At 59.1% G+C, this 57671-nt stretch carries 49 protein-coding genes and 2 pseudogenes (2 of these 51 running past the window's edge); 38 read left to right on the forward strand and 13 right to left on the reverse strand.

Annotation, left to right across the window (positions count from 1 at the left end; translation table 11 throughout):
- Positions 1-335, reverse strand: the beginning of a protein-coding gene (locus tag HQR01_RS13370; RefSeq protein ID WP_234030173.1) for a DUF5655 domain-containing protein. It extends 751 nt beyond the left edge of the window; the window shows 335 of its 1086 coding nt (coding positions 1-335); its start codon is at positions 333-335; its stop codon lies off the left edge, out of view.
- Between the two features lie 294 nt (positions 336-629).
- Between HQR01_RS13370 and HQR01_RS13375 the strand changes: the two genes are divergently transcribed.
- The 7 genes from HQR01_RS13375 to HQR01_RS13405 are packed head-to-tail and all read left to right on the forward strand — an operon-like array spanning position 630 to position 9918.
- Positions 630-1340 carry a restriction endonuclease subunit S gene (locus tag HQR01_RS13375; protein ID WP_173215384.1) on the forward strand — a complete coding sequence of 237 codons (711 nt, stop codon included), beginning with the start codon at positions 630-632 and terminating at the stop codon, positions 1338-1340.
- Entirely contained in the window at positions 1341-1595 is a 255-nt protein-coding gene (locus tag HQR01_RS13380; protein ID WP_173215386.1) for a DUF2188 domain-containing protein, read from the forward strand. It abuts the gene before it with no gap.
- Between the two features lie 60 nt (positions 1596-1655).
- Positions 1656-3173 (forward strand): type I restriction-modification system subunit M, encoded by a 1518-nt coding sequence (locus HQR01_RS13385; RefSeq protein ID WP_173215388.1) that lies wholly within the window; start codon positions 1656-1658, stop codon positions 3171-3173.
- Positions 3166-4341 (forward strand): restriction endonuclease subunit S, encoded by a 1176-nt coding sequence (locus tag HQR01_RS13390; protein ID WP_173215390.1) that lies wholly within the window; start codon positions 3166-3168, stop codon positions 4339-4341. The genes HQR01_RS13385 and HQR01_RS13390 overlap by 8 nt, the downstream gene beginning before the upstream one ends.
- Positions 4338-5981, forward strand: a complete 1644-nt coding sequence (locus tag HQR01_RS13395; RefSeq protein WP_173215392.1) for a hypothetical protein — start codon at positions 4338-4340, stop codon at positions 5979-5981. Before HQR01_RS13390 ends, HQR01_RS13395 begins: the two co-directional genes overlap by 4 nt.
- Positions 5978-9211: a type I restriction endonuclease subunit R gene (locus HQR01_RS13400; protein ID WP_173215394.1), complete on the forward strand. Its 3234-nt coding sequence runs from the start codon at positions 5978-5980 to the stop codon at positions 9209-9211. Before HQR01_RS13395 ends, HQR01_RS13400 begins: the two co-directional genes overlap by 4 nt.
- The gene (locus HQR01_RS13405; RefSeq protein WP_173215396.1) at positions 9208-9918 is read left to right on the forward strand and encodes a M48 family metallopeptidase; all 711 of its coding nucleotides are present in this window, start codon (positions 9208-9210) and stop codon (positions 9916-9918) included. Before HQR01_RS13400 ends, HQR01_RS13405 begins: the two co-directional genes overlap by 4 nt.
- A 6-nt stretch (positions 9919-9924) precedes the next feature.
- On the opposite strand, the gene HQR01_RS13410 is transcribed toward HQR01_RS13405, so the two are convergent.
- The 6 genes from HQR01_RS13410 to HQR01_RS13435 form a co-directional block, all read right to left on the reverse strand.
- Positions 9925-10809 carry an ArdC family protein gene (locus HQR01_RS13410; protein WP_173215398.1) on the reverse strand — a complete coding sequence of 295 codons (885 nt, stop codon included), beginning with the start codon at positions 10807-10809 and terminating at the stop codon, positions 9925-9927.
- Between the two features lie 221 nt (positions 10810-11030).
- Positions 11031-13778, reverse strand: coding sequence for a MobF family relaxase (gene mobF, locus HQR01_RS13415; protein WP_173215400.1), 2748 nt, complete (start codon positions 13776-13778; stop codon positions 11031-11033).
- Complete coding sequence (locus HQR01_RS13420; RefSeq protein ID WP_173215402.1) at positions 13778-15598, reverse strand: type IV secretion system DNA-binding domain-containing protein; 1821 nt, start codon at positions 15596-15598, stop codon at positions 13778-13780. Before HQR01_RS13420 ends, mobF begins: the two co-directional genes overlap by 1 nt.
- Entirely contained in the window at positions 15595-15966 is a 372-nt protein-coding gene (locus HQR01_RS13425) for a hypothetical protein (RefSeq protein WP_173215405.1), read from the reverse strand. The genes HQR01_RS13420 and HQR01_RS13425 overlap by 4 nt, the downstream gene beginning before the upstream one ends.
- 204 nt (positions 15967-16170) lie before the next feature.
- Positions 16171-16686: a hypothetical protein gene (locus tag HQR01_RS13430; RefSeq protein WP_173215407.1), complete on the reverse strand. Its 516-nt coding sequence runs from the start codon at positions 16684-16686 to the stop codon at positions 16171-16173.
- Positions 16687-16728: 42 nt separating this feature from the next.
- Positions 16729-16920 (reverse strand): helix-turn-helix transcriptional regulator, encoded by a 192-nt coding sequence (locus HQR01_RS13435; RefSeq protein WP_173215409.1) that lies wholly within the window; start codon positions 16918-16920, stop codon positions 16729-16731.
- A gap of 472 nt (positions 16921-17392) precedes the next feature.
- Between HQR01_RS13435 and HQR01_RS13440 the strand changes: the two genes are divergently transcribed.
- Positions 17393-18496 (forward strand): Fic family protein, encoded by a 1104-nt coding sequence (locus HQR01_RS13440; protein WP_234030174.1) that lies wholly within the window; start codon positions 17393-17395, stop codon positions 18494-18496.
- A gap of 95 nt (positions 18497-18591) precedes the next feature.
- Positions 18592-19263: a DUF6946 family protein gene (locus HQR01_RS13445; protein WP_173215413.1), complete on the forward strand. Its 672-nt coding sequence runs from the start codon at positions 18592-18594 to the stop codon at positions 19261-19263.
- A gap of 12 nt (positions 19264-19275) precedes the next feature.
- Here the strand turns inward: HQR01_RS13445 and HQR01_RS13450 are convergent, their stop codons facing one another.
- Positions 19276-20016, reverse strand: a complete 741-nt coding sequence (locus tag HQR01_RS13450; protein ID WP_173215415.1) for a thermonuclease family protein — start codon at positions 20014-20016, stop codon at positions 19276-19278.
- Between the two features lie 682 nt (positions 20017-20698).
- On the opposite strand from HQR01_RS13450, the gene HQR01_RS13455 reads away from it, so the two are divergent.
- Positions 20699-21595 (forward strand): phytanoyl-CoA dioxygenase family protein, encoded by an 897-nt coding sequence (locus HQR01_RS13455; RefSeq protein ID WP_325064548.1) that lies wholly within the window; start codon positions 20699-20701, stop codon positions 21593-21595.
- A 43-nt stretch (positions 21596-21638) separates the two neighbouring features.
- On the opposite strand, the gene HQR01_RS13460 is transcribed toward HQR01_RS13455, so the two are convergent.
- Positions 21639-23015 (reverse strand): capsule biosynthesis protein, encoded by a 1377-nt coding sequence (locus HQR01_RS13460; protein ID WP_234030175.1) that lies wholly within the window; start codon positions 23013-23015, stop codon positions 21639-21641.
- 97 nt (positions 23016-23112) lie between these two features.
- On the opposite strand from HQR01_RS13460, the gene HQR01_RS13465 reads away from it, so the two are divergent.
- Positions 23113-24591, forward strand: a complete 1479-nt coding sequence (locus HQR01_RS13465) for an LTA synthase family protein (protein WP_173215419.1) — start codon at positions 23113-23115, stop codon at positions 24589-24591.
- On the opposite strand, the gene HQR01_RS13470 is transcribed toward HQR01_RS13465, so the two are convergent.
- Entirely contained in the window at positions 24571-25350 is a 780-nt protein-coding gene (locus HQR01_RS13470; RefSeq protein ID WP_173215421.1) for an SDR family NAD(P)-dependent oxidoreductase, read from the reverse strand. The genes HQR01_RS13465 and HQR01_RS13470 overlap by 21 nt on opposite strands.
- Positions 25351-25620: 270 nt before the next feature.
- On the opposite strand from HQR01_RS13470, the gene HQR01_RS13475 reads away from it, so the two are divergent.
- On the forward strand, positions 25621-26157 hold the full coding sequence (locus HQR01_RS13475) for a sterol desaturase family protein (protein WP_234030176.1): 537 nt from the start codon (positions 25621-25623) through the stop codon (positions 26155-26157).
- Here HQR01_RS13475 and HQR01_RS13480 read toward each other — a convergent pair.
- Positions 26140-26328, reverse strand: a complete 189-nt coding sequence (locus tag HQR01_RS13480) for a hypothetical protein (RefSeq protein ID WP_173215425.1) — start codon at positions 26326-26328, stop codon at positions 26140-26142. The two genes, HQR01_RS13475 and HQR01_RS13480, sit on opposite strands and share 18 nt — an antisense overlap.
- 75 nt (positions 26329-26403) lie before the next feature.
- Between HQR01_RS13480 and HQR01_RS13485 the strand changes: the two genes are divergently transcribed.
- The 11 genes from HQR01_RS13485 to HQR01_RS13535 all read left to right on the forward strand — a co-directional run bounded on the left by HQR01_RS13485 (position 26404) and on the right by HQR01_RS13535 (position 38718).
- Complete coding sequence (locus tag HQR01_RS13485) at positions 26404-27432, forward strand: KpsF/GutQ family sugar-phosphate isomerase (protein WP_173215427.1); 1029 nt, start codon at positions 26404-26406, stop codon at positions 27430-27432.
- A gap of 6 nt (positions 27433-27438) precedes the next feature.
- Positions 27439-28257 carry a 3-deoxy-manno-octulosonate cytidylyltransferase gene (locus HQR01_RS13490; RefSeq protein WP_173215428.1) on the forward strand — a complete coding sequence of 273 codons (819 nt, stop codon included), beginning with the start codon at positions 27439-27441 and terminating at the stop codon, positions 28255-28257.
- On the forward strand, positions 28257-29075 hold the full coding sequence (gene kdsA / locus HQR01_RS13495; RefSeq protein ID WP_173215429.1) for a 3-deoxy-8-phosphooctulonate synthase: 819 nt from the start codon (positions 28257-28259) through the stop codon (positions 29073-29075). The genes HQR01_RS13490 and kdsA overlap by 1 nt, the downstream gene beginning before the upstream one ends.
- Position 29076: 1 nt before the next feature.
- Positions 29077-30630, forward strand: a complete 1554-nt coding sequence (locus tag HQR01_RS13500; RefSeq protein WP_173215430.1) for a capsular polysaccharide export protein, LipB/KpsS family — start codon at positions 29077-29079, stop codon at positions 30628-30630.
- Positions 30631-30781: 151 nt separating this feature from the next.
- Positions 30782-31906, forward strand: coding sequence for a capsule biosynthesis protein (locus HQR01_RS13505; RefSeq protein ID WP_173215431.1), 1125 nt, complete (start codon positions 30782-30784; stop codon positions 31904-31906).
- Positions 31907-31909: 3 nt separating this feature from the next.
- Positions 31910-32692, forward strand: coding sequence for an ABC transporter permease (locus tag HQR01_RS13510; protein WP_234030177.1), 783 nt, complete (start codon positions 31910-31912; stop codon positions 32690-32692).
- The gene (locus HQR01_RS13515) at positions 32689-33351 is read left to right on the forward strand and encodes an ABC transporter ATP-binding protein (protein ID WP_173215432.1); all 663 of its coding nucleotides are present in this window, start codon (positions 32689-32691) and stop codon (positions 33349-33351) included. The genes HQR01_RS13510 and HQR01_RS13515 overlap by 4 nt, the downstream gene beginning before the upstream one ends.
- Positions 33352-34330: 979 nt before the next feature.
- The gene (locus tag HQR01_RS13520; RefSeq protein WP_325064517.1) at positions 34331-35719 is read left to right on the forward strand and encodes a glycosyltransferase family 2 protein; all 1389 of its coding nucleotides are present in this window, start codon (positions 34331-34333) and stop codon (positions 35717-35719) included.
- 1 nt (position 35720) lies between these two features.
- Positions 35721-36506, forward strand: a complete 786-nt coding sequence (locus HQR01_RS13525; RefSeq protein ID WP_173215434.1) for a DUF5672 family protein — start codon at positions 35721-35723, stop codon at positions 36504-36506.
- A gap of 464 nt (positions 36507-36970) precedes the next feature.
- Entirely contained in the window at positions 36971-37060 is a 90-nt protein-coding gene (locus tag HQR01_RS15275) for a phytanoyl-CoA dioxygenase family protein (protein WP_234030323.1), read from the forward strand.
- Positions 37061-37713: 653 nt separating this feature from the next.
- Positions 37714-38718 carry a polysaccharide biosynthesis/export family protein gene (locus HQR01_RS13535; RefSeq protein WP_234030179.1) on the forward strand — a complete coding sequence of 335 codons (1005 nt, stop codon included), beginning with the start codon at positions 37714-37716 and terminating at the stop codon, positions 38716-38718.
- Between the two features lie 409 nt (positions 38719-39127).
- Here the strand turns inward: HQR01_RS13535 and HQR01_RS15445 are convergent, their stop codons facing one another.
- Positions 39128-39232, reverse strand: coding sequence for an integrase core domain-containing protein (locus HQR01_RS15445; RefSeq protein ID WP_407644594.1), 105 nt, complete (start codon positions 39230-39232; stop codon positions 39128-39130).
- A gap of 293 nt (positions 39233-39525) precedes the next feature.
- Positions 39526-39759: pseudogene (locus HQR01_RS13545) on the reverse strand (transposase); the annotation flags it as partial.
- 150 nt (positions 39760-39909) lie between these two features.
- Between HQR01_RS13545 and HQR01_RS15285 the strand changes: the two are divergent.
- The 15 genes and pseudogenes from HQR01_RS15285 to HQR01_RS13615 form a co-directional block, all read left to right on the forward strand.
- Positions 39910-40158: pseudogene (locus HQR01_RS15285) on the forward strand (IS481 family transposase); the annotation flags it as partial.
- A gap of 402 nt (positions 40159-40560) precedes the next feature.
- Entirely contained in the window at positions 40561-42183 is a 1623-nt protein-coding gene (locus HQR01_RS13550) for a sulfotransferase family protein (protein ID WP_173215438.1), read from the forward strand.
- Between the two features lie 54 nt (positions 42184-42237).
- Entirely contained in the window at positions 42238-46278 is a 4041-nt protein-coding gene (locus tag HQR01_RS13555) for a glycoside hydrolase family 99-like domain-containing protein (protein WP_173215440.1), read from the forward strand.
- Positions 46275-47009 carry a class I SAM-dependent methyltransferase gene (locus tag HQR01_RS13560; RefSeq protein WP_173215442.1) on the forward strand — a complete coding sequence of 245 codons (735 nt, stop codon included), beginning with the start codon at positions 46275-46277 and terminating at the stop codon, positions 47007-47009. Before HQR01_RS13555 ends, HQR01_RS13560 begins: the two co-directional genes overlap by 4 nt.
- A 440-nt stretch (positions 47010-47449) precedes the next feature.
- Positions 47450-47674 (forward strand): integrase core domain-containing protein, encoded by a 225-nt coding sequence (locus HQR01_RS13565; protein ID WP_173215444.1) that lies wholly within the window; start codon positions 47450-47452, stop codon positions 47672-47674.
- Positions 47675-47961: 287 nt separating this feature from the next.
- On the forward strand, positions 47962-48867 hold the full coding sequence (gene rfbA / locus HQR01_RS13570) for a glucose-1-phosphate thymidylyltransferase RfbA (RefSeq protein WP_173215446.1): 906 nt from the start codon (positions 47962-47964) through the stop codon (positions 48865-48867).
- A complete protein-coding gene (rfbC, locus tag HQR01_RS13575) occupies positions 48864-49409 on the forward strand; it encodes a dTDP-4-dehydrorhamnose 3,5-epimerase (protein WP_173215448.1) in 546 nt (181 codons plus the stop codon). Before rfbA ends, rfbC begins: the two co-directional genes overlap by 4 nt.
- Entirely contained in the window at positions 49406-50263 is an 858-nt protein-coding gene (gene rfbD, locus HQR01_RS13580; RefSeq protein ID WP_173215450.1) for a dTDP-4-dehydrorhamnose reductase, read from the forward strand. The genes rfbC and rfbD overlap by 4 nt, the downstream gene beginning before the upstream one ends.
- Entirely contained in the window at positions 50256-51308 is a 1053-nt protein-coding gene (rfbB, locus tag HQR01_RS13585) for a dTDP-glucose 4,6-dehydratase (RefSeq protein ID WP_173215452.1), read from the forward strand. The genes rfbD and rfbB overlap by 8 nt, the downstream gene beginning before the upstream one ends.
- Positions 51309-51723: 415 nt before the next feature.
- Positions 51724-52155 carry a hypothetical protein gene (locus tag HQR01_RS13590; RefSeq protein ID WP_173215454.1) on the forward strand — a complete coding sequence of 144 codons (432 nt, stop codon included), beginning with the start codon at positions 51724-51726 and terminating at the stop codon, positions 52153-52155.
- 333 nt (positions 52156-52488) lie between these two features.
- Positions 52489-53532 carry a mannose-1-phosphate guanylyltransferase gene (locus HQR01_RS13595; RefSeq protein WP_173215457.1) on the forward strand — a complete coding sequence of 348 codons (1044 nt, stop codon included), beginning with the start codon at positions 52489-52491 and terminating at the stop codon, positions 53530-53532.
- Positions 53533-53555: 23 nt separating this feature from the next.
- Complete coding sequence (locus tag HQR01_RS13600) at positions 53556-54332, forward strand: class I mannose-6-phosphate isomerase (RefSeq protein ID WP_173216429.1); 777 nt, start codon at positions 53556-53558, stop codon at positions 54330-54332.
- 12 nt (positions 54333-54344) lie between these two features.
- Positions 54345-55523: a glycosyltransferase family 4 protein gene (locus tag HQR01_RS13605; RefSeq protein ID WP_173215459.1), complete on the forward strand. Its 1179-nt coding sequence runs from the start codon at positions 54345-54347 to the stop codon at positions 55521-55523.
- Between the two features lie 237 nt (positions 55524-55760).
- On the forward strand, positions 55761-57146 hold the full coding sequence (fumC, locus tag HQR01_RS13610) for a class II fumarate hydratase (RefSeq protein ID WP_173215461.1): 1386 nt from the start codon (positions 55761-55763) through the stop codon (positions 57144-57146).
- A gap of 194 nt (positions 57147-57340) precedes the next feature.
- Positions 57341-57671, forward strand: the 5' portion of a protein-coding gene (locus HQR01_RS13615) for a nuclear transport factor 2 family protein (protein ID WP_173215463.1). The gene runs 155 nt beyond the window's last position; the window shows 331 of its 486 coding nt (coding positions 1-331); the start codon lies at positions 57341-57343; its stop codon lies off the right edge, out of view.

A 57671-nucleotide genomic window follows, 5' to 3' on the forward strand; every position in this document is an offset into this window, starting at 1 on the left:
CCCTCGTTGGTGATGAACTCGCTCGCAAGAAAACGAACACCGAGAAGGCTCTCAAGATTGGCTTCGAACAAAGTCTGCAGCGACTTCTCCAGTGCAACCGCTCCGCCGGACAACTCGGCAACGCCGCCCTGAGCCATTCGGTAAAGTTTAATGTCGCTCATATCGGCTCTTACCTCGGCATCTTGTAGCGGGCGGTTATTAAGTGCTTGTAGTCGCCGGATCGACAGCGTCGCAATTGCAATATGTTCGATCGATCCTCTTGGTCGAACACAGTGCAAAGGAAGGTCTCTACGGCCATCCCAAAGGATCGCCTTGCGATCAAGAAGGAACGGCACCCTTGGAACGGCGCGAAGCCGACGGAGGTCCTGCGCGCGCGGTCAGTGCGCCAGCGGGCCTCCGGCAATGAGAGAGGCAAGAGTGCCTGCGGGTTAGCTCAAGGATGCCGCGCCCTCAGGAGCGCAGAATGCGCGGGACAGAGCGCGTCCACCAGATTTTCCCGCTCCGCTTCAAACCGCTCCTGATCGTCACCCGAACGGGCCGGGACTACAGGCCCGGTCCGCGTCAGCGGATAGAGCAGGTCGCCCGGCAGGGCAGCCACCCAAGACCTTCACCACTCTCAAAACCACAGTTTGAAGTTGTTCACACCAAAAAACTTGCACAGCTTCGCAGTCTGGCATAATGGCACGTTCATGAAGCGATTGAGCGACATCTCTGACATCAGCATGGGGGCGACGCCCGCACCCGAAGGCGATGAGGCTCGCTATCTGCGCCTGGCCAATGTCATCGAGGGCCAAATCGTCGGTGATGCTGTCGAAGGTGGGGGTCCGGTCAAGGGCTCCGATTCGCAGCTGCGCATCGACGACATCGTCGTGCGTGGCCGCGGGCCCGATCTCTCGGCAGCCATGGTGGGTGAGCAGCATGTCGATGCTTACCCCACAGTCGAACTGTTCGTCATCCGGGTGGACCGCGATGTCGCTGAACCGGCCTACGTCGTTGCCTACATCAACCAACCGCACATTCAGGCGAATCTGGCGCAAGGGGCACAGGGCACGGGCTTCGTGCGCCTCAATCGCCCCACCCTTGCCGACCTGGAAATCCCGCTGCCCCCTATGATTGAGCAGCGCATGATCGGCTCACTTGCGCTCGAAGCGCAGCAGGAGCTGACGATCCTTCAAGAAATCATGGAGCGCCGCAAGCGCCTCCATTCCGAACTTCTCCATCGTGCGATGGTGAAGGCCCGTGCCGAGGACGGCAATCCCCAGCACGGGCGCATAACCGGTCTGAACGACGCGCAAACGTCCTCAGACCTTCTTTCCGCTGATACAGAAAGTACCCCTTAAATGAACATTCTCTCTCAGAACCGCAACCGGCTTCGTACTGTGCACGTCACCTGGCACGCCCATCCGGGCGAATGGCAGGTCAAGGAAGGTGGCAGTAGCACCGTCCTGACGCGCTCTTCGACGAAGCCCCCGGCCATTGCCTATGGCCGGTCCTACGCCCGCTCGATCAAGGGCGAGCTGTTCATCCACAACATGGACGGGACCATCGCCGAACGCGAAAGCTACGGCAACGATCCGTTTCCGCCGCGCGGGTGAAGAAAGGCGGGGCGGCCGCAAGGTCGCCCCGCTCACCCTTGATAAGAATTGAGGCAAGACATGACGACCAAACTTGATCAGGACGATCTTAACAACGCGGTGTGGGCAGCATGCGACACGTTCCGTGGGGCGGTGGACGCGACGCGCTACAAGGATCTGATCCTTGCCGTGCTGTTCTGGAAGTACCTTTCGGACCATGCTGAATGGCAGCGCAAGGACCTCGCCCAGCGGTACGGTCCCAATGACCCGCGCGTCGAACGGCAGATGAAGCGCGCTCGCTTCGTCCTGCCGGAAGGTACCGATTTCAAGACCATCCACGCCAAGCGCCTGGCCGACAATCTCGGCGAGCTGATCAACAAGGCCTTGGAAAAAATTGAACTCGAGAACGAGGCGAAGCTCAAGGACGTGTTTCGCCCGATCGACTTCAACTCGGAGACCCTGCTCGGTGCGACCAGGGAGCGCAATCGCCTGCTCAAGCTCCTACTGGAGGATTTTGCCAAGCCTTCGCTGGTCCTGACGCCAGACAAGGTCAGCGAGGACGCGATCGGCGAAGCCTATATCTACCTGATCAGCCGCTTCGCAGCGGACGGTGGCAAGAAGGCGGGCGAATACTACACCCCGCGCAAGATTTCGGAGATCGTCGCCCGCCTGGCCGATCCGAAGTCCGGCATGACGATCTGCGATCCGGCCTGCGGCTCCGGCGCGCTGCTTATTCGTGCGGGCGAGGCGGCAAAGTCCGATGACCACCGGCTGTTCGGGCAGGAAGTGAACGGCTCCACCCACGCATTGGCGCGCATGAATATGTTCCTCCATGGCGAGGACAATGCGCTGATCGAATGGTGCAACACCCTCACGTCGCCCGCCCTGATTGAAGACGACCGGCTAATGCAGTTTGACCGTGTCGTCGCCAACCCTCCGTTCAGCCTGGACAAATGGGGCGCGGATGTCGCCGAAACCGATCCCTACAAGCGGTTCAAGCCGGTGATCCCGCCCAAGAGCCGTGGCGATTACGCCTTCATCCTGCACATGCTGGCAATCGCCAAGCGGGGCGAAGGGCGCGTGGTCTGCATTGCGCCGCATGGCGTTCTGTTTCGCGGCGCGGCGGAAGGGCGCATTCGCGAAGACCTTGTCCGCCGAAACCTGCTCGACGCCGTGGTTGGCCTGCCCGCGCAGCTTTTCCCTTCGACCGGCATTCCCGTGTGCCTGCTCGTGTTCGACCGGGCGCGCGAAGAGGGTGGCGCGCGCGCGAACGTCAAGGACGTGGTCTTCGTCGATGCCTCGCGCGAATTCGTGCCGGGCAAGCGCCAGAATGCGCTGGGCGACGACCAAGTCGAGCACATCGTCTCGACTGTGATGGAGCGCCGCACTGAAGACAAGTACTCCAGCATCGTCACCTTTGCCGAGATGGAAGCCAACGGCTTCAACCTCAACATCCCGCGCTACGTGGATACCTACGAGCCCGAGCCCGAAATCGACGTGGCGGCATTGCAGAAGGACATTGACCGTCTGGAGACAGAACTGGTCGAGACGCGCAAGCGGATCGAGCTGCACCTCGCGGAGCTCGGGATCGATGGCTGAGCCTGATGCCATGATGCGCGGCACCTTGGGCGACTTCTTCTCGATCAGTCGCGAGAAGGGGAGCGAAGGTCTACCGACGCTTTCGGTCACGATGCATGATGGCCTGGTCCGACGCGATTCCATCGACCGTAAGACAGAAAGCGAACTGGAGGATGGCGAGCATTTGCGCGTCCGTCCCGGCGACATCGCCTACAACATGATGCGTATGTGGCAGGGCGCATCGGGCCTTGCCACTGAAGACGGCATCGTTAGCCCGGCTTATGTGGTCGTTCGCCCGAAAAAGATGATCGATCCCCTGTTCGCGTCATATTGGTTCAAGTCCGAGCGGATGATCTATCTGTTCTGGGCATACTCCTATGGCCTCACCAACGATCGCCTTCGCCTCTATGCCAAAGACTTCACGCAAATTCCGGTAGAAGTTCCGCCGATAACCAAACAGCGGCGGATTGCGGAAATGCTCGCAGACTTCGAGCGCGCCATCGAAGCAACCGACGCCATGATCTTGGCCAAACAGCAGCGGAAACGGAATCTCACGTTTCAAATCCTTGGGGCACTTGGACCAGACGTTCCATTTGCCGCCCTCAAGACCGTTACGTCGATCAATGCCTCGTCACTTTCAGAAGCTACAGACCCCAATTTCGAGTTCGAGTATTTTCCTATCGCGACTGACCTTAATGACGAGCTCGATGCCGCTGGCTGGATGACTTTCGGCGAGAGCCCTTCTCGGGCACGTCGCTTGGCCAAACCCGGAGACGCAATCTATTCAACGGTACGTCCTTTGTTGCGACGATGCTTCCGTGCGCCAGATAATCCAAAGGCAGTCTATTCGACTGGATACGCTGTTTTGGGAGGTGGCGAGAAACTCAATCCGAGGTTTCTGTATCATTTGCTTACGAGCCCGGATTTCGAGCGCCAGATTAATGCGAGGCTGACGGGTTCCAACTATCCAGCGATAAGTGCCGGTGACTTGGGTGAGGTATCGGTGCCATTGCCTCCAATCTCCCAGCAGAATGAGACTGCCGAATTGCTCGACGCTTTTGATCGCGAGATCGATCTACTTGCGGAACGTGCGACGCTGCTTCGCGAGCAAAGGCGTGGCCTGATGCAGAAAATTCTCTCATTTGATCACAAACACCAAAGTGCGGTCATGGAGGTAGCATTAATATGAGCCAGCTTTCCGAAGCCTTGGGCGCACTGATCGAGCAGCCCGCTCCGTCCGCGACGCAGATTCGCCCAGTCAGCCGCATCAGCTTTTCGCTGACAGACAAGGATGCCTTCGAGAAGTCGGCGCAGTTCGCCGTCGATTGGCTGGCGGGGAAGATTGGCGGGGCGCTGCCGGGTGAAGCGCGCGCGCTCGCAAGCTTCGATACGCGCGGGGCGGATGGCTTTCACCCCTGCCATGCCGTGCGTGTGGACGACCACAGTGGCAGCATCTGGGCTGCGCGCATCGACGAGCCCGGCTCGAAGCCCAGTGCCGGTGAAACCTGGTCGACCGAGATGTTCGTGGAAAGGCCGATCGGCGGCCTGGTCCGGTTTGGCGCGCAACTAATGGTGCGGCGTCCCTCGAACAGCCCAGACATCAGGCCTAGCCGGCCGCGCCTGATCTACGATCTCCTTTCCACGCTCTCCGCCGAGGCAGATGGCGAAGCGATCACCGATGCACCTGCAAATCTGACCACGCATGACGACGCGGATACTCTGGCGAGGCTGATCTACCGACCTAAGCGTCGCCTGCCCATCGTGGTCGTTTCCACCGATTATGATGGGTGGTCGCAGGTCAATTTGCACCAGCTCGGCGTCCGGCTGTCGGGGGCTGCGCATCTCTATGCTGCTGGTCCTGAAACCAGTTGGGAGCTTACCCGCCTGATCGGCAAGCGCATGTCCACCTTCAATGGTGGCGTGCGCATCTACATGCCGGGGATCGAAGAAGAGGACGAGGATCCGTTTCAGCATCCTCTGTGGCTCATCCCGAAGGCCGGGCCAAATCACGCGCTGATCAACCAGCTTGCCGAACGCATCTTTCCGCTCGGCTTTCAGGACAACGAAGGCGAAACGCGCTTCTGGCACATCGGCCAGCTCCGCAAGGCTGCGTCGGCGACCGTTGCCATGGAGACGGTTGGCAGCGAAACCGAGAAGCTCGAAGCACAGATCGCCGCATTGCAGGACGAAGTTGCCGACCTGAAGGAGCAGCTGGAAGTTGCGGCGGGCCTTGAGCGTATTGCCTCCTCTGCCGAAAAGGCCGCGCAGCAAGACGTCCAGCGTATGCAGGACGAGATCGGTCGACTCAAAGCGGAAAACTATCGCCTCCGCTCTTCGGCCCAGCATGCGACGGTCGTCGAGGAGAAATCCGCAGAGCGGGAGCTCGCCAGCTACGACGATCTGGAGGACTGGGCCGACGAAGTGCTTGGCCCCCACATCTTCATTCACAACAAGGCAATCCGCGAGTGCCGAAAGAACGGGCACCCCGACATGCTGGAGCGGATTGCCAACACTCTGCTGGCCATTCGTGACCACTGGATTCCGTTCAAGCTTGAAGGTGGGCTCGACCGGAAAGAGGCCGCAACAAGCGCCTTGGCTGCACTTGGGGTCGAAGACGAAGGCTGCTTCACTCGCCGCGAGAAGGCCAGCGAGAAGCCGGAATATTCGGTCAGGGAAGGCACGATCACCTGGGTCCTGTACGACCACTTCAAATACGGAAATTCGCGCCAGAATTCCGAGCAGTTCCGCATGTACTACGCTTGGGATGAAGAGGGTCGCCGCCTGATTATCGGCAAGATGCCGTCCCACCTGCCCAACGACATGTCATGACCGTTTCCCCCGAATTCGCGCTGTCTGAAAGCGGCGGCGTTCAGCTGCAAGTGCTGACGACGCTGGCCAATATGGGTTGGCGCTACCGCACCCGCGCGGAAATTGACGCGATGCGAAAGGGACACCGTAGTTCGGTCATACTAACCCCTCTCGCTCAGGAAGCTTTGGCGTCGATCAACAGCATCGATCAGGATGGAGTGGATCATCCCTTCACAAGCCAAGCCATCGACGAAGGGCTTTCTCGCCTGCGCGATCTGCGGTTCGACGGACTTCTCCGGACCAATGAACTGGCGACCGACTATCTTCAGCTCGGGACTGCCGTTCCCCAGACGATTAATGGACTGACCCGCGAGCGGCAGTTGCGCTTCGTCGCCTGGGGCGAAAGCGAGTGGCAACGGAACAGTTTCGATATGACCGCCGAGTACGCGGTCGATGGGCGAAACGATGCAATCCGCTGTGACATCGTTCTGTTTGTGAACGGCATACCGTGGACGGTTATCGAGCTCAAGCGGTCGGGCGAAAAGACATCGCAGGGCATTAGCCAATCTATCCGGAATCAGGGCCAGGCTGAAGGCGCTCCCCAACTCTTCGTGCCCGTTCAATTGCTGATCGCCGGCAACCCTGCCGAGCCGCGCTATGGCACTGTTGGTACACCTGCCAAGTTCTGGTCGGCGTGGCACGAGCCCGCGCACGGTGGGATGAGCGAGGCGGAAGTCGCCGCTCTAGTAAACGCTGAGCCGCCCGAAGACGTCATGGCCGCAATCCTTTCCGATTTCGCCTCTCACGCCCGCCGCCACAATGCACTGCGCGAAGCGGGGCATCGCTGGGTGACGGAACTCGACAAGACGATTGTCGGCTTGTGCCGCCCAAACCGCCTGCTCGATCTGGCCCGACGCTTCACCCTCTTTGACAAAGGCACGAAGAAGGTCGCACGATACCAGCAGGTCTCAGCAGTCTATCGAATTCTTGAGCGCATCGAACAGCGCGACGAAGCCGGACGCCGCAAAGGCGGGGTGATCTGGCACACGCAGGGTTCGGGTAAATCACTCACGATGGTCATGCTAGCGCGTGCGCTGGCGTTCCACTTGAAGGACGCGAGCCCTCGAATTGTGATCGTTACCGACCGGCGTGATCTCGACCGGCAAATCAAGAAGACCTTCGCTGCCACAGGCTTCGAACCCGCTCAGGCGCGCACCGGCGAGCATCTGATGAAGTTGATCGAAGACGGCGCGCCACTCGTGACGACCTTGGTCAACAAGTTCCGCTCAGGCGTGCGGAAACGGGCGCTCGCGTCCGACAGTTCGGACATCTTTGTTCTCGTCGATGAGAGCCATCGCAGCCAATACGGAAATGACGATTCGATGCACGAAGACATGCGCCGGGTGCTGCCGAATGCCTGTTATATCGGCTTCACCGGCACGCCGCTGTTCAAGGACAAGGCGCGAAACACCTTTCTGAAATTCGGCGAGCTTATCGATTCTTACCCAATCTCGCGTGCGGTGAAGGACAAGGCTGTTGTGCCGCTCCTCTATGAGGGTCGCATTGTAGCGGAAACCCTCAACGCCGCGGCGCTCGATGCCTGGTTCGAACGTTCGAGTGACGGCCTGACGCCGGAACAGAAAGCTGAACTCAAGCGGCGAATGAGCGCGCCGGGGGTGATACAGACAGTTGAAGCGCGACTGAAGGCGATCGCTTGGGATATCCGACAGCATTATCTGCAAGGCTTCAAGGGAACCGGACTGAAGGGGCAGGTTGTCGCACCTGACAAGCAATCTGCGGTGATGCTCAGGACGTTATTCGACGCGCTCAACGAGGGCCAAGTCGATCAGGTCACAGCTGAAGTGATTATCTCTGCGCCCGACAAACGCGAAGGCCACGATCAGGTTGGAGTCGCACCGAAAAAGGAGGTGAAGAGGTTCTGGGCCGAGATGATGGCCCGTTACAAGACCGAGGACGAATACAACGAAGCGATCGTGGCGGAGTTTGATTCACCCGAAAGTCCCGACCTGCTGATTGTAGTCAGCAAGTTGCTGACTGGTTTCGACGTACCGCGCAATACAGTGTTGTACCTGACACGGGTGATCAAGGAACACGATCTCCTGCAAGCCATTGCCCGCGTTAATCGCGTGTTCGACGCCGACGATGCACCGCCAAAGCCCTTCGGTTACATCGTCGACTATTGCGGCGTTCTGGGCGAGCTTAACGAGGCACTGGAAAGCTACGATGCTCTGGCCGGCTTCGACGATGCCGATATCAACAGCGCACTTTTCGCAATTCGCACCGAAGCCGAGAAGCTGCCGGGATTGCATTCGGATTTGCTCGATCTCTTCGCGGGCGTGGCTAACCGCTACGATCAGGAAGCCTATGCGCAAGCGTTGGCGGATGAGGCGATGCGCGATCTTTTTCATCGCAAACTTTCGGCGTTCGCCTCAACGCTGAACGTCGCCTTGTCATCACGCCAATTTGTCGAATCTGCTCCGCGCGAACGATTGGACCGTTGGAAGGCGGATCTCAGTCGCTTCGAACTGCTGCGCCAGGATGTCCGCCGCCGTTACGCCGACACTATCGATTGGGCACAATACGAAGGTCGCGTCCGTAAACTGCTCGCCGAACATATCACTGCGCACCGTGTCGATACCGTGGTCGATCCGTTCAACATTTTTGATGAAGGAGCCATTGAGGAGCAAATGGCGGGCGGGCGGAGCGCTGCGTCCGTCGCTGATGAAATAACCAGTCAGATCAGCCGGACCATCACTGAAAACTGGGATGAAGATCCCGCCTTTTACGAAGCATTCTCCAAGCTGGTGCAGGACACGATCGACAGCTTCCGGCAAAAGCGGATCAGCGAACAGGAATATCTGAAGAAGGCACGTGGGCTAAAAGATCAGGCGCATGCCCGTGCGGAATCGAAGGAAGTTCCGGAGGGGCTACGCGGCAATGGTCATGCCGTGGCGTTCTGGGGCGTAATAGCGAAAGAGCTCGGCGAACTATCGCAGGAGGCTGAAGAACATGCGCCTGACATCGCACTCAAACTGCTGGAAATTGTCGAGAAACATCGCAGGGTGGGCTGGCAAGAAGATCGCGATCAACAGAACCGAATGCGCGCCGCTGCCGACGACTTCTTCTTTGATACCGCCCCAGAGCAATTTGGGCTTTCGCTCGATCCCGAAAGGATCGACGGATTGGTCGATCAAATTCTGACTATCGCTCGTGAACGCTTGCCCAAATGACCGAGAAAGGCGTTGCAGCGTGGGGCGGGCGGTCAATTCCGTTTTCGGTGGTTCGGTCCGAACGCAAGACGATGTCAATTACCGTGGACCCTCACGGAGACGTTATTGTCCGAGTCCCGAATGTTGCCGATATTGAGGAAGTGATCGAACGAATTGCGAAGCGCGGCGGTTGGATAAGCTATCATCAGATGAACGCTGAACGCTGGCGGCCCCGAACGCCCGCACGCACATATGAATTGGGTGAGACACACCTCTTTCTTGGTCGGCAGTATCGGCTATCGGCTGAAATTGGATTAGCGCAGTCGGTCAAGACTTCGGGCGACCGCATAGTCCTAACAATGCACCGACCGAACCGCATTGCGGAACGCAAGGCACTGCTAGACGGTTGGTATCTCACACAGGCCAGAGAGATAATCGGCAAACGCCTAGACAAGGTGTTCGCCCCATTTGCCGTTTTGGATCATCCACTCCCGCGCTTGATCGTTCGAGATTTAACTCATCGCTGGGGAAGCTTGACGTCACGTGGAAACCTCGTCGTGAGCCGCCATATCGTCCGTGCTCCTCGGCAATGCATCGACTATGTTCTTGTTCATGAGCTTTGCCATCTTGAGCACCGCAACCATGGTGCGGAGTTTTGGAACCTTCTCGATCGTATGATGCCGGATCATCAAAAAAGAAAAGCAAGGCTCGAAAAGATCTTGCTTTAGTTGCCGTCACTCCTGGCAACTTTCCAACCACTCGGCAGCCTTGGCCGCCGCGCTCGCGGCGGTGAAGATCGCCCGATTGTCGGCCTTCAGCACCTTGAGCCAGCTCGCGAGGTAGCTGGCGTGATCCGGACGCGGACTGGAGGAAAGACCAAGGTCGCCGCAAAGGAATGCTGAACCAAGCTCGGCCACCAGTTCTTCCATAGCGTAGGCATCGTCGCCGAACCGCTTGCCGAAAGCCCGCGCAAGACGGTGGTCGGCACCAGACCAATGGACGAGCTCGTGCAACAAGGTAGCGTACCAGTTCTGCGCCGCGCTGGCGTTGGCCGTTGCGAAGAACCGCTCGCGGTCCGGCATGGTGATGGTGTCGGTCGAGGGCGTGTAGTGGGCGCTGTCGCCGTTGATGCGCACGGTGGCCCCCGTGGCAGAAACGAAAGCGTCCGCCTGCGGGATCGGGTCGAAGTCCTCGCCGTCCGGCACGTCGGGCATGGCGTAGCCTTCGACCTGGCAGGCGTTGAACACATGCGAGGCCTGCGCGAAAATGCGGATCGAGCTGTCTCTTTCCTCGGCCTGATCGTCATCACGACTGTCGAAGACCTTGTAGAAAACGATGGGCGAAGCCTTCTCGCCTTTGCGAACCTGGGAACCAAGCGACTGCCACTGGCGATAGGTTGCCCAGAGGCCATGCCCGAAGTCCTGCGCTTCGGCACTGGCCCAGAGGGCGAGCACGTTGACCCCGCGATAGGCTTTCCCAGTCGCCGCATTCATGGGGCGCGAAAGCGGAGCAGTGCTGCGATGCCAAGGGAGCGAGAACTTGTCGGTGCCGCGTTCAAGGGCGGCGATGATCTGGTTGGCGATCGTGTTGTAGATGCTGGCGGTAGTGGTGCTAGCCATGGTGAAAATCCTTCGTCCAATCGTTGGGAACGCGGATGAAGGGACGGGCCGGATTGTCCGGGCGGGTCAGCGGTTACGCGGAACAGCCAACACGGGAGGGCGTGAGCCCGAATGGTGCGGGCAGGCTGTTGATCCCGCCCGGCACGGCCTGTCGAAGAGGAGCAGTTCATTCCAACGGCAGGACGAAGGATGCCATGGTCTTCCGCTGCCAAGGCTTTTGATCAGCCCAACCCGGCACCCATTGCCTTTGACTTTCCGGCTTCGGGAGTGCTCGCAGACATAGCCGTCTGCTTCTCGCCTGCGCGCTCGTAGATTGCGCGGACAAGCTGGGCCTTATCGTCGGTGACAACCACAGCCTCTGCCCTGGCGCGTGACAGGGCAACATAGAGCATTTTCTGATCGACCAGATTGGTGGAGCGGCTGTCGGCGTGGATCAGGACGCGCTCGGCGGTCTGTCCCTGGGATGCGTGAGCGGTCTGAACATAGGCGTGGCGCAAATGGGCATCGCGAGGATCGGAGAGATCGAGCTTTTGCTCGCGCCCGTTGGCGAGCTTTACCGTTGCCCGGCCACGGTCGGAATCGATGCGGGTAACGGCACCGCCAAGGCCATTGACCCGTCCGGCTTCGCCGTCGTTGCGGGTGAATTGCACGCGGTCGCCGGTGCGCAGCTCCATCGGCTTCGGCTCGAACACCTCGGCTCTGCCAGCGCCCCACTGTCGGGGATGCCAGTCAAGCGAACGGCCATCGCGGCCTTCGAGGGCAATCCGCCCGCGCTCGGGATCGATACAGACAATCGCAAAGCTTTCGCCCCGGCGCACACCTTTGGTGGCGTAATCGCGGCTGAACCGGACGACATCGCCGATGGCATAACTTACTGCCTCGCGCGCTTCGGCACGGGTCAGGCCCTTCGCCTCCAGAGCATCGAACCGCATGGCTCCTGCCGTCAGCTCGCCGCGCTCGGTCAGTTTCGCACGGATTATGCTGGTGAGCCTGTCGCGGCCTTCGCGGGATGGCTCGATTACCAGCGTTCGTGCGCGCTCTGCTGGCGACAGGGCCAGATAGTGCCGGGCCATCGCCTCAAGGCGCACCTCCGGCGTTGCACCTTCGAGCACCTTGCCGCCGCCGCGTTCCAGTGCGGCCAGGGCCTTGCCAGCATGGCCCTCGATAGAGGCCATTACGGCTTCGCGGGTTTCGGCATTGGTCTGCCGGACCACCTCGGCAAGTTTCGCGGTCGCCATGCCTGCCTGCTGCAACTGGGCGAAGGCTGCGCCCGCGCCGACTGATCCGAGCTGCTTGACGTCGCCGACTAGGACGAGCCTTGCTCCGGACTTGTCAGCACGGGTCAAGAGCTTCGCCATGTCGTGAGCAGAGAGCATCGAGGCTTCGTCGACGATCCAGACGGCGTCCTTGCCCGCTGTCTTGGCCTCGGATGCGAGTAAATGCCGCGCCACGGTATCGCCGCGTAGGCCGAGCGCTTCGCCTAGCAGGGTCGCTGCCGATGCGGTCGGTGCAAGCGCGGTCACCGCTAGCCCGTGCCGCTTTGCCTCGCGCGCATAAGTAGCGAGCACGGTCGTGGTCTTCGCGGTCCCGGCATAGCCCTGAACGGCGGCGACACGATCCCGCGTAGTAAGCAGATCTGCGGTCGCCCGCTTCTGGTCATCGGTCCAGGCATAGCCGGATCGTGCCGACTGCCGTGCAGCGCGCTCGCTGGCCCGAGCCGCCGCTACCGGACTGACGAGCGATTGCGCCATGCCGCGTCCGGCCTCTTCAAGGCGCAGCATGGTTCGCTCGGTGTCGATGGCCTGCGGGGTGGTGAACCCGGCAAACTCCGCGCCGCACCGGTCAAGGAAAGTGCGCGGGACAAGCTTGCCGCGCTCTCCGGCCTCGGCAATCGCAGCACTGATGGAGCCGTGCCCGGCTTTGCCAAAGGCAAATTCCCCTGCCTCGCGTGCCAGCGTGCTTGCCGCGAAAACTGCCTCTCGCTCGGATAGCTTGGCAGCGGCCCATGTCACCGCCTGCCGTGCCAGTAATTCCGGGCTGGCAGTCGCTTTGCTGCTCTTGGCCTGCTCTCTCGCTTGACCGATCAGCCTGTCTCGCACTGCCATGTCGAACCCGTTGGCATCGGCAGTCGCCCGCCATTCGGCGCGCAAACTGCCATGATCCGCACTGGTCTTGGCCTCGCGCGTGTCGAGAGCGGCAATCTGCTTTTCGGCGGCACTGGCTTGCTCGCGACTGGTGCCGCGCTCGGCAAGCCGGGCATCTATTGCTGCTGTGCGCTGGCTCAGCGCATCGACCACCTTCTCCGGAACGCCTGCGATCTCAAACAGCGAGTCCTTGCCCGCCTCGACCCGGTAACCCAGCGCGGCAACGCCATGCGCCAGCTCCTGCCGGTAGATCGCGCCAATTTCCTTCTGCAACTGATAGAAGGCGCGCGGCTCAAGGCTGCGCCAGCTGCCATCCTTGTCCTGCGTCGCGTTGATGATCACGCTGTGGGTGTGCAACTGCGGGTCCTGCGCCCGGCTCGTAGCATGACGGAAAGTGGCGATGGCGAGGTTGCCGGTCACCTCGCGCCGGACCTCGCCGCGCTGTCTGATCCGCGTTGCCGCCATGTGCTTCTCGACATGGGCGAGCGCCACTTTCACCGCTGCGCCGTGCGCCTTGATCAGCCTTTTGTCTCCGGCAACCTCGGCCATGATCGAGACCGACTTGGGCGCGGACAGTGTGATGTCCCAGCCTGGCCGGTGCTCGACCTTGCCATCACGCGTGGTGCCAAGTTGTTGCTTGGCAACGCGGCCTTCGAGCAATTCAGCAAACTGCTCGCGATCGACTTCGCCCGACAGGCCCAGCTTCTCCAATGCCTCGCCAAACCATTCGGACGGAGCCATGCCGCCTTCGGCATAATAGTCGTCGGCTTCGTAATAGTTCGCAGCCTGCCCGGCACTCGACAGGGCCGAGACTGAAGCGACCACTACACCGGTCCCGGCTTCGCGTCGGGCTCGGCACCTTTCGCGATCTCGCTAACTCGGTTCCACAGCGTCCCTGCCGGATCGCCTGGCACGTAACCGGGCTGACGCGGCTCGCCACGCCGGGTGATATGATCGGCGGTGAGACCGATGCGTGCAACGGGAAGGCCATCGGGGAGCAGCAGATAGCCCTGATGCGGAGAGAGCCGCAGTTCGCTTTCGAGCACGGCGGGGCGGAATTGCCGTTGGGTAGCAATGGTGGTGCGCGGCACTTCGCTGCCAATCGACAGTGTGTCGGTGGCAACCCGCAATTCCACCTCGCACTGGCCGATGGTCTCGCTCGCCCATTTGCGGGTTTCCTGATCGACGGTTTGCAGGAACAGCTTGGTGTTGCAGCAGGCCAGCATGGCCTCGGCGATGTTGTCACCATAGCGATTGCGCATCTGCCCGAGCGCCTGAAAGGTAAGCACAATGGCCGCACCAAACTTTCGTCCTTCCGGCAGCAGGCGAGCGAGGTTCTCGACACGCGGCAGGTCGGCCAGTTCGTCGAGCACGAACCAGATGCGGCGGTCTGGCGACGGGGACAGACCCAGCACCGCACTCGCCGCGCATTCGAGCCAGCATGCCATCAGCGGCTTGGACGCTTCGAAATAGTCTTCCTTGCGGGGGACAAAGATCCAGGGCCTGGCACACTCGCACTCATCCAGCTTGGCGATGAAATCGCGGAAGGCGAAGCGATCTTCTTCCTCATCTTCGACCTTCAGGAACTGGATCAGGTTTGCAGCCTTGGCGAGCATGAAGAGCACGCTGCCGGTGGCGCGGTCAGCGTCATTGGCAAAGGTGCGGGCCGACGACGTGTGCCCCAGCCACTCCTTCAATTGCACCTTGTCCTTGACCTGCAAGGCTTCGAGCAAAGCTTCGAGGCTGCAGTTCTTTTCTGCCCAGAGCGAGCGGATCATGTTGGCGACAAGAATGCGGCTTGTTTCCAGCCAGACATCGTCATCCTGGCTGCTGGTTTCCGAAACGAGCTGGCGCGCTATCCGGTCGGCATCGGCGGGGTGCGATATCTCGTCGAAGGGCGTCCAGAAGGCGCAGCGCGCATCGAAGGGATTGAGGATGATATCCCCGCGCGCGGGGTTGTAATAGTGCGCGATGAATTCGCCCGACGTGTCATAGACCAAAGCTGCCTCGCCGCGCCTCTCGATCCCATCGAGCATCTGGCGAAGGGCAGTGGTCTTGCCGCTGCCAGTTGTGCCGAGAAAGGCAAAGTGACGGGTCTCGATCCGACGCGGAACCGGGACCGGGCCGATGCGCAGGGCGTCCCCGCCACAGAGCAATGTCGTTTGCGCAGCGACATCCTCTTCATCCGCCACGCGCGTGCCGCCGATCACCCGGTCGGCGAGCGTATCTTTGCCTTGTTCGGACATGGTGCGCTGGAGCACCCAGACCGTGAACAGGCCAATCACAAAGCCCGTGATTGCACCGCCAGCGATCACTCTGACGACCTGCCAGAAGGTATCAGTGAAGAGCGGTTCAGAAGCAAACCAGGCGGCGGAAACGGTCCAGCGCTGGCCTTCCATCGCAATGTTCATCTTGATGTCGCTGCCCCCAAGGGAACCGAGCAGGGTCAGTAAGTTGGCCCACGCATATTGCACCGCTGTCGTTATCGCAGGCCCATGCAGCAGGAACTGCGGGGCGATGAGTGCTCCGGCCCCTGCTGCACCGACAGTGATCGTCGAAAAGAAGCGAAACCGCTGCTGCCATTGCGCCATGCGCACACGCCACAAGGCATGGGCGCGCGTGACAAAATCGATGTTCGAATTCATGGCTCGATCTCCAGGGCAAGCGAGCGCTGGCGCTCGAACGCGGCGCGCGCTTCGGCTGCAATTGTCTCGTCGGTTTTCTTCGTTCCCAGCGCCGCATGGCGGGCGTAAGCGTAGGCCGCACAGGCCGTGAACAGTGTGCGGTCGAGCACCCTTTCGGCCTCTGCCATGCGCTCCGATATTGCCCCTATCTCGCGCGTCAATTCTGCAAGATCGGTCTCCTTGTCCTTGCCGTGGAGCATGGCGAGAAAGCCCGCTTCCACGACCCGCGCCAGCATGGCGTAGTCGGAAAGACCGCGACGTTTGGCGAAGTCTGCAAGCACCCGATATTGCGACGGACTGAGGCGCACCGTCTGAGCACGCGCGCTCATCGCTTCGCTCCGGTGGCGATGCTATCCGCCATCGCGAAGAATGGCGGAATTGCGAGGATTCCGGGTAAGGGGCCTGAACGCGATGCTATCCGCATCTTCTCAATCCCGCATAAATCCTTGATGCACACGTGCGTGGGGTGTGTATGAAAATTACGGGTCCGATACGCAGTATCGTGGCCCCTTCTTTCTCCCGTCTTTCTCCGGTCAATTGGCATGGACGTCTTGCTCCATGCGTGCAGTTGGAGGCGTCGCAGACAGGATCAGATTACGGGCGACATAGTCGTCATAGTATCGATCCCGCGACTGGCGGGAAGGCAACTGGCGATCCACCATATCGGGGCGCGTGAACCAGCGAAGCAGTACGAGGTCGATCGCTGATCGAACCTCATCTGCAAGCTGGTTGGTTTCTTCTGGCGTGAGGTCCAGCCACCCGAATTCGGTGCGAAGCTGGCTGCCAAGCGGATACCCGGTTCCGTCCCTGCTGCGGTAGATCGGGCCCTCGACAGTCAGGCAACACTCTTGCCCCTCAAACCGCTCACGGACCGGGCGTTCGTACCATAGCCAGGGCTGCAATGTGTGGCGACGGGCGCGCCCATCGGCGTTGTCTTCAACAAGCAATCCTACGAGCTGGGCCGCACGCGCTTCTTCGTCGCTCGGAAGGCGAGCGATCAGCCAGCCATGCTTCTGCAGGGCCGCGTTGATCACGGAAAGGATAGACATGGGGGATCGGCTTTCTGCGGGCCATTGCCCGCTTTGGACGGGTCAATAGCTGCGCAGGGGGAGGGCCTCGATCCACTGCTCAATGTCAGTGGACCGCCAGCGGATACGTCCGCCGCCAATGTCGATGGGATGAGGGAAGGCACCCCGGCGGATGCGTCGCCAGATCGTTGTCCGGCTGCGAATGCCGGTGAGGCGCATGACCTCATGGCAGGTGAGTAGTTCGATATTCGACATGACAGACTCCTTTGCTTCAGGGTTCTGTCACCGTTGCCGCTTGTCCCCTCGCGACGATGGGTTGCTTTCAGTTTGCCGTTACGGATCGTGCAATCAGAGTTCCAACTCAGCGCCACCCTTGGCTTAGGTGACGCTGGCCAAGCTATGCGAATCGCAATACTGTAGGAAAGAACAAAAAGAGAACTAATGTCGTTCCGCAATGTCGGATGGACGATGTTGGATCGCTATGGACAGTCCGGGACTGAAAGAATTTTTCCTGCTGGTGTCCGCTCCTAGGCAATGCAGGTCCGAATCTACGGTTCTGGTGCGTCGGGAGACCGGTTTTCGCGCGAATCGCAGCTTGAGCCGAAATGACAAGCAAACGTGCTTTCGCTTTGCACGTTGATACGAACATGCAAAGAAAATCGAAAAATCTTTACACGTCTGGCAATCGTGATAAGTCTTGCCGCATATTCTTTGCATGAGACGATCTGTGGCCCTCAAACCGACTTACGCCATTCCGGACCTGCCGCCCCCCGGCCTTACTGAAACGCCCAGCGTGCTGAAAGCACTTGCGCGCGCGCATCGCTACCTTGCCGAACTTAAAGGCCGCGCTGCAACCATCCCCAATCAGGGCATTCTGATCGACACGCTGTCGCTTCAAGAAGCGAAAGCGAGTTCCGAAATTGAGAACATCGTCACGACGCAAGATGAGCTCTTCCAGCTCAATGCATTCCCCGAAAGTGTGGGATCACCTGCGGCAAAGGAAGTGGCCCGATATCGGGACGCACTGCGGTACGGATATGACGAGCAACGGCGTCTCGACGGATTGCTCACGAACAACATGCTCATCGCTATCTTCCGCATTCTGAAGAAGACCGATGGAACCTTCCGCGAAACACCGGGCACCGCCCTCAAAAACGAGGGAACGGGCGCGCTCGTCTACATTCCGCCTCAGGATGCGAAAGAAGTTCGCGATGAAATGGGGGCGCTGGAAAAGTTCATCAACGAAGATGGTGATGGGGTCGATCTCGACCCTTTGACTCGGATGGCAATCATCCATCACCAGTTCGAAAGCATCCACCCTTTCCCGGACGGGAATGGGCGCATCGGGCGCATCATCAACGTGCTCTATCTCACACGCTGCGGGTTGCTCGATATCCCAATCCTCTACCTCAGCCGATACATCACCCAGAGCAAGGGAGAGTACTATCGCCTGCTCCAGGTCGTACGTGAAACCGGTGAATGGGAAGAGTGGCTTCTTTACATGCTCAAGGGCGTGGAGGAGACTGCCATTGAAACCTTACGGTTGGTCGAAGCGATCCGTGGTCTGATGGTCGAGACGAAGCGAAGGATGCGAACCGAGCACCCGAAAATCTACTCACAGGACCTCCTCAACAACCTCTTCCGCCACCCGTACACGCGCATCGAATTCGTTCAGGAGGAGATTGGGGTTTCTCGTCCAACAGCGACCAAATATCTCGATGAACTCGCCGAAAGCGGAATGCTGTTCAAGCACCGCGAAGGTCGCAACAATTACTACATCAATCAGCCGCTGGTTGCCTTGTTCGTGGATCGGGAGCCGGAGGCAGAGTGAGCGAAATGAACAATATGGTTTTATCCCGCAAATTCGCGATTTCCGGAATTGCGGGATAAATCGCTGCAATCCGTATCCCGCGAGGAGGCAAGCAAATGCCATTCTATGTGCCCACGGAGGGAGCGGACGCTTGGCGAAAGTTCCTCGCGGAACCAGACAAACAATGGCGGGACGGATACTCCGCCAAGTCCTTAGCTGAGTGCTGGGAAGACGCGCGCGGAATACCCACCGAGGTCGGTGTCTTGCTCGAAACGATTGCGCCCGAACCTAGGCTGCTCTTTGCCTTTCCAGAGCACAAAGTCGCCCTCCCGGGATCATCACGAGGCGAAAGTCAAAATGACATTTTTGCCTTCGTCAGAGCTGACCCTTCTACCGTGGCCGTCATGATCGAAGGGAAAGTCGATGAATCCTTTGATCGCCAGCTTACCGACTGGCTCAGGAATGCCTCGCCAGGAAAAATTGAGAGGCTTTCCTACCTCGCAAGCTCGCTTGGTCTCGATGCAGCCAGCATCCCCGGCACTATCCATTACCAGCTCCTCCACCGCACAGTTTCGGCATTGATCGAAGCGGACAGATACAAGGCTGACGCAGCGGCCATGATCGTCCATTCGTTCTCGCCGACGCGAAAATGGTTTGACGCATTCGCTGCATTCTGCGGGCTGCTGGGGATCGAGGCAGAACCGGGTCGTCTCTATCTGGCGAAAACACAAACAAGTAGGCCGCTATATCTCGGCTGGGCGTCTGGGAAGCCAGCTAGGCCAATCTGATCGTCGCTGGGTCTAGTTGCCGGTGTTTCGCGAGTGACGGCATCTCGGAAAATTCGAGCATCCGAGAAAGTTTCCGAAACGCCCGCTCTTCTCGACGAGCTGGCCATCGCAGCCTTCCATCGGGCACGGGATTGTTGACTCAGGTGTGTCGAAGAGCGGCGTTTGGGAAGCAGGCTTTGGTTTCGCTCGACGAGCCCTGTAGCGCTGCTTCTTGAATTCCCACGGATGAACGTTGTCGTCATTCGCCCAGATACCGCGCCGGTTTCGCTGAGCATCTTCGAGCGCATCGAAGTAGCTTTCATCGGGGCCATAGCGATCAAGCACCCATGCCCATCCATTGAGGATCATTTCCAACTCGATGTTGCGGTGAGACGGTGCAGTCAGCCCCCGAAAGAATTGCCCGAGCCGGGAAGCCGCACCGCTAGCCTCACTGCTCTGATCCATCTGCAAGTAGGGCACGGCCACAATCCGCTTGTGGCGATCGACAATGCCGCCAGTGTCCATTTTCATTAGAATGGCCAAATCGACATCCCTTCCGCCAATCAGCGATTGAAGGAAGTCACGCGCTTCGATGCCGCCAGGCTGCTCCATCTCCGGAGCATCGATGAACCCCAGCCTGATTGTCACTTCAAGGCTTGCTCCTCGTCGGGGGTTGTCGATACGGGTCAGGAAGCCATCGCCGTCAAAGACCTTGAGGACAGGCACCCGAATGGTTTCGGAACCGGGATCTTCAGGTGCGATAAGCAACGCCAATTCTCCAGCTCGATGCGGCGAGCAGCATTGTAGCAGAGTTGATTATCGTTTCACTTAGCATCCCATTTTCGGAGCTAGTTGCCACCGCCCCAAATGCATCGCATTGGAGCTGGTCGGCCATGCAAATTTGCTGGAGATCTGACGCGTTCTGCGTTAAAAGGCACCTATTGAAATCATTGAGTTTTTTCGGGGATGGGACCCAAATCCTCTGGTAAAAATGCATTCTGGGGGCACCGACGGGGGCCTCACTTAAGCAACCAAGGTCAAGATTCTCGCAGTTTTGCGACATTCTGAGAGCGGTTCGAGTCCTCTTCTGGCACCATTTTTTCATTAAGCGTGGCCTGCAAGTGATTGCGTAAGCTCCAGACTTCTGACCCATAAGTGCGCGGACACTTGTGGGCGCTCGCCTTGGCCTTTTGGCAAGCTAACGCTCAAAGGTTGCCCTCTTCCCGGTTCCCAGCGCTCTGCGATTTGATAATTTGGACGTGCACATGACCCAGATTCTCGGCATCGAAACAAGGATCATATCCTGTCTGGCTTTTCTACTATGTCTCTAGCCCGCGCCCTCAAGACGATCACCCTCAGTCCAATCTGGTTCATCCAGCTAGGCACTGGCGCAAAGAGTTTTCTCGACAACCCCCTGATCGGTTCGAGGAGGCTCAATCGCATGGGACTGCACCGCATGCGGGTGAAGATCGCGGATGGTCTGGCGCGTTGGCGGCGTAGCCGTCTTGCCCGCGATGTTCCGGCTTCATGGCGTGAAGAATTCGAGCGCAATGGCTTTGTCGTGATCGAGAATGTCATTCCGGAAGATGAGTTTTCCGGCTTGCGCGACGCCTTGCTGGGAACTGCGTGGGAGGCGCGCGAGATGCGCCAGGGTGACGCGATCACGCGGCGCATCGCCGTCGATCCAGCGATGCTCAATGCAGTCCCCGCATTGGCGAGATTCTTCGAGCGCAAGGACATCAAGGCCCTGTTCCACTACGTCGCCACGTATCGGACGACGCCGCTCCATTATGTCCAGACGATCGTCAGCAACTGCCCGGGCTACGAGGCTGATCCGCAGGAGACCCTGCACGCCGACAGCTTTCATGCATCGATGAAGGCCTGGCTTTTCCTGCGTCCGGTTGCCTTGGACCAAGGTCCCTTCACCTATGTTCGCGGATCGCATCGCTTCACTCCGGAGCGGATCCAATGGGAATATCTCCGCAGTCTGGCCGATCCCAAGGCTATCGATCGGCTTTCGGCGCGTGGTTCGCCGCGAATTGGCGAGGCGGATCTGGAGCAAATGAGTTTTGGCCCGGCCGAGGCCCTGCCAATGCCGGCGAATACTCTGATAGTGGCCGATACCGCTGGATTTCATGCACGCGGCCCCGCGCAGCAATGGGGAGAGCGGGTGGAAATATGGTCTTACGCCCGCCGCAACCCGTTTCTTCCCTGGTTGGGGGGAGATCTGCTCAGTCTCCCCGGCATAGCCGAACGGCGTATCGGCTGGCTCTGGGCGTTTCGTGACAGGTTCGAAAAGTACATCGGCCAGCCTTGGCAAAAATGCGAAGCCCGGCCTCCGGTCGACTCCTAAGCCTCTTCGACTGGTGCCATTCGGTTCGCCGATCCGGCCGTAATCAATCGGGCAAAAGCTGGCGGCCTTCGAACCGCGCGATCGCATGGGTCACGACCTTGTCGAGAGCCTCGTCAGAGAAGAACCCTCCGGGAATCAGACAAATATCGATGAGCACTCGGTAGAATGCGGCAAAGGTCGCTGCATCGGGTGGAGTTGCCTGTGTCCAGAATTGGTCGAGCCCGCCCTGAAAGGTCAGATCGGGCAGATCATAAACGGCCTTGCCCAGCACGACTACCGGAACACCCCGGCCAAGCCCAAGGGTGCCGCTGGTGCTGTTGACAGTCACCATGCCGAGCGCACCTTCGGCAACCGTCTCGATATCGCCACATGCGAGATAATCCACCCGATCGGCGATGCCGAACCGCTCTGCAAGATCGCGAGTTTCGAGCTGCCATTCGCGCACTCCATTGTCGAGCGGATGCTCCTTCACCACCAGGCGTGTTCCGGGCGGCGCATGCTCCGCAAAGGACTGCAGCACCAGCTTGATCGCCTCGATCATCCCCGCGAAAGGCGAATGCAGACGAATCTGCGCGTCGGAATCGAGTTGCAAGGGGAATAGGAAGTAGCCGGCGTTTCCTTCTTGCAAGCGCGCGAGGAGCGCCGCGCCTTGCTGGCTTTGTTCCTTGCGCCGCATGAGCTTGCGGGCCCACCCGGCGCCTTCAACCAGCGGATGCCAAGGACGGTGCGTGTGCCAGCCGGGATAGCGCCATCGGGTCAGGACATCGGCAACATTGTACCACAGGCCTTGCATCGCCCGCTGGCGGAAAGATGACGGCACCTTCCGGTGCTGCGGCACTGGCGCCAGTTCAGCCGAGCGGTCGCGATACCATTGCGGGTCTCTCGACAACTGGCTGTGGCCGTTGACGCCGCCAATCTCCATCGTCACCCAGTCAGGCCGAATGTAGCCCTCCTCGAATACCCAGGTAGTCACGCCCTGTGCGCGGCACTCTTCGAGCGCCCCGACGTGATGATCGCGGCAATCACCGAACAAAATGACGTCGGTAATCTGATGCCGGCGTAGAAGGTGGGCGAAGGCTTCGGGCCACTCGGACAAAGTACCACGATAATCTATTCCGTTCGGCAATCGCCAGTAAGCTCGGTCGCCGCCGTTGAAATTGACCTTAAATACTTCGTGGCCGGCCTTGCGTAGACCCAGCCCGAGTTTGCGGAAGAACGGTCCCATCAGGCCCTGCAACAGCAGCACGCGGCGAGGTGTTCCTGAGTGTATCATTGGATTGATCGACGATGGGGTCGGTTGAGCGGTCATGTTCTTTTCTGGACCATTCAGGGAGCGGTACAATTTATGCTCGTCCCCTAGTCGCCCCGATTGCGGTTTGTCGATGCCGGACTGGAATTTTGTTTTTGCTTTCCGGTCCAATTCGAAGCTAGCCGACCGCCATGACCAGCGGCGCGCACGATCAGATCGAACAACTGCATCGCGAGGGATGTACGATGAAGAGGCTCAGGAGCAGCCGATGAGCGGGATTTGGTACGATCTTGCCATCGTGACCCCCCTCGTGGGAATGCTCGCCATCGTCGCTGATGCCTTCGCGGCGCCGCGGGGACCGCGTTCCTTGGGGCCGCGCAGTCATCACGGGACAATCGTGCTGCTTCTCGCCGCGATGCTTGCATTCGGGGTCGTGCTATTCTTGACCGGCGCGCCACTCGTGTCTGGGGCGGTGGTCGCGACTCTGCTTGCAGCTCTTTCGCTGATCTCGAACGTCAAGCGCCGGGTGTTGGGCGAGCCATTGGTGTTCAGCGATTTCGCATTGATCGGCGCGGTGTTCCAGCACCCGCAGTTCTACCTCACCGCACTGCGCCCGACACAAGTCGTGATGCTCGGCGGAGGCGTGGCGGGACTCTTGGCGGCACTGGCCCTGCTCTCGAGCAGCGATCTGGCGCCGCGGTTCGCAGGCCTCGCGCTGGGACTGGGCTCGTGGGGAGGGCTGGCAATGCTGCTTCGGCGCATTGGCTGGCCTGCACCGCAAAGCGTTCCCGATCCCGGGGCTGATGTCATGCAGCACGGTTTGGTGGCGTGCCTCCTTGGGCATTGGCACGCGTGGCGCGGTACTATCGATCCCGAACCCTGTGACGTGCCGACGATCCCGGGGCGGTCGGGCCAGTTGGTGGTGATCGTTCAGTGCGAATCCTTTACCGATCCGGCGGTGCTGTTCGACGACACCTCACTGGTTGCTTCGGGACTTGATACGGCGCGAAAGCTTTCTTGGCAGCACGGGCGGCTCTTGGTTTCGGGCTTTGGCGCCTATACTATGCGGACCGAGTTTGGCGTGCTGTTCGGACGCGGTGAGGAAGCACTTGGGACACGCCGCTTCGATCCCTTCCTGACTGCTCATCGCGAGACCAGCTGGGCGCTTCCCAACCGGCTCGATCGTTCGGCATGGGACACCTGCATGGTCCACCCACATGACATGCGTTTCTATGGGCGGCATCGCCTCATGCCGCGAGCCGGGTTTGATAGGCTTGTCGGCGAAGAGGCCTTTGCTCCACCGGGACCCGGCGAGGGGCGTTATGTTACCGATGCAGCGGTCGCCGATCGTATCATTGCGATCGCGAATGACAGTCCGCGCGCCGGCTTTGTCTATGCGGTAACGATCGAAAACCACGGCCCCTGGCCTCCCGACAAGACGGACGCCACGCGCAGCGCCGCCCCCTACCTCAAGCTTCTCGCGAACAGCGATGCAATGCTCACGCGACTGCTCGAGGCTCTGCCGCGCCTGGGTCGGCCCACGACTCTATGCTTCTTCGGCGATCACCGACCGAGCATCCCAGGCGCGAGCGAACCCGGCGCGGAACGGCACACGCCCTATGTAATGGTTCGCTTCGATAGCGATGGGACGCCGATCCAGGGCAGTGGTGCAGAGCGCGACCTTACCCCGGCAGAGCTCCATCACACCATCCTCGATGCCATCCGCTTAGGGGAGGCGGAGCGATAGCAGAATCTTGTCGCGCAGGGGGCGCGGCAACAGCCGGTCAAACCAGCGTAGCAGCAAGAACCGCCGGGGCACTGATAGCTCGGCACGGCCCGCCAATACTGCCGCGATCATTTTCTCGGCGACGCGGCCGGCCGAGATTTCCCCGGGCATCGAGGGTTTTGTACCACCGGCTCGCGTGTCTATGAAAAAGCCCGGCGAGACCAAGGTAACACTTACTCCGTGACCCTTGACCGACAGGCGCAGCGCATCCGCATAGCGGGCGAGGCCGGCCTTGCTACCCGCGTAGGTGGCCGCGAAGGGCAGGGAATGCGATGCTGCGGCGGTCCCTACCAAAGCGATTCGTCCTCTGCCGCGCGCCACCATGCGCTCAGCGATAGCTGCTGCGATTGCTGCCGGGGCCACGAAATTGACCTGGCACAGCCGGGTAACCTGAGCCGGGTCCTCAACCATGGCGCCTGGCGGGAGGGTGTCTCCTTGTCCCGCAACAAGGAACGCCATATCGAAGGGGACGGTCGCATCCTCCTGTTTCAGCGCGGCCAGTGCCGCGTCGAGATCGGTAAGGTCGAGCGAGCGGGCATCCGCATATGCGCCGCGCGCCCGGCAGCCGTCCGCTACCGCCTCAAGCCGCTCGGCGTCGCGGCCCCACAGCGACAGACTCGCTCCTGGTCGTGCGAGCCTGAAGGCAAGCTCGCGACCAAGCGCTCCTGAGGCGCCCGTGATTAAGATGCGGGGGTGTGTGGAGCATGCTTCTTTCGCCATTCTTACTACAAGACAGCGAGTTAGCCGGGCGTCAAGAATCGGCACTGATCGATTTCTCACTGAAATGAACGTGGTTAAGACTTATCAGCTTTTCTCTGGTTACTTTTTGGTAAGTCAAATCGTCGCAATTTCAGCGTAATACATCGTAAGTGTCTTGACATTGGGGGTCAGTGGAAGAAGGGCCGATGCATGTCTGTTGGATTGCCGTCATCGCGCCCTCGCGCCACCTTGTTCCGTAGCTCCCGACTCGAACGATTGACCGTCATCTCGATGCGAAGATTCGTCGTGCTGTGGGCGGTGCTATTGCCCGCAATTGCGATAGCGGCGCTGACCTACGCTCCAACCTCTTGGGCGCCGGCGCTGGTCGTCCTTGGCTGGCTGGTCTGGTCGCTGACGGAATACTTGTTGCACCGCTATGTCTTCCATTTCGAGCCGCGCTCGGCGTTGTTGCAGCGTGCGGTCTTCATCATCCATGGCAACCACCACGCTGACTCGAACGACCCGCTCCGCAATCTCATGCCCGAAATCGTCAGCGTTCCGGTCGGGGCATTGATATGGGTAGTCGCAGTTGCGACGGCCGGGCCGGCGGGGACCTGGTTCTTGCTGGGCTTTATGCTCGGTTACGTGGTGTACGACCTCGTGCACTACGCCTGCCACCAGTTCGCAATGAAGGGGCGGTTCGGCCGGGTGCTGAAGGCGCACCACATGCGCCACCATCACCTGCGGGTGAAGGGCAATTTCGCGATTACCGGCATGTTGTGGGACCGTATCTTCGGGACGCGCATCCCTTCATCCATCGGCACTTGAATTGCGATGACCCTGCATACTTTCGACAAGCGGAGACGTGGTGATGAAGACTTCGGTACGCGGATCGCGCTTGAGCGCTTCGGTGATGCCGCAGTTCCCTTCGACCAGCGTGACCCGCAAATCCGCGGCTTCAGCAGCGGTGAGATCGAAAATGATATGGCCGGCATGCATGAAATAAACGCCTACCCCCTAAGGCGCCTCAGGTCGTACGGCCCAATCTGACAGATTATCGAGAGACAATTAGAAATGGTATCTCCCAGCATTCGTATCGCGACAGGGCCCGTCGATCAGACGGCCAGCTCTCGCGAATCCCACATTGCGGTCGGCCGCAACGTCATCGCCATGGAAGCGGATGCGCTACTGGAGCTGAACGGTCTGATCGGTGACGAGTTTGCCCAAGCGGTCGAAATGATCCTTGGCTGCAAGCAGCGCGTCATCGTCTCCGGGATAGGGAAGTCTGGCCATATCGCCCGGAAGATAGCCGCGACCCTCGCCGCGACGGGCACGCCGGCGCTGTTCGTCCACGCCGGAGAGGCCGCGCACGGCGATGTCGGTATGGTAAGCCCCGGCGATGTGCTGATCGTGTTTTCCAACAGCGGGGCCACCGTCGAAGTGCAGCCGCTGTGCATCTATGCCAAGACCATCGGCTGCCCGCTGATTGGTGTGTCGCGCAATCCCAATTCGCTGCTGATGCGCACCGCAGACCTCGGCCTGTGCCTGCCCAAGATCGAGGAAGTCTGCACCTCAAGTCTTGCCCCCACGACCTCGTCGACCATGATGCTCGCCCTGGGCGATGCGCTTGCCGTCGCGACGATGCGCGCGCGCGGCATTTCCGGCCCGGATATCCGCCTCTTGCACTCGGGCGGCGCGATCGGCTTACAGTTGCGCGGCGTCGAAGATGTCATGCACTCCGGCGAACGCCTCCCGTTGGTTGGGCTGGAAACGCCCATGCCAGACGTGCTGGTTACCATGACCGAAAAGCGCCTCGGCATGGCCGGAGTGGTCGATGCAGCAGGTGAACTGGTTGGGGTCATCACCGACGGCGACTTGCGACGCCACGCGCGCAACCTCGTGTTCAACACCGCCGCTGACGTAATGTCGCATGCGCCGCGCACCATTAACAGCGGGGCGACGGTACAGGAAGCGCTCGAACTGATGAACACCCATCGAATTACCGTGCTGTTCGTCGTGGACGAGCGACAGCCGCGCATCCCCTTGGGCGTAGTTCAGATTTACGACATCGCGACCCCGCCTTCGACCGCAATCGCGCCCTGAGCGGCGATGAACTCCACCCTGATTATCATTCCGGCGCGGCTGGCCTCAACGCGATTCCCGGCCAAGCCGCTTGCCCCGCTGATCGGCGCAGACGGTATAGCTCGTCCGGCGCTGCATTATACATGGCAGGCTGGGCTCGCCGCGGCGCGGAAGATCGGCAGCAATGCCCGCTGCGTCGTCGCCACCGACGACGAGCGCATCGCTGAGCTCTGTCAGGCTCAAGACATGGCGGTGGTGATGACCCCAGAGACGTGCGCCAACGGCACCGAACGCTGCGCGGCGGCCCTGGAGGTGCTTGGCGAGCAGCCTGATCTCGTCGTCAATCTGCAGGGCGACGCACCGCTGACACCCGCGGCGTTTGTCGCGGCGTTGGCGACGCTGATTGAAGCTGATCCGTCGCTCGCGATGGCAACCGTCGCGGTGCCCGCCAGCCCGGCCGTTCTCGCCCACCTCCAGTCCGATGCCGCCGCGGGCCGGGTCGGGGGTACCACCGTGGTGCGCAGCAGCACGGGTCGCGCCCTTTACTTCTCCAAGTCGATCATTCCCCACGTCCCGCCCGGCACTGTGCCGCGCGAGAATGTGTTGCTCCATCTTGGGCTTTACGCCTACCGCCCGGCGGCGCTGCAGGACTATGCATCGCACGGGCCGGTGCCGCTCGAGCTCCAGGAGGGCCTAGAACAATTGCGGTTTCTCGATGCGGGCTTGCCCGTTGGGGTGGCAGTGTGCGAAGCGCCCGCTTGGGAAATGATTGAACTCAACAACCCTACCGACGTCCCTCTGATCGAGGCCGAACTGGCCCGGCGTGCAGGGCTGGAGCCTGCCTGATGTTGCCCTCTTTCCACCGCGCGCCTGGATCGCCGCCATTCCTGATAGCAGGCCCCTGCGTGATTGAGAGCGAGGCCATGTGCCTGTCGATTGCTGAGCGGCTGCGCAAGATCGGCGCAGAGCTCGATCTGCCGGTGATTTTCAAGGCCAGTTTCGATAAGGCTAACCGCACATCGGTTAGCGGTTTTCGGGGGCACGGGATCGAGGAGGGTCTGCGGGTTCTCGAGAAGGTTCGCCACGAAACCGGCCTGCCTGTGCTTACTGACGTGCACCTGCCCGATCAGGTCGCGGCGGTGGCCGAGGTAGTGGACATGCTTCAGACCCCGGCATTTCTCGCCCGCCAGACCGATCTGATCATGGCTGCCGCTGCCAGTGGTCGGCCGGTCAACATCAAGAAGGCCCAGTTCATGGCCCCGCCTGACATGGCGGCTGTGCTGGGCAAGGCGCAGGCGGCGGCGGAGAATGCGGGAGTTGCCGATCCGCAGATCATGCTGTGCGAACGCGGGTCGACCTTCGGCTATAACAATCTGGTCGTCGACATGCGTGGGCTGGTGATTATGCGCGAGATGGGCGCGCCGGTGGTTTTCGACGCTACCCACAGCGTCCAGCTTCCGGGCGGCGGCGGCGATCGCTCGCTCGGCCAGCGCCAGTTTGTGGAACCGCTCGCACGAGCAGCAATGGCGGTCGGGGTCGATGGGCTGTTCATGGAGACCCACCCGGATCCGGATAGCGCCTTGTCGGATGGGCCAAACATGGTCCCGCTTGCCGAGCTTCCTGCGCTGTTGCGCAAGATTGTCGCTATCGCCGCATTGAACTGAGATGGAGCCAGTTCCGCTCCTTGCCATTCCGCCCTTTCCCGGGGCTCGCGCGCCGCGCTTCGCCTCGCCGGGGCGCACCGTCACCGGCGATCCGACCGCCCTGCTTACTGCTTTGGCCAAGCACAGGGTAGGAGGCTGTTATTGGGGGCCGCTACTGCCTCATCCTGCAAGCGTGTCAGTTCTCGATGGAACGGCGAAGCCCTTGCCGGAAGCCTTTGCGTGGCCTGCCACGTGCGATCCATGGACCCTGCTCGATAGCGCCGCTTGTGCCCGCCTGTCCGAAGGCGATCCACGCGCCTTGCTTGCGCTCGCCGCGGAGGTGCCGGTCACGCTGGTATCCGACAACGGCCGCGAGCGCGAGGCAGGAGAGGCCGACGCAGAACGGCTTCTCGAAGCGCACCTTGCCGGGTGGCAGTGGCACAACCCCTTTGACGGCGGCGCGCTCTCGGCTCTGGAGGCGATTGCCCTGTGCGGCATGTGGCGTGCGCTGATTGATGCCAACCGCCGGATCCATTCGGTCATGGGCATCGCCCATTGGAAGAAACCGACCGTGTCCGCGTTGCTGTGGGCAGGTAGCCCGGTGCCGTACAACCGGTCGCTTACCGACCTGCCAGAGGGCGGAGCGGTGGCATTATGGCGAACCCGGATTTCCGCCGCACAGGCGCGCAAGCTGGAAATGGTGTCACCGCCGGTCTTCGAGATTGAAGACGGTTTCATTCGATCCGCCGGTCTCGGCGCGGATTGCGTCCCGCCGCTTTCGATTATCGTCGACGAAGAGGGGCCGCATTTTGTTCCCGGCGCGCCGAGCGGGATCGAACGCCTCCTGCAAGATGGGAAGTTCTCGACGGAACTCCTCGCCCGCGCAGGTGCGTTGCGCGCCGCGGTTGTTGCCGGGGGGCTCTCCAAATACGAGAAGGGTAGCGGCGAACCGCTCGTGCGCTTCGGCGGTGATCGCCGCCATGTGCTTGTCCCGGGCCAGGTCGAGGACGATCGCGCCGTCACCAGCGGTGGTGCGTTGTCCTCCAACCTCGAACTGCTGCGCCGCGCCCGGGCAGAGGCCGGCCCTGACGCCTATCTCATCTACAAGCCGCATCCCGACGTGCTGGCGGGTCACCGCCGCGGACTGATTCCCGAGCGCGAAATGGCCGCTCTCGCCGACCGGGTCGAGACCAACACACCGATGGCGGCGCTCATCGACATGGTCGACGAACTGCACGTGAACAGCTCGCTCGCTGGGTTCGAGGCACTGATGCGCGGTAAGAGGGTGACCGTCCACGGGGTGCCGTTCTACGCCGGGTGGGGTCTGACCATCGATCGCGGACCCGTGCCCGCTCGCCGGACGACCCGCCGCACGCTCGACGAAATGGTGGCGGCTGCCCTGCTGCTATATCCACGCTACCTCGATCCGTTATCCGGCCTGCCGTGCCCTGCGGAAGTGCTGGTTCAGCGCCTGAACATCGGCCCTTTGAAGTTGCGAAAAAGTGAGCGCACCATTGTGTCGTTTCGGCGTGTTATAGGGAAAATCAATAACTTGCTGAAGGCGGGAAGGCGATGACCGTAACGTTGGCTCCGTCTGATCGGAATCGTTTGAGGCTGAGCTCCCCGACATGCAGGCAATGCGTTGGGGCATCCGAACTACCAGTACAAATGGTCATGCTGCACATTTGCTCTGGCGCCGCACTTACCACATCGGCATAGGGCCCGCCATGAACCTAATTCGCAAACTCGTCGAAAAATCGCGACGCAATCCGTGGTTCCTCTTAGGGGTCGTGCTTCCGGTCCTGTTGAGTTCGATCTACTATTTTGGCATTGCTTCTGGCCAATATGTCTCGGAGTCTCGCTTCGTTGTAAAGTCTCCTAACCAGCGTAGCTCACAGGTAACCTCGATTGCCAACCTGATCCAAACGACCGGTCTTTCCGGTGGTCAGGAACAATCGAACCAAGTTATTGAATATGTCCGTTCTCGGTCAGCTCTAGAAGTTCTTGTGAAAGAACTCTCGGTGCGCGAACTCTATGGCCATGGGAAGATAGATTTTCTTTCTCGTTTCCCTCGATTCTGGGAGACCAGTAGTTTTGAAAACCTTTTTGACTTTTACCGGGGTAAGGTTGAGATTCGGCGGGACACAGACACTGGTATGGTGGTGCTACGGACTGTCGCTTTTGACCCCAGGGAAGCTGCGGAAATAAATGAGCTCCTGCTCCGGCAGAGTGAGAATTTGGTCAATGAGCTTAATAAAAACGCACGCACCAAGGCGATTGAGGAGGCGACGAGCCGGGTGGTCGAGGCCGAAAAGCGTGTTACCGAAGCACGACAAGCGATCGCTGCCTATCGCAATCGTGCATCGGTGGTCGACCCGCTCCAAGAGGCGGCAAGCGTGGCGGAAATTGCGAACCGGCTTATAACCGAACGCGCCGCGCTTGAGGCACAACTCTCGACGCTTCGTAGCGTTACGCCCGATCACCCCGCGATACCCGCCCTGCGCGAACAGATCGCTTCGCTCACTCGGGAAATCTCTCGCCAGACCGAACGTGTGGTCGGAGAAGGCAATACCATCAGCGGCAAGTTGCCTCCATATGATGCGCTGGTGTTCGAGCAAGAGCTGGCCTCGCAATTGCTCGTCCTCGCCCAATCATCGCTTGAAGGTGCACGGACCGACGCACTTAAGCAACAATTCTATCTCGAGCGGGTGGTAAGCCCGAACGTTCCAGATGAACCAGAATATCCCAAAGCGCTGAGGACCGTGCTGACCGTTCTTGGGTTTACCCTTTGCTTGTATTTCATAATCTGGATGTTTGTGGTGGGCATCCTCGAACACGCCCCGGAGGATTAGGCCGTGGCGTCATTGGCGAAGGGGTGGGATATTCAGATCCGCGTTCTCAAAGCCCTGATGATACGTGAGCTCACCACTCGCTTTGGACGGGAGAACATCGGATTTCTCTGGGTAATGGCAGAACCACTACTGTTCGCAGTATTGGTTGGACTGTTGTGGAGGGCCACGAAGGGGCCGATAGAGTTTGGCATAGACATCATGGCATTCGTGGTTAGCGGCTATGTACCTCTGGTGCTGTTTCGGCACTCAATTTCGCGAGCTGTCCACAGCTTTACCGCGAACGGCAGTCTCATGTATCACCGGCAAATCAAAGTTCTTGACCTTTTGCTCGTTCGCTTCCTCGTAGAGTTGGTCGGCCATATGATGGCTTACCTTTTTATAGTATTAGTGCTTGGGGCATTGGGTTTCTTCCCTTGGCCATACGATCTCGGGCTATTTATACTCGGCTGGGCGTATTATGCATTGTTCACATTTTCTGTTTGCCTGGTGGTAGCACCACTAAGTGAATTTAACGAAATATTGGAAAAATTGGTACCCGTAACTACGTATTTGATGATTCCTTTTTCTGGCGCCTTTTATGTTGTTAGCGCACTTACGCCTGAGGCGGCTTCCGTGGTCCTGTGGTCTCCACCAGTTCATGGCATGGAAATGATGCGGCATGGTCTGTTTGGTCCGTCAATTGGTCCAACGTATGACTTTGTATACCCTTTGGCATTCTCGTTGCCCTGTATGACAATTGGGTTGTTGTTGTGTCGTTATGTCCGGCGTCATTTGGTGATCGAATGATTAAGTGTGTCAACATTCATAAAAGCTATAAGTCCGGCCATAGTCGTCGAGCTATACTAAGGGGAATAGATTTTTCAGTCGATCGTGGTGAAAAAATCGGGCTAATCGGAAGAAATGGGGCGGGAAAGTCCACTCTAATTAAGCAAATCGGAGGCGTTGAGTATCCCGATAGTGGGAAAATCATAAGAAATATGACCGTGAGCTGGCCGATTGGATTTAGTGGAGGCTTTCAGGGTAGCTTGACGGGATACGACAATGCTCGATTTATCGCCAGGGTCTACGGCACCTACTACAGTGATATTCGGGGCTTTGTGGAAGAATTTACGGAGCTGGGCTCCGCCTTGACAAGGCCTGTAAAGACATACTCCTCAGGGATGCGGGCGCGTCTTGCTTTTGCCCTGTCCTTAGCAATCGACTTTGATTGCTATCTAATCGATGAGGTCATGCTCGTCGGAGATCAGATTTTCCGAAATAAATGCCATGACGAATTGTTCGTAAAGAGAGCGCACTGTGCTATGATTATTGTAAGTCACGACATGAATACAATTCGTAAATATTGCAATAGGGCACTATTCTTGGAAGGTGGTGTTGCTCGAGAATATGATACAGTAGACTTGGCAATACAGGCTTATGAAGGCATGTCGAGAATGGCGGGATAATCCCAGGCCGGATATAGCGTTTAAGCCCTGATAGTTCTTTGGGAAGTTGATCTAGTGAGGGGCGGAAGTCGAAACAAGATTAGGCGTGGCAAGTGGCTAGTAGGTTTTCATGGCTGCGCTAGGTACGGTTCGAGCGGATATGAGTTCTGACCAAGTTGGGTTCGTTCTCCCGAGTCCTCGTAGGCGCCCTTTCCGAACTGCCTAGAATGGCCCAAAGAGGAGAGCCTTGCGGTTCCAAGGCGGAATGCCGTCGAGATCGGAAGTCGCAGCCGGATCGTAGGTGGTAGCGTCGAGAAAGTCGGCCTTTTGCAATTGTTCAGCTGCGATCCTTGAAGCGCGATTCGGCGTTCCAGGTCTCGACGATACTTGGTGCTGTCGGGCAGGGTGGTGGTCATCTTTTAATCGCCCAAGGCCAGATTGTTGAAGGTACTGACCAAGGCTTTTTCTTAGAGGTTGCTAATCAGTGGGAGCAATGGCTGCCCGCTGGGGTAGGTCAGCGGGAAGCAGACGAGTGCCTAAGTGGGGGTTGTCTCGCCCTAGGCAAACCAGCAGCTAAGTCGCGGTGCTGGATTATCGGGTAATCTGGAATGGATAGTCCTAACTGCATGATACCTTGCTAGCACGGCAAGGCCGCAGTCCCCTCGCGTCGTTGCACACCCCAGGTGAATCAAGTAATCGAAATAATATGCCCGTCTCATTGCCTACTCAGCGAGGGAAAGCTGAGGAATGCCCGCCTTGCCATATCCGCCGAGGGCACTTCGATCGACTTGTCCTTTTTTTGCTCGCTTTGAGGATACATTTCGACGCGCTTCGACTTGCCCCTGGTCCCTATCTTACTGCCTGTAAGTGGTGGCTGCTGCGCAAGCGAGTTCGCGCGCGCGGTCAATTTGCGCCTCTGCTTACGAGGTCATCAAGGGCATACAAGCGGTGGGTGCTGCAGCAAGCGCAAATCGCTGTTCCTAGCCCGCCTGGCGCACCAGTGATCATCGCGCTGGTGGCCTGCCCGACCGGAGCCTCAGGATTGGAAGAGACGCTCGCTTCGCTCGCCGCGGAAGGGGTCCACGTGCTGATCGTCGGCGACGATCCCGCCGCTGATCTCGCCCGCCTGGCCGACTTGCCCTACTGGGGCTGCGAAGCATGGCTGCTTCCGTTGTTCGCCGGGGACCGGTTGGCCATAGGAGCGGCGCGAGCCTATCGTGCCGCGATGGGTGAGCCGGGCGTCACCGCAATCTTCGCCGATGATGACCTCAGCGACCTTCTTGGTCGCCGAACCGCCCCCCATTTCAAACCCGACTGGAATGCCGAACTTTTCCGCCATCATGACTATCTTACCGGGGCCTGCATCTTGCGTGTAGGGTATGATGGGTTGGCAACGGCAGCGGAAGCGGGAGCTGGCTGGGCAGGTGCGCTCGTTGATCGAGCGGTGGCTGAAGGGGGCGGTGCAGTGCACCTACGTCAGGTCCTTCATCATCGTCGCCAGAGACCACAGCCGTGCTTACCGCTCCCCGCCGTTTCGATCGCGCCTGCGCTCCCCCGCATTACTGCGATCATCCCGACCCGCAACCGGATGGATTTGCTTGCGACCTGTATCAATGGTCTTGCGGCTGCGGACTATCCGGAAATTGAGGCGATTGTGGTCGACAATGACAGCGATGACCCCTCAACGGTCGCGTTCCTCGCCGCGCTTCCTGGGCACAGCCGACCGGGACTCACAATACGCGTGATGCGCCATCCAGGCACTTTCAACTACTCCGCAATCAACAATCGCGCCGTCGCTGAGGCGACCGGTGAGCTCCTCTGTCTGCTTAACAATGACGTCGAGATGCTTGCGCCCGATTGGTTGGCCATCATGGCCACTCAAGCTCTGCGAGACGAGGTCGGCGCAGTTGGCGCCCAACTGCTTTACCCAGACGGGCGGTTGCAGCACGCGGGCGTAGTGATTGGCGTGGGCAACGCGGCTGGGCACGCACACCGCTTTCTCAAGCCTGATGAGGAGGAGGGTTATTTTCGGCGCCATGCACTACCTCAATTCGTTTCTGCGGTGACTGCGGCCTGTCTCGTGGTGAAGCGCGAACGGTTTCTAGCTGTGGGCGGGCTAGACGAGAACTCCTTTGCAGTTGCCTTCAACGATGTCGACCTGTGCCTCAGGCTCAACGGGCGCGGCTGGCAGTCCTTCTATGAGCCGCGTGCGGTGCTGGTGCACCACGAGTCAGTATCGCGCGGGCCCGACCGGGACCCAGTTGGCGCGACGCGCTTCGCGAGTGAGCTTGCAGCGCTTCAGCACCGCTGGCGCACGGACGAAGTGTTCGATCCCTATCATCACCCGCACCTCAGCCGGGCGAGCGAGCAGTTCGCGTTGGCGATTTAGCATGAACGCTACCTTCCTTGAGCAGCGCCTCGCCCTGCCAGATGTGACCCTTCTGGCAGCCACCTCGGTTAATGTCGCGGCAACTGTGGCCGCGCTTGAGAAAAGCATGGGCGCAATCGCTTTCGGGGCAGCCAAGTTGCTGACCGACTGCGACCCCGGTTTGCTCCCTCCGGGCTTGGAACATGTTGTGATTCGTCCGCTCGAATCCGCTCGCGCCTACTCCAATTTCGTTCTGCGGGAACTTGCTGTCCATGTTGCGACTTCGCACGTGCTATTGGTGCAATGGGATGGCTACGTGATCGATGCGAGACGGTGGCGGCCCGCGTTTCTCGAATACGATTATCTAGGGGCAAGCTGGCCGCAGTTTGGTGATGGACTCGATGTCGGCAATGGTGGCTTCTCGCTACGCAGTCGCGCTTTGCTCGAGGCGTGCCACGATGCTGCCTTCCATCCGTCCCACCCAGAGGACCTGGCGATCGCTCGGCACAATCGCGCCTTGCTGGAGACACATGGCTTGCGCTTCGCCCCGCGGGAACTCGCCGATGCTTTCTCGGCAGAGCGAGCGGGGAGTCCGGATACCAGTTTCGGGTATCATGGTGTGTGGCACATGCCTCGCCTCTTGGGCCGTGAAGCATTTTGGCGGATCTACCGCGGGCTCGACGAGCGCACGAGTGTGCGGCAGAATTTCGGAAGCCTGATGCGGCAGCTGGCCACTGGGCGTGGCGGTGCTGAGCGGGCGCTCAGCCTGTTGACAGACAGGCTCCGCGACGCGTTATGGCGAGGGTAACAACATAACGGATATACACTGCATGGTCTCCCGCTGGTTGAATCGCCACTTTTCCCGGCGCTGGTGCCAAGTCTCAATCTGAACGATGAGGTGACGCGCGTCGGGCTCGAACTACACACACGCGGCTTTGCGGTGTTCAATTTTCCCGATCCCAATCTTGACCCGCGAATCGACCGGATCACGGCTGCTTTGGCACCCTGCTACGGTGTTGATTTCGCTAATCCCGATAGCGACAAGACATGCGTCGAACGTCGTATACAGGATGCGTGGCGCTTTAACGAGGGAGTGTAGGCAATCGCTTCGAGCCCCGGCGTAACGGAGTTGCTTGCGAAGCTCTACGGCCGAACTGCCTTCCCTTTCCAAACACTCAATTTCCCAGTCGAGACCCAGCAACGTCCGCATTCCGATATTGTGCATCTTTTTTCGGCCAGCCGGAAAAGTTCATGTGTGGTGTTTGGTTGGCGATGAAGGATGTCACGATTGATGCGGGACCGTTGTTCTACTATCCGGGCTCACACCGCTTGCCGGTCGGCGAGGGGCGGGCACATCACTAGTTTCGGCGCAGAATCCATTTGAGCTCGCCTGGGCGGCGTAGTGCGAGGCTGAAGGCGCGGCGGCAGAAACCTTTCTTGCCCGCAAGGGCCAAGCGCTGATTTGGTGCGCCAACTTGCCCCAAGGAGGCGGCCTGCTGACTCCTCCCCGGCGTATAAGCTACTGGCATGTGACGCATTCTTACTTCGAAGACTGCTTGTATTACACCCTCGCCTTTTCTGACGTGGCGCTGGGCGCGCTTGACTTGAAGCAGATCACGGCAATTAGAGACGCCCGAGTACGGCCTAATCATTACCATGGTGAGGGGTTTGTGCGAACAAGCTGTTCGGGCTCCGAAGAGGCTTCCGGCCGACGGTCAAGGGCTGGTTTGATCGCTCGTTGAGGTATGGTAGCGCTTGCCGGTGAGGATGTGTTGCGCCTTACTGGTAGAATATTATAGCGGTGCGGGCGCGGCCCCCTCGCGCAGCGTATGTCCTGAGGAAATAACTTAGTGTTTGCTTTTTTTGCTTTCCGTCCGCAACGCTCCCGGCTCCGTTCCGGTGCTGCCCTCGCTGCACTGACGATGCTTCTGGCTGGGTGTGCGGCGATCCCCTCAAGCGGGCCGACAGGGGCTCAGGTCAGGTCGCAGGTCATTGACGATATTGGTAATTTGCCGATGAAGTTGGTCGAACTGCGCGACTTCGCTGACCTGCCCGCTAGCGCGCTCCCGGCTCCGGTCTTTGCCGAAAACTACACGCCGCCAGCGCCAACTGAGCTTGTTGGCCCGGGCGACGTGCTTGAGATTGCCTTATATGAAACGGGCGTGACGCTGTTCGGCGGGGCCGCGGGTTCTGTTGTGGCCGCGGCGCCTTCCGGCATCGATCCCACTGTACGTAGCCAGCGGTTCCCGCCGTTCCGTGTAAGTGATACAGGCACGATCAACTTCCCCTTCGTAGGTGAAGTTGCGGTCAATGGCCAGACCACTGACCAGATCGAAGTGTTGCTGCGCCGACTGTTGCGTGGCAAGTCTCAGAACCCCCAAGTTCTGGTGGCGATTTCCGAAGGACTGACCAATTCAGTCATCATCGGCGGCGACGTGCGGAATCCGGGCCGACTTGTGCTACCAACCAATCAGGAAAGTCTTTCCGACGTAATTGCGCTTGCTGGGGGCAATACCGGCGAGATCAAGGATATTCTTGTACGGATCCAGCGCGAGGGCACACTTGGCCAGTTTCGGATGAGCGACATTCTGGCGCAGCCTGAACAGGATATCCGTATCTTCCCTGCCGACCGCATTTTGCTTGTGCGTGCTCCACAGAGTTTTTCTGTTCTTGGCGCGGCGGGCCGCAGCAACCAGATCGCCTTTCCCGGTCCCAGCCTATCGCTCGCCGAGGCGGTGGCGCTCGCGGGCGGTTCCAATCCCAACGCTGGCGATCCGCGGGCGATCTTCGTCTTCCGTATCCTCGAAGGGCAAGACGGCGTGGAGGTGCCCACCGTCTTTCACCTCAACATGACGGAGGCGAGCAGCTACATCCTCGCACAGCGTTTCGCGATGAGTGACAAGGACGTGCTTTATGTGGGCAATGCCGAGGCGAACCAGCCTACTAAACTGGTGCAGATTCTCAGTCAGTTGTTCTACCCGTTGGTGACCCTCGAGAGGGTTCTCAACGGCAATAATTGAACCGCATCGGCCGTGCTAGCTAGAGAAATCGATGCCCCTCCGGCTAGATGCTCCTTCGCTTGAATGGCGGCGCTGAGCCGGAACTTGATCGGTCGGGGCTGACGATACCTGCCAAGCGTGGATGGAGTACTTTGAGGGGCAGTCCTAGGCGATGATGGTCCTTAGTCGCGAGCAAGCGTTCCATCCCTTCGTCACTTAGCAGGTGCTCTTCGCATTGTTTGCACACCCAGCCATCTTTGTGTGGCGCGAAGTGTTCCCCTGACTGTTACGATGCAGAAGTGGGGTCTTTCTCCTACGTGATTGATGTTTAGTGGGATGGCAACGTGGCTGGGGGCCTGCCCCAGACACGTTCGCCGACGGTCTCGACGGGGGTCTTCCCGCCTAGTTTCGAGTGTGGCCTGAGGTTGTTCTAGTCGTGCCGCCAGGCAGCGAGCACGATCCGGGCGTGAGCCAGCGAGGTGAGCAGCGTCTCATTGAGGCAGTCGTCGCGCAGACAGCCATTGAAGCTTGCCACCAAGCCGTTCTCCATTGGCTTGTCCGGTGCGATATAATGCCATTCGACCTTCCGCTCCTGCGACCAGCGCAGAATGGCCGAAGAGGTCAGTTCGCAAGCTACCCGTGCCCTGACAGCAATGTATCGGCCACCAGCACCAGGCGTTCCCGCGAGAAGTCGTCGACCACGTTCAGGATGTGGAAGGGCCGACTGCAAATCAGGCTGTCGGAGACGAAGTCGAGTGACCAACGTTGGTTCGGACCATTCGGCAGCACCATTGGTTTGCGTGCCCTCGGTGCCCGTTTGCGATCACCACGGCGCAGGTCCTGCACTTCGCCGGTGGTGGCAGCACGAGCAGTGTCGCCAGCGGAGCGACGCATGCCGGCTTCCATGAAGTCCTTGGACCAGGTGCAATACAAGCTCTGAGCGATACCCTCCTTGCGACACAGCTCGGCGATGCTGTCCTCGCCACGCAGGCCATCCAGCTCGATGAGGATCTTGTCTTCGGCCGAGAAATTGCGACGGCTCTGTCTCCGGATGTCCTTCACCGCCTGCTCAGCAGGGGCCTTCGCAGGCGATCTTTCTTCAAGGAGTGTTGGGGCTTCGTCGTAGTGACGAAGGGACGAAGATGAGGCCCCAACACTCCTTAAATCACAACCTCAAATCTGTGCCATTAGTGCTGACGGGGCACAGCCTCCGAATATGCCTGCGCCAGGAACCACATCGGTCGCCGGACGACCAAGCCAAGACATCCATGAATCAACGGCGACGTCGAGCGGATGGACCCGACGATCAAGGAAGCAACGGTAAATCGCTTCTACTACGAAACGCACGATCACCTGCGAGAGCGCGTCGCCAACTTCGTCGCAACCCACAACGCCTAGAACTTTGCAAAGCGGCTCAAACCCCTCCATGACCTCACGCCATACAAATAGATCTGCAAATGCTGAACCAAGGAACCCCAGCAGTTATTATCAATCCCGCACCATCAAATCCCTGGACCAAACTGGTGGTGGGTAGAGGAATTATGTCCCGTGTGCCTTGAGGGTCGCGCTGGCCATTTCGCTCTTTTGGCTGAACAGGTTGCCGAGGGTCGCCGCTGCGCGCAGGTAGACTTGGCTTGGCGGGCGCCAGCGAACCCGTTGGTGTCTGACGCTGCGCAAGGATAACCGCTCTTCGCAATCGGTCCGTAAATTTGTGACCGAAGATCCGATGAATACGCTCTACCCACGGCTCACCTCCAATGCGCCTGCATCACAAAATAGAACCCACAGGAATCCTTCGATTCACGTTGTCCGCAGAACGCTCTAGAGGTTGCCAATGCTTCCGTCGTGGCTAGAAGAGGCCCCATGATTCAGAACAGTTTGGCACGCAAGCCTCGCCCGCGCGAACGTATCGGGGTGCTTATCCTAGGTATGCACCGCTCGGGGACGAGCGCTCTCTCCCGCGTATTCAGCTTGCTGGGATGCGATTTGCCAAAGACACTCATGAGTGGCGGTGAAACCAACGAAACCGGTCACTGGGAATCATTGCCCATATCGCAGATGGACGATGAGCTGCTGAGCTCGGCTGGTACTCAATGGTGGGACTGGTTGCCGGTCAATCCTGGCTGGTACTCTTCTCCTCGCGTTGCCGAATTCAAGGAAAAAGCGCTTACTTTGTTGGAGGACGAATTCGGTAGCTCACCGCTCTTCGTACTCAAGGATCCACGCATTTGCCGCATTGCGCCATTTTGGCTGGACGTGCTTGATGAAGCCGGAGTTAAGCCTGCTGTCGTCATACCAGTGCGAAATCCGCTGGAGGTTGCCGATTCTTTGGCAAACCGCGACGGCTTTAATCCCGCACTCGGCCATTTGCTTTGGTTGAGGCACGTGCTTGATGCAGAGGCTGCAACACGCGGGATGCCGCGGCTTCATACTTCATACGAGGGGATGCTCGCCGGTTGGCCCGGCCTTGTCGCGGCAACACAGGCGGCTCTGGGCATTAGTTGGCCCAGGCTGTCGCCACTGGTGAGCAGCGAGATCGATCAATCCCTCAGCGATCGTCTGCGTCACCACCGGCATTCTGCCAAAAGCGTATCGGACAACCCCTTACTCTCAGCTTGGTTGCGTGAGAGCTATGCGATTTTTCTGCGTTGGGCTGAGGAAGGTGAGCGGGAGGAAGATTATGCTGTGTTGGACCGTATCCGCACAGACTTTGACGGTGCGGCACCAGCATTCGCTCGTCTGGTGGCGGTCGGCCAGCATGCTGAACGGAAGCTCAACACTGTCGAATCCAGCCTTCAGGATGCCGAATCCCGTTGCGAAAAGGTGACCGAACAACTCGGGGGTGTGCGATCAGCTTTAGACAAGACCCAAGCGGAACTGGACAATCTTCGATCTGAGGCCAACGAGTTGCAAGGCCAGCTCTCTCACACCCAGAGCGCATTGGCTCAGCGTAGCGCTGAGGCAGATGAGTTGTCGTCGGCACTTGCGATGGCCCGAGCGGAGATTGAAGGTGCTGAACGACGGGTAGCAGAAGCCGAAAATACTCGACGCGCGGAGACTGATGCCGCTGAGGAGAGAGCAAGAGAGGCTGAAGCTGCGTATCGCAAGGACATCGAACGGCTAGACGGGGAACTTCAGCGCGAACGATCGCGCATTTCCGATAGGTTCAAAGAGATTGCGACGTTGACCCGGCTTCTGAGTGAGAAGGAGAGGGCTGAAATCTCCGCTGCGGAGGAGACCGCTTGGCTGAGGAATGTGTCTGGTGTCCTTTTGAGTGGTTTCGGACCGAAATCAGTAAGTGGCTGGTTCCTAACTCTACTGCCGGGAAAATTTAGAGCAGCGAGAAGACGGCGGCTACTAAAAGAAAAAGGGCTATTCGATGCAGAAGCGTACCTAATCGCCAACCCTGACGTGGCGGAAGCCGGGCTTGATGCACTGACGCACTATATTCTGCACGGCATGGGCGAAGGGCGTCAACTTCGTTGAATTAAGGCGTCAAGCGCCTCGAGTGAATATGGAAAGTCAGGGACCTAGTCGAGCATGAAGAGCATTCGTAACGGGGATCAAGAAGTTGTGCTTGGTGCGGGTTCATTCGATGAAGAATGGTATGTTGAGCAATACCCGGATGTGAAGATGCTCGGCATGGACCCGCTCGAGCACTATTTGTGGATCGGCTCGAAAATCGGCAGACTACCATCGCCTCAAAAGACAGCTCGTCTTCAAGCGGATCGGATAATCTGCGAAGATTCTGGGTCGGGGCTTCCTGATCTTTTTCTGCTCCGTGCGAAACCACCCGTGAGCCAACGCGCCCTTGTCATATGGTCCGACGATGAGGCTGCTGCTCAGAATATGATCAGTTCCCTGCACCCGTTGCAGACGGACTTGGACGTGGTGCTCATAACGCACGAGAGGAATCTCGCATCGCGACTGGCGCTTCATGTTCCGCCAGAGGTCAACTACGTCGGTGCGGTTTACGGGCACAAAGTTTGCGCATGGCAGGCATTCTTCCATCTGGTGAATTCCGGTGCTTTCGCGCACTATGCAACGGTATCTTGGGCGGGTTTCTTTGGCGATATAAATGAAGGTTGCCCTAGCTCGATCGGGAGGCAACCTGCCGAATGGGCAACCCAGTCGGGTCTATATGCATCGTCCTTTCAAGTCCTTCCGGAAGAACTAAGGGCCGGCACATATGCCGCAATGAGCACCTTCATGGGACGAGTTGGCCGAAAGAGGCCCGACGAAGTGGATGGCTGTCCGTTTGGTAGCGTGGTCGTGACACACCCGCTCATCCTGAAGCAAATTCCCGCATATCGCATTCAGCCCGCAGAGATCGCCGGCGATCGTTCTGGACAATGGCTCGCCTCTGCGGTGCTGGCCGCTATATGCTCTGAGGCCGGATTAGAACGGTCAACGCATGGCCAAAATGGCGCATTGGCGGTCCAGAAGGGGCCCGAGTTTAAGGCTATCGCTTTCTATCTGCCTCAGTTTCATCCCATCAATGAGAACGATCGATGGTGGGGCAAGGGATTTACCGAATGGACCAACGTAGCGAAAGCGCGTCCGATGTTTCGTTCCCATTTTCAGCCGAATCTTCCGGCGGATCTGGGATTCTACGACTTAAGAACACCTGAGACGCAGGAAGCGCAGGCCGACTTGGCCAGCGAGTTCGGAATACATGGCTTTTGCTATTATTATTACTGGTTTGCGGGGCGGAAATTACTGAACCGTCCTATTGAACAAATGTTGAATTCTAGCAGCCCGAAATTTCCCTTTTGCGTATGTTGGGCGAACGAAAACTGGTCCCGCAATTGGGACGGCCAGAACAGGCACGTTCTACTTGAGCAGTCTTATTCTCTTGAATCGAACCGGGCACTAATCGGTGAATTCATAGAGATGATGAAGGATTCACGTTACATTCGGCACAACGGAAAACCAGTTCTTCTCGTGTATCGCATCCAGGTAATCCCAAACTGGCTTGAGACCGCGTCAATGTGGCGAGAAGAATGTCGGCAATCAGGCCTTGGCGACATACATCTGTGTGCGGTTCGCTTTGGGTTAGAAGAGCTCGATGGACAGCCCTCCGACTTTGGGGTGGATTCTTTCGTTCTGTTCCCTCCGCACGAGACAAAGAGAGTAGATGTTAAGTCTGAAGTGCTCGACCTGGCTCCGGATTTTCATGGCACGATATTCAGTTATGATGCCGTCGTCGACGGCGACTTGGAACGGTTTGAAGCCGGCTACCCATGGCCCGTGCACAGAGGAGCCATGCTTGGATGGGATAACACTGCCCGACGTCAGTACGACTCCCGGATTTTTGTGGGAGCGACTCCTGCGCGCTTCCACTACTGGCTGAAGGGAATTGTTGAGCAAGAACGGCTGCATAACCAGAATTCAGAAAGTCTTGTCTTTATCAATGCGTGGAATGAGTGGGCAGAGGGTACCACGCTAGAACCTTCCGTACGGTTCGGGCGAGGATATTTGGAAGCGGTTCGATCGGTGCTGGGGCGACCTGAAGTCAAGCGATTGGATACGGTTGCTGCACGGGTCATAGACAGTTCGCCAAGACCCAGTCGGTCCGGTTCCCCGCGATGGTTCGATGGGAATATCGAGAGGATTTCAGGGGCACCGACAGTCTTGGTCTGTGCACATGTGGTGAGCGATAAGCTCTTTGGTGGTGAGCGCAGCTTCCTTGATGTGTTGGACGCACTTAACCAGTTGCACCTCAACGTAGTGGTGGTTCTCCCAAGTGGTAATCACCGAGAGTATATTAACCTTGTTCAAGGAAAATCCATCGGAGTTGCCATAGTCACGTATCGTCAGTGGGCCAGCGGTCGGTTGCCTGATGAAGATATCATCGCAGAATTGTCAGAACTGATTGAGAGTCAAAGCATAGATTTAGTGTATGCTAATACTATCGTTCTTCTAGAACCTTTAATTGCTGCTCGTCGTAAGGAATGTCGAACCGTTGTGCATGCTAGGGAACTTATAGATCGCGATGAGCACCTCATAAAACAAATTGGTATGCGTCCGGAAGAAATTGTCCGCGAAGTCTGGGCGCGCGCCGATTTCGTCGTCGCAAATTCTTTGGCCACGCATGATTTGTTCTTTAAAAAGGGTAGGACTTTTTGTGCCCCTAACGTCGTTGATGCTAGCGGGTTTGATATGCTCAACGAAGCATCCGGCGAAATCGTGTTCGGAATCATCAGCAGCAACATACCCAAGAAGGGAATTGCCGATTTCATTGATGTGGCGTGGCGCTGCCAAGAAACGGTGCCAAACGCAAAATTCTTCGTTTTTGGTCCTGAGAACGAATATGTTGAGGAGTGGAAGAAGGAAGGCCTTCCCTCGAATCTAACGTTCAGAGGTTATTCTTCTAACCCCGCTGACGCGCTGGCTCAGATCAATGTGCTACTAAGCCTGTCACATTTTGCGGAGTCATTCGGTCGAACCATAGCAGAGGCGCAGGCCGCGCGTCGACCAGTGATCGCCTATGATCACGGCGCAGTTTCTGAACTGGTCGAGCATGAACGCACCGGATTGTTGGCGGGATATCGCGACATTGAACGGGTTGCCGCGCACGTACAAGAGTTAGCGTCGAATGAGACCCTGATAACGCGAATGGGAGCAGCGGGACGTTCAGAAGTCGTGAAGCGGAATGCCCCCACGACGTTAAGGGAAAATCTTTGGCGCGCTCTGGAGGAGATCTTGGGCAGGTCATTGGCGATGCGTTCAAGCGCCGCGCGGCGAACAACGATTATCGTACCGGTATTCAACGCATACGCAGAGGTTAAAGGCTGCTTGGATTCATTGGCGGCGAGCATCGATGTAGCTGACGCCCGAATTTTGGTCATAGATGATGGTAGCACCGATGAGCGTATCCGGGAGCTTCTAGCTGGTTACTCGCGCCGCCAGGGTTTTCACGTGCTAATTAACGAACAGAACCTCGGATACACAAAGACAATCAACCGGGGGATTCATTGGTGTGAGGAAGACGACGTAGTTCTCCTTAACAGCGACACTGTCGTCACGCGCGGTTTCCTTGATGGATTGCGAAAGACGGCGCGATCTAGGGCTAAGGTGGGGACCGTCACAGCAATGGGGGACAATGCTGGGGCATTCTCATTCCCGAATGCTAATGAGCCTAATCCGAAGCCTGACGCAGTTGCGCACGAAAAGTATGTCGCGTCAATTACAGCTCGATCAGGATGCCTGGAGCCGGTGGAGGTTCCTACAGGTTCAGGCTTTTGTATGTTTATCAGACGTGAGCTGTTCCAAGAGATAGGACATTTTGACGAGGAGGCATTCCCGCGCGGGTATGGGGAGGAAAACGACTTCTGTATGCGTGCTCTGGCTGCCGGATGGGTCAACCTCATTTCGCCAAACACCTACATTTTTCATGTTCGAAGCGCGAGCTTCGGTGAGGAGAAGGAGCGTTTGATTGGTTCTGCTGTCGATAGGGTCATTCGACGATATCCCGACTACCCCGAGAAGGTTAGAAAGGCGTTCAACAGTCCCGAAATGCTGCGTCTTCGAGAAGTAGTTCGCGACGCTATCAAGTCGGAATTTGGATACCAAGCATGACGGAAGAAAGTTTCAATCTGACGATAGAGGGCTATTGCCCAATATGCGAGAAGGCTGCGACGTTTGTCTCAAAGAACCGGTGGCTGAGAGGCGGCCTATATTGCCAGAGTTGCAAGAACGGTTCGGTGCCGCGTGAGCGTGCCTTGGCGCTCGTGCTCGGTCGCAAACGGCCTGATTGGAGAAATTTGGCCATTCACGAGTCTTCCCCTGCCGAGCGGGGTGTGTCCATAAAATTGCGAGACGAGTGCAAAAACTACGTTGGTAGCCACTACTTTCCCGATTCACCATTTGGTCAAATAGTGAGAGGATTTCGGAATGAATCCCTTGAGCGCCAGACCTTTCCAGACGAAACATTCGACGTAGTCGTTACTCTGGACGTTTTTGAACACGTGTTTGAGCCCGGGATGATGATTAAGGAGATATATAGAACCCTAAAGCCGGGTGGATTGTACATTTGTACATTCCCTATTCGCAAATACCAAGTCGAATCGCACAAGCCACGTGTCCACAGATCTGCAGATGGAGCTCTAACCTACTTAGAGGAGCCGGAGATACACGGAAATCCGGTCAATGGCGAAGGTGCACTTGTCACTTTTGATTACGGATACGACATCCATCAGATGCTTGCATATTGGGTACCGTTCACGGTAGAAATAACGCGCTTCGCCGATAGAGGTATGGGTATTTTGGGCGAATACACTGAAGTAATTACCTGTGAGAAGCAGTCGTAGGACTAATTATGTCGCCATGTAGTATCTGTGGTTCTGATCAATTCCGTGATGCAAGTTCGCGCAAGAATGTTTTGCGCTTAAAATGAGAGTCATATGAACGCGCACGAATAATGAAGGTATATATTGATCTGTGGGCTGCGGGTCCGTCTCCGTGGCGGTCGCAAACGGGCACTGGGCATGCGCAGGCCAATGGTGCTGAGATGGACCGATCCAATGGTGGTCGTTCGACTTCGTCTCCGACAGTCCGATCTGCGGTCGGTGCTTGCGCATCCTTTACGTGGTCGATGCCTACACGCGGGAATGCCTGACACAGAGCCGCCAGGCGCACGGGTCGCCCGGAAACTGTGACCAGCTTGATCGGGATGCGAGGCAGGTCGGGACGGGGCTGACCTCGTCGGCCATCCTGTACTGATTGCAGGAGCGGCACATCGAGCGGCACTATGCCGTACCCTGGTAAGCCGATGCGGCATGGCTTCGTGGAGAGCTTGAACGGTCGCCTGCGCGACGAATGCCTTAACGAGGCGCTGTTCACGTCGCTGGGATACGTCGAGTTCGTGCTTGCTGCCTGGCGGCGCGACTACAACACGGTCAGGACACACTCGAAACGGGGCTGGAAGGCCCCCGCCCAGTTCGCCGGCGAACTTGCCAGGGAGCATGCCCCCTGACACGTTGCTATCTCTTCGAACATCAATCATGAAAGAACGAGACTCAACCTCTGAATGGCAGCAATCAAAGAAACAAGTCAGCGACTCTTGTAAGCCTGCAGGCGTAGACCCGATAATTTTCTGTTGGTATTCAACACGATACCCTGGTCAGATCGTGGTGCGGCGCATCTTCTCTTTCCTGTGTTCTTGTCGAAAATTGGCATCAAACAGTTTGCAATTTTGGTAGCCTGATGCTCAGAGGCACGCCCAGCCAAAGACAGTCAGACAATTAAGCTGCAAAGAGAGAAATGAGTAACTTGAGCGAATGTGATGGGCGGCGAGGCATCATTCTGGCCGGCGGGTCGGGCACGCGTCTTTATCCTCTAACGCGCGGGGTGTCGAAACAGTTGATGCCGGTGTTCGACAAGCCGATGATTTTCTATCCGCTTAGCACGCTTATGCTGGCGGGAGTTCGCGACATCCTGATTATCACCACGCCAGAAGACGCGGAGCAGTTCAAGCGTGTCCTTGGCGACGGTTCGGATTTCGGCGTGTCGCTCTCCTATGCGGTGCAACGGAAACCTGAGGGCCTGGCGCAGGCGTTCCATATCGGCGCCGACTTTGTGCGCGGGGCGCCCAGTGCGTTGATCCTGGGCGATAATATTTTCTACGGGCACGGCCTTCCCGGCCTGCTACAAAACGCCGATGCGCGCACCAATGGGGCAACGATATTCGCCTACCGGGTCAATGACCCGCAGGCCTTTGGCGTGGTTGAGTTCGATGCGAGCGGCAAGGCGGTGTCAATCGAGGAAAAGCCCCGAGCCCCCAAGTCCAATTACGCCGTTACAGGCTTGTATTTCTATGACGATACGGTGGTGGATCGCGCGCGCGAACTCAGGCCTTCGGAGCGCGGCGAGCTTGAAATTACCGACTTGAACCGCCTCTATCTTGATGAAGGCGACATGTCGGTCGAGATGATGGGGCGTGGCTTCGCGTGGCTCGATACCGGGACCCACACCTCGCTGCTTGATGCCGCGACCTATGTAAAGATTACCGAAGAGAGGCAGGGGCTCAAGATCAGTTGTCCGGAGGAGATCGCCTGGCGCCAGGGGTTCATCACGGACGATCGCCTGCGCGAGATTGCCGAGCCGCTAAGGAAGTCAGGCTATGGCGAGTATCTACTCGGCCTTCTCGAAGGTTCAGCGCTGTCGTGAACATCACTGAAACTGGTCTGCCGGGCGTGCTGATCGTCGAGCCGCGAGTGTTTGGTGATGCGCGCGGGTTTTTCATGGAGACATGGAGCGCTACCACCTTCGCCGGGGCCGGGCTCGATCTCGCCTTCGTGCAGGACAACCATAGCCGCTCACAGAAGGGCGTTTTGCGCGGCCTGCACTTTCAGAACCCCGGACCGCAAGGCAAGCTTGTCCGAGTCACGCGCGGTGCGGTGTTCGACGTAGCAGTCGATCTGCGAGCCTCTTCGCCCAACTTCGGGCAGTGGGTTGGCGTTGAGCTTAGCGCCGAGAATAAGCGCATGCTATGGGTGCCCGAAGGTTTCGGTCATGGCTTCTTGACGCTCGAAGACAATACCGACTTCCTCTACAAGTGCACCGCACCCTATGCACCGCAGAGCGAATTTACGTTGGCGTGGAACGATCCGACAGTGGGGATCGTATGGCCGGTGCAGGGGCTGGATCCGATTATCTCTGACAAGGATGCGCGCGGGCTGTCGCTCGCCGATGTTCCGGTGTTCGCATGAGGGTGCTGATCACCGGAGCGAACGGTCAGCTTGGCGGGGCCTTGCAGCGGCTCGCGCCGGCTTGGGCAGAAGTCAGCGCGATTGGCTCCAAGGAATGTGATTTCTCCAATGTGTCGGTGCTGCGCGAAATGCTGGCAGTGGAAGCGCCAGAACTGATTCTCAACGCGGCGGCCTATACCGCAGTCGACAAGGCCGAGAGTGATGAAGCCCTTGCACGTGCGATCAACGCCGGGGCGGTCGAGGCGATGGTCGAGGCGATGGCTGACACCGGAGGCAAAGTGGTGCACGTCTCGACCGACTTCGTTTTCGACGGCACTTCTTCGCACGCCTATCTGCCCGAAGATCCGCGAAACCCGCTCTCCGCCTATGGTCGAACCAAGGCCGAGGGCGAAGATCACCTTCGCGATACTGACCTGCTGGTACGCACCGCTTGGGTCTATGAAGCGGGCGGGGCGAATTTTGTTCGCACCATGATCAGACTGATGAAGGAGCGCGACCAACTCGGCGTCGTTGCCGACCAGATCGGTGCACCAACCTGGGCGACCGGGCTGGCCAGAAGCATTTGGGGGTTGGTTGAAAAGAGCGCGACCGGCATTTTCCATCACAGCGATGCCGGGGTGGCCAGCCGGTATGATTTTGCCGTCGCAATCGCTGAGGAGGCTCAAGCGCTGGGGCTGCTGAAAGCCATCCCGGCGATCCGACCGATCAGCACCGCCGAATACCCGACGCCAGCCCGGCGGCCTGCATTTTCGCTGCTAGACTGCAGCACTTGCCGCGCGACGCTGGGCGACGTCCCTATCCATTGGCGTACGAACCTGCGCCAGATGCTCAAAGAGGAAGCAGCGCTTGGCTAATTTGCTCGTGACCGGCGGCGCCGGTTTTATCGGAGGTAACTTCGTACACTACTGGAACACGCATCATCCGGAAGACCGGGTAATTGTGCTCGATGTGCTAACCTACGCCGGTAACCGCTCGACGCTTGAAGGTGCGCCCAACGCGGAGCTTGTGGTTGGCGACATTCGCGATACCGCGCTGGTCGAAGGCTTGTTGAGCGAGCGTGATATCGACACCATCGTCCATTTCGCCGCAGAGAGCCATGTCGACCGGTCAATAACGGGTCCGGACGCGTTCATCGACACCAACATCCTGGGCACCAACAGCTTGCTGAAGGCTGCACGTGCCGTCTGGCTTGCCGGCGATGGGATCGGACATCGCTTCCACCACATCTCGACCGATGAGGTATTCGGCTCGCTTGGCCCGAATGACCCGGCGTTCAGCGAGACGACCCCCTACGCACCCAATTCGCCTTACTCGGCGTCAAAGGCGGCCTCCGATCATCTGGTCCGCGCCTATCACCACACCTTTGGGCTAGAAGTCACGACCAGCAATTGTTCGAACAACTACGGGCCCTTCCAGTATCCCGAAAAGCTGATCCCGCTATTCCTGCTCAATGCTCTGCACGGTCGCGAATTGCCGATCTACGGTGACGGCATGAATGTGCGCGACTGGCTGCATGTCGAGGACCATTGCCGCGGGATTGAGGCGTGTCTGACCAACGGCCAACCGGGTGAGACCTACAACATAGGCGGCGGCGCGGAACTGCCCAACATGACCGTTGTCGATACGATTTGCACCGAAGTCGACCGTGCCTTCGCTGAGATCGACGGGCTGGCCGATCGTTATCCCGACGCTCCGGCTGCTCGGGGCGAGGCGACCGCCAACCTAAAGACCTTTGTCGCCGATCGGGCAGGCCACGACCGCCGCTATGCCATAGATGAGACCAAGGCTCGCAGCGAGCTCGACTATGTTCCTCGGCACGGCTTCGAACAAGGTCTCCGTCAGACGCTGCAATGGTACCTCGACAAGGAACACTGGTGGCGGCCGCTCTTGGAGGGCTGAAGCTTGTCCACCGTGTCGGTGAAGAGTCATTCTGACGCGACCAGCTCTGCCACTGTTTGTTGTCCTCCGTTACGCTTCAGCCCGCCGGCAGGATGACCATAGTCGCAAGAGCTCCGACCCAACCGGTGACCTTCCCTGAAGAGGCAGTTTAGGTCCATGGGCGGCACTATTCTCAAGACATTGAATATAAACGATAAAAATCCTGACGGCTTTCGCGCGTGGAGTTCAGGTTCACCCTGCTTGATCAACTCGACACATTGTTAATGCGAGACCGCAACGATAACGGTCGTTGCGCAGCCCAACCACTCCACCCGAATGCCCTTTTATCCAATAGGCGGGCGTCTGTAGGATTCGATTGCAGTGGCCGGCGGGATCAGGTCGTCCGTCAATCTCACAACGACGCATTTCGCAGGGGATGGCAAAAAACTTTCACCTTCCACTGAACCAAATCATCGAGCAGGACGAGAGCAATATTGTTCTTGTACGCAATGATGTCGTGACCGCATTGTCACAGCCTTACAGTGCTAGGTGCGGCCGGGCGTTACGAAAAAGCCCGCTTCGAAATCTTCGGAGTCACCTGTCACAGGCGCTCGGACAGATAGGCGGCCTGCAGCACGGGTGCGCCAATCCGCGCGGGGTATTCCTGTTCCGTTGGCGGGACTGGAGCGATCCGGCCAATCTGCGTGATCCGGTGATCCATAATTTTGATTTCAAGGACCCGGCCGCGTATTACCTCACGCAGCAATTCCGGATGGATGATAGTGACTTCATCTACATCACCACTGTCCTGTTGCGGAATTTCAGCGCTTCGTCGGGATTCTTCCGCAAACGATCCTGCCCGCAGTGAACGTGGCTACAGTTATACAGAGGTAATAGTTAATACACAGAAATGTGTAGGATAATATCAATCTACGTTCCTTGCACAGGGATTAATTGACAGCCATGGACTGACATTCGCCGAACAGAGAGTGATTGCTTTGATGAGTGTAACTTGGTCACTTCGTGACTTGATCGCAGGCGATCGTCTTTGGTCGTAGAATGACGGAAATTATAAACTATTGATCCTGCATTACGGTGTAATGATCGAGGCAGGGAATTCATCAGCTGACTGTGGCATTCCCTCTAGTAGCGACTATTCCCCTGATATAGCAGGCGCACTCAGCAAGGAGAGGCATCGCGCGTGACGCAAATCTATCCCGTTATCCTGTGCGGCGGCAGCGGCATGCGGCTCTGGCCATTGAGCCGTAAGGCGCTTCCCAAGCCGTTCCTGCCACTGGTGAACGAAGAGACCCTCTTTGAGCAGGCGGTCCGCCGCGTTGCGGGGGATGACCGCTTTGCTGCTCCTCTGGTCGTCGCGGGCGAGGCGCATAGCGACCTGATCATGGCTCAGCTCGGCAATACGCCTGGTGCGCGACTGGTGGTAGAGCCCTGCGCGCGCAACACCGCCCCGGCGATTGCGCTCGCTGCCGCGCTACTACCGGAAGACGCAGTCATGCTGGTGTGCCCAAGCGATCATCACATCGCCGACGCGGGGGCCTTCCGTGCTGCTGCGCTCGCCGCTGCCGAACTGGCGAGGCTGGACCATCTCGTGTCCTTCGGTATCGCGCCTGACCGTCCCGAGACCGGATATGGCTATCTCGAACGTGGCGCGCCGCTTGCAGGCGGCTATGCAATTGCCCGCTTCGTGGAAAAACCTGACCTTGCGCGGGCGCAGGAATATCTCGCCAGCGGCAAGTTCAGCTGGAATGGCGGCATCTTTGCCTTTCGTGCCGGTCGCCTGCTCGAGGAGCTCGCCGCACACCGCCCCGAAATGGCAAGCCTGGTACGCCAGGCGGTGGCCGAAGGACACGAGGAGGGCGCGCGCTTCCTTCCGGCGGCAGAGCCCTTCGCTGCAATTGTCGGCGATTCGATCGACTATGCGGTGATGGAAAACACTTCCTCAGCGGCGATGGTGTCGGTGGACATGGGTTGGTCGGATATCGGCAACTGGGCTGCACTCGCCGACGCACTGGCAGGGGTAGCTGATGGTGAGGGGAACGTGACCCGCGGCGGTCCGGTTGATCTCTCCAAGTGCAGGGGCGTCTTCGCGCTGACTGACGGCCCGCGTATCTCAGCCGTGGGGCTGGAGGATGTGTGTATCATCGTTTCCGGAAACGAGGTTCTGGTTACCACCCGCGAGGGTGCGCTATTGGTGGGCAAGCTCCCCGGAGCTGCAAACCAGTGAGCGCGCGCCAGCTCCCCACCCGCATGGTTGCCAAGGTCTGGGGCCGCGATCACCTGCCCCCGCCGTTCAGCGCCCCGGCGGGGGAGCGCATCGGCGAGATCTGGTTCGAGCCTCCGCCCGAACTGCCGCAGGTGCTGGTCAAATATCTGTTCACCTCCGAAAAGCTTTCGGTGCAGGTGCATCCTTCCGACAGCCAGGCCCTGCCGGGCGAGGCGGGTAAGGAGGAATGCTGGCTGGTGCTGGCAGCGGAGCCGGATGCATGCCTCGCGATCGGGTTCGAACGCGAAGTAAGCCAGCAGGAAATTGCCGCGGCTGCCCGGGACGGCACGATCGAACAACTGCTCACCTGGCATCCGGCGCGCGCAGGTGACCTGTTCTACCTGCCTGCAGGCACGGTCCATGCGATCGGGCCGGGTCTTTCGCTGGTCGAGGTGCAGCAGAACAGCGATACTACCTTCCGCCTGTATGATTATGGTCGTCCCCGCGAACTGCACCTCGAACGCGGCTTGGAGGTTGCGCAGGGTGTGCCTTACCCGGCCGAACATCGCACCAGCGTGGAGGAACGCGGCCAACTGCTGGTCGATGGTCCGCACTTCCGGCTCGATCGGGTCGAAGGCGTACCCGACGCGGCGACCCGCGCCGCCTATTCGGGCGCGCTGTTGGCGCTACCGCTGGCGGGCGAAGTGCTGGGTAGCGACGGCTCCGCGCGTGCCGCAGCGGGCGAATGCCTCTATGCGCCCAACCTCGACGCGCTCGATTTCACGCGCGCCGAAGTGACCTTGCTGGTGCGGAGTTTCTGATTGGTTTTGGCCGTGAAAGACAATGATGCACCACTCTTGCTTGACGTCTCGCGAATGGTGTGGCGCCGCTGGGCAGGCACTCGCGCGACCGGGATCGATCGCATCTGCCAGGCCTGGATAGAGCATTATGGCCCGCGTGCGCAGGCGGTCATCATTCACCGCCATGGTCAGGCCATCCTGCCGTTTCAAACCTCTCAGAAGCTATTCAGGCTGCTGACCTTGCCCGAGCGGGCACGCAGTGACGTGGTGCGCTTTCGTATGGCACTGGGTGCACTCGCAGTCCGGCGGGGGGCGCATTTGCGCGATCGGCTCGATGGGCGGGGGCGGTTCTGGCTCAACCCGGGACACACCGGGCTCGACAGGTTGGGGCTGGCCGAGTGGGTACGGCGGCGAAACCTGCGGCCCATCCATCTAATTCATGACCTGATTCCCATCACTCATCCGCAATTCTGTCGCGAAGGCGAAGATGAACGCCATCGACGCCGAATGCGGACTGCTCTCGACACCGCGAGCGGCGTCATTGCCAATAGCGCGCACACGCTCGACACTTTGCGAGAGTTCGCCGCGGTCGAGGGTCGAACGCTGCCTCCGGCTACGGTCGCGTGGCCGGGCACGCCCGCGCTTCCATCCCTGCCGCCGCAACCGGATGGCGAGCCTACATTTGTGATCCTGGGCACCATCGAGGGGCGCAAGAACCACGCCCTGCTCCTGGCAGTATGGCGGCAGCTGCTTGGTGACGAGAGTATTGCGACCAAACCTCGCCTCCTCATTGTTGGCCGCCGCGGCTGGCAAGCCGACGAGGTATTTGCAGAGCTCGACAGCGGAGCTTTCGGCGACTCCGTCGTTGAACTGGGGCCGCTCGATGACGATCGCCTGGCCGACGTGCTTTCGAGGTCGAGGGCTCTCCTATTTCCCAGCGTTACAGAGGGTTATGGTATCCCCCTGGTGGAAGCACTCGCTGCCAAGGTCCCGGTGATTGCGAACGATCTCCCCGTCTTTCGCGAGATTGGTCAAGGCGTGCCAGAACTCTTGCCCGTCGACGACCTTGCGGCGTGGCAGGATGCCATTCGCGATTACGCCAAGGACCAGAGCCCCCGCCGTTCAGCGCAGGTGTCGCGCATAGAAGGGTTTCGTGCCCCGGATTGGCCGGAGCATTTTGCGCAAATCGACGCACTGCTAGAAACGCTGTGACGACGCAGCCGACCGCCCGTAGCGCCGTCAGGGTGGAACCGGCGGATCGGTCGATATTCTACATCATCAATGCGACGCCTCTTGTGGGCACCATTTCTTCTTCCGCTGACGCTTCCGGTCCGCGGGTGAGTCCGGTCTGCCATGCGAGTGCCTCGCTTGCGTGAGTGGCGAGTTTCGCGCGCAACTCCTACAAGGGTCTGATCGCACCAGACCCAGGCAGTTCTTGCAGGCAGGCCCATGAGTGACACGCGCACCGAAATCGACACTATCGGACCGATCAATGTTCCGGCGGAGGCCTATTGGGGCGCGCAGACGCAGCGCAGCCTGCAGAATTTTCCCTTCCCAGCGCACCAGCGCATGCCGATCCAGATCATTCACGCACAGGCGGCGGTGAAACAGGCCGCGGCACGGGTTAATCGGAAACATGGCCTCGATGCGAAGCTGGCCGATGCGATAGAGGCGGCGGCGAAGGCGGTGCGTGCTGGCGAGTATGACGACCAGTTCCCGCTCACCATCTTCCAGACCGGCAGCGGCACGCAGACCAACATGAATGTGAACGAGGTGATCGCCGGGATCGCCAACGAGCATCTCGCCGGCACCCGCGGCGGCAAGGAGCCGGTCCACCCCAACGACCACGTCAACAAGTCGCAAAGCTCGAACGACAGTTTTCCGACCGCGCTCCACGTCGCGGCGGTGCTGGCTTCGCGCCAGGCGCTGCTGCCCGCCATCGATACGCTCCATTCGGCGCTCGACCGCAAGGCGCGCGCCTTCGCTGGCATCGTCAAGATCGGGCGTACCCATACTCAGGACGCGACGCCCCTGACGCTGGGGCAGGAGTTCTCCGGCTACGCGGCGCAGGTTGCCAGTTGCCGAGAGCGGATCGAGGCCTCGCTGGAGCGCGACCTCAATGTCCTCGCCATTGGCGGGACGGCGGTTGGCACCGGGCTCAACGCGCCCGAAGGCTGGCAAGGCGATATGGTTGCGGCGCTTTGCGAGATTACCGGCGAGACATTCCGGCCGGCCGACAACCTCTTCGAACAGCTCGCCGCCAAGGATGGCCTCGTTTCCTTCTCGGGTACGCTCAACACGCTCGCCGTGGCGCTGAACAAGATCGCCAATGACATTCGCCTGCTCGCCTCCGGCCCGCGCTCCGGGCTTGGCGAACTGTCGCTTCCCGCGAATGAGCCCGGTAGTTCGATCATGCCGGGCAAGGTCAATCCGACGCAGGTGGAGATGCTGACGATGGTCGCCGCGCAGGTGATCGGCAATCACCAGGCTACCTCGATTGGCGGAATGCAGGGCCAGTTCGAACTGAACGCCTTCATGCCGCTGATCGGATCGAACGTGCTGCGTTCGATCGAACTGCTTGCCATTGCGATGGATAGCTTCGCGCACCGCTGCATCGAGGGGATCGAGCCGAACGAGGCGCGGATCACCGAACTGGTCGAGCGCTCGCTGATGCTGGTCACTGCGCTGGTGCCAGAGATCGGATACGACAACGCCGCGAAGATCGCCAAGCACGCGCTGAAGAATGGCCAGACGCTCAAGGAAGCAGGATTGGAACTTGGCCTGGTCGATTCCGAGACCTTCGACCGCCTCGTTCGGCCGGACGACATGGTCTAGAGACTTCCGGCGTCGGCCCTTGGGCCCTCAGGAGGCTGTCCGGTTTGAGCGCAGCCACCGACGAAAGCGGCCATTCCGCTAACGACCCGATTGCGGACGCTTTTGTCACCCCCTTTTTCCGTGCATAAACTGTAGGGCGGTTCGATGGTTTCACTGCGGTTGCGATTATCGAGCCTTGGCAGGAGACGAGAGCCATGAGTGCACAATCAAAAGTCGCTGTCTTTGTTTTTGCGATGCCACTCCTCATTGGATTTGCTTCATCTGGCATCGCCCAGGAATCCCGGTGGGGATCCCCAGATGAGGACGATGTCAAATACATGATCGCGGCCGCTGCGAAGTGGTCAGATGCACAGTGTAGCCCTCAGGAGGGCCTGCAAGACATCATTGCGGACGACTTCCAAGGCACATTTACAAGCGGCCAGCGTTTCGGAAAGGATCAAGCTATCACAACCGATCCGATCAAAGCGAGTTTGTCCCGCGAGTGCCAACTCGGCGATGTAAGGGTGCGGTTCTTTGGCGACTCCT

The sequence above is a fragment of the Erythrobacter mangrovi genome (genome assembly GCF_013260645.1).
Lineage (GTDB): Bacteria > Pseudomonadota > Alphaproteobacteria > Sphingomonadales > Sphingomonadaceae > Qipengyuania > Qipengyuania mangrovi.

Excerpts from the sequence above, each read along its gene's own strand:
- HQR01_RS13380 (WP_173215386.1), top strand. The coding sequence starts at position 1,341 with ATGAACATTCTCTCTCAGAACCGCAACCGGCTTCGTACTGTGCACGTC.
- HQR01_RS13385 (WP_173215388.1), top strand. The coding sequence starts at position 1,656 with ATGACGACCAAACTTGATCAGGACGATCTTAACAACGCGGTGTGGGCA.
- HQR01_RS13390 (WP_173215390.1), top strand. The coding sequence starts at position 3,166 with ATGGCTGAGCCTGATGCCATGATGCGCGGCACCTTGGGCGACTTCTTC.
- HQR01_RS13395 (WP_173215392.1), top strand. The coding sequence starts at position 4,338 with ATGAGCCAGCTTTCCGAAGCCTTGGGCGCACTGATCGAGCAGCCCGCT.
- HQR01_RS13400 (WP_173215394.1), top strand. The coding sequence starts at position 5,978 with ATGACCGTTTCCCCCGAATTCGCGCTGTCTGAAAGCGGCGGCGTTCAG.
- HQR01_RS13405 (WP_173215396.1), top strand. The coding sequence starts at position 9,208 with ATGACCGAGAAAGGCGTTGCAGCGTGGGGCGGGCGGTCAATTCCGTTT.
- HQR01_RS13410 (WP_173215398.1), bottom strand. The coding sequence starts at position 10,809 with ATGGCTAGCACCACTACCGCCAGCATCTACAACACGATCGCCAACCAG.
- HQR01_RS13420 (WP_173215402.1), bottom strand. The coding sequence starts at position 15,598 with ATGAATTCGAACATCGATTTTGTCACGCGCGCCCATGCCTTGTGGCGT.
- HQR01_RS13425 (WP_173215405.1), bottom strand. The coding sequence starts at position 15,966 with ATGAGCGCGCGTGCTCAGACGGTGCGCCTCAGTCCGTCGCAATATCGG.
- HQR01_RS13430 (WP_173215407.1), bottom strand. The coding sequence starts at position 16,686 with ATGTCTATCCTTTCCGTGATCAACGCGGCCCTGCAGAAGCATGGCTGG.
- HQR01_RS13435 (WP_173215409.1), bottom strand. The coding sequence starts at position 16,920 with ATGTCGAATATCGAACTACTCACCTGCCATGAGGTCATGCGCCTCACC.
- HQR01_RS13445 (WP_173215413.1), top strand. The coding sequence starts at position 18,592 with ATGCCATTCTATGTGCCCACGGAGGGAGCGGACGCTTGGCGAAAGTTC.
- HQR01_RS13455 (WP_325064548.1), top strand. The coding sequence starts at position 20,699 with ATGCGGGTGAAGATCGCGGATGGTCTGGCGCGTTGGCGGCGTAGCCGT.
- HQR01_RS13465 (WP_173215419.1), top strand. The coding sequence starts at position 23,113 with ATGAGCGGGATTTGGTACGATCTTGCCATCGTGACCCCCCTCGTGGGA.
- HQR01_RS13470 (WP_173215421.1), bottom strand. The coding sequence starts at position 25,350 with ATGGCGAAAGAAGCATGCTCCACACACCCCCGCATCTTAATCACGGGC.
- HQR01_RS13475 (WP_234030176.1), top strand. The coding sequence starts at position 25,621 with ATGCGAAGATTCGTCGTGCTGTGGGCGGTGCTATTGCCCGCAATTGCG.
- HQR01_RS13480 (WP_173215425.1), bottom strand. The coding sequence starts at position 26,328 with ATGCATGCCGGCCATATCATTTTCGATCTCACCGCTGCTGAAGCCGCG.
- HQR01_RS13485 (WP_173215427.1), top strand. The coding sequence starts at position 26,404 with ATGGTATCTCCCAGCATTCGTATCGCGACAGGGCCCGTCGATCAGACG.
- HQR01_RS13490 (WP_173215428.1), top strand. The coding sequence starts at position 27,439 with ATGAACTCCACCCTGATTATCATTCCGGCGCGGCTGGCCTCAACGCGA.
- kdsA (WP_173215429.1), top strand. The coding sequence starts at position 28,257 with ATGTTGCCCTCTTTCCACCGCGCGCCTGGATCGCCGCCATTCCTGATA.
- HQR01_RS13500 (WP_173215430.1), top strand. The coding sequence starts at position 29,077 with ATGGAGCCAGTTCCGCTCCTTGCCATTCCGCCCTTTCCCGGGGCTCGC.
- HQR01_RS13505 (WP_173215431.1), top strand. The coding sequence starts at position 30,782 with ATGAACCTAATTCGCAAACTCGTCGAAAAATCGCGACGCAATCCGTGG.
- HQR01_RS13515 (WP_173215432.1), top strand. The coding sequence starts at position 32,689 with ATGATTAAGTGTGTCAACATTCATAAAAGCTATAAGTCCGGCCATAGT.
- HQR01_RS13525 (WP_173215434.1), top strand. The coding sequence starts at position 35,721 with ATGAACGCTACCTTCCTTGAGCAGCGCCTCGCCCTGCCAGATGTGACC.
- HQR01_RS15275 (WP_234030323.1), top strand. The coding sequence starts at position 36,971 with ATGAAGGATGTCACGATTGATGCGGGACCGTTGTTCTACTATCCGGGC.
- HQR01_RS13535 (WP_234030179.1), top strand. The coding sequence starts at position 37,714 with ATGAAGTTGGTCGAACTGCGCGACTTCGCTGACCTGCCCGCTAGCGCG.
- HQR01_RS13550 (WP_173215438.1), top strand. The coding sequence starts at position 40,561 with ATGATTCAGAACAGTTTGGCACGCAAGCCTCGCCCGCGCGAACGTATC.
- HQR01_RS13555 (WP_173215440.1), top strand. The coding sequence starts at position 42,238 with ATGAAGAGCATTCGTAACGGGGATCAAGAAGTTGTGCTTGGTGCGGGT.
- HQR01_RS13560 (WP_173215442.1), top strand. The coding sequence starts at position 46,275 with ATGACGGAAGAAAGTTTCAATCTGACGATAGAGGGCTATTGCCCAATA.
- HQR01_RS13565 (WP_173215444.1), top strand. The coding sequence starts at position 47,450 with ATGCCGTACCCTGGTAAGCCGATGCGGCATGGCTTCGTGGAGAGCTTG.
- rfbA (WP_173215446.1), top strand. The coding sequence starts at position 47,962 with ATGAGTAACTTGAGCGAATGTGATGGGCGGCGAGGCATCATTCTGGCC.
- rfbD (WP_173215450.1), top strand. The coding sequence starts at position 49,406 with ATGAGGGTGCTGATCACCGGAGCGAACGGTCAGCTTGGCGGGGCCTTG.
- HQR01_RS13590 (WP_173215454.1), top strand. The coding sequence starts at position 51,724 with ATGGCAAAAAACTTTCACCTTCCACTGAACCAAATCATCGAGCAGGAC.
- HQR01_RS13600 (WP_173216429.1), top strand. The coding sequence starts at position 53,556 with ATGGTTGCCAAGGTCTGGGGCCGCGATCACCTGCCCCCGCCGTTCAGC.
- fumC (WP_173215461.1), top strand. The coding sequence starts at position 55,761 with ATGAGTGACACGCGCACCGAAATCGACACTATCGGACCGATCAATGTT.